Genomic DNA, 48,512 nt, shown 5'->3' with positions numbered 1-48,512 from the left:
CCTATTTTCACCCTTTGAATTAACGTAAATTATAAAACGTTTACAAATATAAGTCAAACAAACGGTACTTTGCCTCTCCAACTTCCATCGCTGTAGCCCTTACCGCAGCTTGAGAAAAATCCACTGCGGATGCCATTGGTGAGCGAGGGGGGGCGTATGGCTACATGCCGCGGGCTTTGTAAATGAGGTCTTTGGCATTGTTGATTTCCTGAAACTTCTTCTGGGCAGCCTTCTTCACGTCGTTACCCAGCGTGGAAACGCGGTCGGGATGATGCTTCAGGGCCATCTGCCGATAAGCCTTTTTCACCTCATCGTTGGTGGCTGAGGGGGCAATTCCCAGTACTCTGTAAGCCGCTTCGAGGTTTGTAGAGCTGTCTTTGAGGTTGAGCATCGAGTCGACATCGGCGGCAGAAAGTCCCAGGTATTGGGCTATCTCTTTCAGAACATTAACCTCTTCACTGACAATCATGCCATCGGCTTGGGCGATGATTACCAGGAAGTTGAACAGCTGTAGCCGTTCAGAATAGCCCATATTGAAGCTAATTTGGATGCATGCTTGCCGGATGGTGTTGCTGAACTGCTGCCACCCCATTTGCTTTTGTTGCTCGAAAAGCCTGAGAAGAATCTCCTCTCCCTGCTTCACTGCCACCTCACCAAAGTTCTGTCTGAGGAAGTTGCGTACCGTTTGCATCTCCGAATGCATCACCTTGCCGTCGGCTCGGATGACATACGAGGCCAATGCGAGGATGGAAAAGAGGAACGTGTTGCGCTGTCCTTCGGCGTATTGACGTTGCTGTTGATTGTATTGCGCATACCTGTTGCCCTGATGTTGTCGATATTCGTCACCCGATCCTCCTTCACTGAAACTGTCTAAGCCGCTGTCGAAGAGCCACCCAATTGCAAATCCAGCGAGTGCGCCCAATGGCCCTCCCTGCATCAATCCTAATATTCCGCCTATCCATTTGCCTGCTGCCATTATTCTCTCATTTAATTTTATTCATGCTTGCATGGCGTGTTGCCATTGTATTTCTTTTTATTCCCCAGGCTTTTCGTGTGTTTCAGAACTTCCCCTTGAGCTGATATTGCCCGTTGGTGATGTCCTCAAGCTTCAAACTTTGATAGTCGATGTTGTAGATGGTGGGACCCGATTCCCATAAAAATCCAATTCTCCCATTTTTCTGAAGCGTCATGGTAGAGTAGGCTCCTAGACCAGTTGCCAACATCATGCCTCGCTGCCAGCCGTCGGCCAACTGCTGGGATGTGAGATGTTTCTTGCCCAAGTCTTTGTAAAAGAAGCCGATGCGTGTTCGCTGAGGACCGAAAGGAATCGACTGAATGGCTACGAACGTTTTCTTGCCATCGGCTTTGCGTATGGCTGGGACGACTAAGATTTCACCATTACACTCATTCTCGATGCCTGTGAAGACAGCCGCTTTGGCGCGTTGCCCCCAGGAGCCTTCGGCCTTTTTGAGGTTGCTGAAGGTGAAGACGTTGAACAGTCTGCCGTTGTGACGCGAACTGAGTATGAGACTGCCGTCGGGCAATTCTTCGCATTTCACCTCGTCACCGTCGCGACAGGGAGATGTGTTGATGTCGCCCAGCACGTTCCACTGTCGGCCAAAATCGTCGCTGTAGAGCACGAAGTTGCCTGACAAGGTGCACAGACCGACGTACAGACGGTAGTATTTGCCTACCTTGACGTGGCGGCTTTGGTGTATCTTGCCCGACGTGAAGAAGAGCGACTGGATGGGGCCGGCCTTTCGTTGGTCGAACAGGGGGTATATCTGCTCGGTGATTTCGTGGCCTTTGTCCCATGTCTTTCCGTTGTCATAACTGCGGAAGATGGCGATGCGGTTAGGGTTGTTGCGCGTTGCTTGGAAATATACGGTTTTGCCGGCCGCGCAAGTAGCCAGCACCTCGCTGCTGTTTTTGTCGGCCACCAAGGCGCAGTCGCCAAAAGCATAATCCCACTTGATGTCAGCTTCGTTGCCCTGTCCGTCGGCCAATATCTTCTCTTCCGACCAGGTCTTGCCATTGTCGCCGCTGATGCGATAGACCAAGTCCACGGCTCCATAGCCAATGTCAGAGCCGCAATAGCGGTAGTCTGACGCAGCGATGATGTCGCCGTTGCTGCAAGTGGTGATGGCGGGGATGCGATAGGGGATGGCATCCTTTTCACCTGTCGTGAAAAGTCGTTGCCGGCTGTGACCCTCATTGGTGGCAAGGGTGCTGATGGAGAGCATGAGCACGGCGATGCTGCTGACCGTGCGAAGATGCGTGCCGACTAACTGATGGATGTGGTTGTGATGTGTGAGCATAGCAAAATTCTTGTTGTTCATTGTGTTCCAAATATTGTTTGATGTTGGCAAATGTACGGAAAATTTTTGAAAGCAGCTGTGATTTCATCGCTAAACTCCCGTTAAATAAAAAATCCGGAAAGATTCGAATTTATCTTTACAATAACCTCTTCAGGATTCGTCCGTAGGTGAGCAACACGCACACTGGTGTCAAATACGCCGAAAATGAGCGATTTTCATAAATTGCTGATTGTTAGGTTAATACGTTATGTGATATCCGTTTTCTCATCGTCTTTACCTGAATTGTTGTTTAAAAGCAATGCTTTTGAATGCCAAGATGCCTGCTATTGCCCGCCAAGATGCATGCTTTTGCTCACCAATGGCATGGGAATAACAGCGAAAGTGATGCCTTTTGTCGCATTCAGGTCGTGTTTTTAGATTAAAAAACAGACTTTGATTCCTCTAAAGATGTATGTAAGGTGAGTCCGTGCCTATCAATTCTTTCTATTTCGTCAGTTTTCATGTACCGTTTTACATGTATGTTTTTCTTACACAATAGCAGGAAATGGTAGTGGACAATGTGGCCGAAGAATCTACGAAACGCATTGCTTTTCCGGCCATACACCGTTGCCTTCATGATGACGTGCGGTGCACTCTCTTTGGCAGATGTTTCTCAATGTTGCCCGAAAGGATGGCTAACTTCTCCGCAATGCCATTCAGATAGGAGAAAGCAAAAAGTGCATTCGTGATGGCTTGGCTGCGTGTGGGCTGTTTTTGAGCGATAATCAAAGAATGGAAAATTGACGTCTGGTGTCTTGAAATTGTAATCGAGTAGGAGGTAAACGCCAATGATTAGTGTTTACCTCCTACACGATTTATAATTTAATAGCAATTTCCTTCCTTTTTAATTTCAGTTTTATGAGCGTAAAAAGGTTCTGTTTTGTTAAATATTTTCGTACTCTGGAATATGGTCTAAATATAAATATTTTTTATTTTCATAATCCATTTTGCAGCAATAAGAATCAATGCCGTTGCTGACAATGAGATAGTCGACATGCAGCAGGAAATTATAGGTGGATATTTGGTCGAATACCTTTTGTGTAATGGGGATGGATGGTGCCTTATATTCTATGATCATCCTGGGACGTAGGTGCGAATCGTACAGAACACTGTCGGCTCGCAGTGTTTTGCCGGCCATGTTGAGTTTTATTTCGTTAGCTAACAAGGTGGCGGGATAGTGTTTGTGCTCTATTAAATAATGTATGAAGTGTTGTCTCACCCATTCTTCTGGTGTAAGTGCTACATATCTCTTGCGGAGAATGTCGAAAATGGTGGGCTTGTCTTTCGTGCCGCCTAATTTTATTTGGTAATGGGGTAGGTTTAATGGATACATTTTAGTAATTTTGCATTCAGATACAAAGTTAATAAAAAAACAAGAAAAGAAAAAGACCTGATAGAGATTACACGGTTCGTGATTGAAATGCCAATTTGTATAGCTTTTTATCATGCCCATTTGTATCAAGTCTTTTTGTAATGATGGCTAAAACAGGACCTACATACGATTCTATCTTGCGTGACCTTCAGGCACGGCATTTTTCACCTATTTATATATTAATGGGGGAGGAGTCGTATTTTATCGATAAAATTTCAGATTATATCGCCGAAAATGTCCTGCAACCCGAAGAGCGTGACTTCAATCAAAACATTGTTTTTGGTTCAGACATCAATGCAGCACAGATTGTAGATTTGGCAAAGGGATATCCAATGATGGCCGAATATCGGGTCGTTATCGTGAAAGAAGCGCAAAACTTGCGTGGAACTGACGTGATTGAAAAATATCTGAAAAATCCTGTAAAATCAACAATCTTGGTGCTTTGCCATAAAAACGGTACCATCGACAGACGAAAAAAGCTGATTGGAAGGTCTGAAGCTTTGGGCGTAGTTTTTGAAAGTAAAAAGATGAGAGAGTCAGAACTGCCTTCTTTCATCGCTTCGTATCTGAAACAGAAAAATGTGACCATCGATTATAAGTCGACAGCAATGATTGCCGATCATATTGGATCCGATTTGAATCGGATGATTTCTGTGCTGGACAAATTGCTGATTTCACTTCCGGAAAACAATCGAGTGGTTGTGCCTGAGGTCATTGAAAAGCAAATTGGCGTGAGCAAAGATTTCAATGCTTTCGAACTGAGAAATGCCTTGGTCAATCGGGATGTTTTCAAAGCTAACCAGATTATCAAATATTTTGACAATAATCCTAAAGCTGGGTCTATCTATGCTTTTCTTCCTTTGCTCTTCAGTTATTTCCAAAATCTGATGATTGCCTATTATGCTCCCTCCAAAAATGAGAATGCCGTTGCACAATTTTTGGATCTAAGAGGAGGGTGGGCTGCGCGTGATTATATCACAGGAATGAAAAATTATTCAGGTAAGAAAACCATGCAGATCATTGCTAAGTTTAGAGAAATTGATGCTAAAAGCAAAGGAATCAACAATCCCTACACATCGACAGGGGATTTGATGAAGGAGCTTATTTTTTATATTCTGCACTGAAAAAATACCCATTTGGATCACAAATAACATCAAACGGGTTCCCCTTAAATAAACTTCAAAAGCCTTCTATAACTTCAAATGGGGCTCTAATAATTTCAAATAGGTCCCTAATAACTTCAAATTGGCCGCTAATAGGGTAGCTATTTCCATCTAAAGAGGACTTTTTGCATGCTTAAAAAGCTCTTTTTGCCAAAAATAGACCTCATTTTAGCTTATTTTCGTCTAGAATACAACTTTTATTTTTCATGTTTTTTACCGTTAAACCCTGATGGAGTCAAGGTTCTTCGCATTTTAGTGTGCTCATAATTCGCTTATTTAAGCGCACCCTGTACCTTGTTTCAGAATATTGAAATTATGGCGATTTTTCATCTTTCTACCACAAACAAATTTACGCTTAACTATTTTTGTGATTTAAAACCGCAAAAGATTACATTCTCGTGAATTTGTGATTGTAAATTTAAAAGTGGACTCTTTTTGTAAATCCACAAACACATAAGAAAATTATAACATGAAAACACAATCTTAAAACGTAAATATTTAGGTTTTATGTTTGATAATTATAAATATACAACAGCAAGAGCTTGTATTAAGTTGCTGATAATCAATCATTATAATGTTTTTCTTCTTCTATTTTCTACATATAACCATTGATTCCTACTTAATTTCATGGTATAGAGCCTGTATACTGTAGAAGAATAAACGATAATTCATTTATTCCCAGCTTTTTATAATTTTTTGCTACATTTATACAAAGCCTTGATTTACGAATGTGATTTATATATCTACATAAAAAGTTGTTGTGTTACATTCCTTTAATGTAGGTTTTATAAATATAAATAACTAAATTCAAACTATTGAATACTAAATATTATATAGATTTGTTTGTTTTGTGATTTTTATTGTTTATCTTTGTAAAGTCAATGAGAATTGCCTTTTTTGGCCTATTTTATGTTGAATGACGGATAAAATGAAAGATCGAATAAAACAATTGATGAATGCTCAGCACATGAATCAGCAAACTTTTGCTGAGGCATTGGATATTTCACCAGCTTCTTTGAGTAGCATTTTTAATGATCGTACAAAACCAACATTAAACCACATCGATGCTATCAAGAAAAAATTTCCAACTATTAATTTAGATTGGTTATTGTATGGCAATGGTCCTATGTTTATGGATGAATATACAGGTGATATCGATAATTATACAGTTTCAACACCTACTCCTGAGTCTGTCTTAAAGTTTGATGACTCTCCTTCTACTCCACAAGAGAGTAATGTAGTTCAACCGCAGTTAAGTTTTGTTGAGCAGCGTAATCAACTTCAACAAGTCGCTAATAACACTACGAAATATATTGACAATAATCCGCGCAAGATAAGCGAAATAAGAGTATTCTATGATGACCAAACATGGGAAACTTTTGTGCCTAAAAAATAAGCGTTTCGTGTAACATTAACTGAGTCATTTCAGTCAATTGGTTTATTGTTATTCCATACTCATAATAAGCTTTTCTATTTTGTTCAATCTTACAAAAGATTGAACGATTATTGATATAGGTGTTTTTATTTATTTCTTTCATTTGTGAGTGTGTCCTATTTGTGCTAACTTTGCACTTAATATAATAATGTGTTTCACGATTATTCAATTTAAATAGGTGTCTATTGAAAGTTGAGCTTATTCTTCGTTCAGACAAACGAGGTTTATATGTAATATCATTATCCTTGCGTGTCACGGTTTAAGATTTGTCCATGACTCCCTATTTCAATACTATTATAACGAAATTGTTCAATGAGAAAGATTTGCGAAGATTTCCTTGTACAAGCAACAGAGCAATTAAGCGATCGTCATTGGCTCATGCGATTGCGTTCATCATCGGCATTGCCTGAGATGCATCCAGGCCAATTCGTACAGGTTCATATTGACGATTCACCTACAACTTACTTGCGTCGGCCCATTTCCATTAACATGGTGGATTACGAACGCAATGAGATATTATTGCTTGTGGCCGCAATAGGTGAAGGAACCCGTCATCTGGTGCGAAAGAAACCCGGTGACAAGGTCAATTGTTTGTTACCTCTCGGAAATAGTTTTACCATGCCCCGCTCTACCGATGAACGTTTCTTGCTCGTTGGAGGTGGAGTGGGAATCGCTCCAATGCTTTTCTTGGGAAAGCGATTAGTGGAGATGGGAGTGCGCCCTTCGTTTTTGTTAGGCGCGCGAACAACTGACGAATTGCTTGAAAAGGACATGTTTAGTGAGTTTGGTGACCTATATCTCACCACGGAAGATGGTTCAGAAGGCGAGAAAGGTTATGTAACCAATCATTCCATTCTCAAGGAAAAGCAATTCGACCGCATCGCCACCTGCGGCCCCAAACCTATGATGATGTCAGTGGCACGCTATGCCACGCAGAACGACATAGCATGCGAAGTTTCGTTAGAGAATGATATGGCGTGCGGCTTAGGTGCCTGTCTTTGTTGTGTGGAAGATACTACTGACGGGCATATCTGCGTCTGTACAGAAGGTCCAGTGTTAAATATTAAGAAGTTATTATGGCAGCTCTAAATGTAAAAATAAATGACATTGAGTTTAAGAATCCAATCTTAACCGCTTCGGGTACTTTCGGGTATGGACTCGAATTTGCCGATTTGGTACCATTAGATCAGCTCGGTGGCATCATTGTCAAGGGTACAACACTCCATCCTCGTCAAGGAAATAAGTATCCACGAATGGCCGAAACGCCGCATGGCATGCTCAACTGTGTGGGCCTGCAGAATAAGGGTGTTGACTATTTCTGCACAGAAATCTATCCAAAGATTAAGGATATCGATACCCACATGATCGTCAATGTCAGTGGAAACACGCCCGATGATTATGCCGAGTGTGCGGCCCGTATCGATGCCCTGGACAAGATTCCGGCCATCGAACTCAATATTTCCTGTCCTAATGTCAAAGAGGGCGGCATGGCTTTCGGCGTATCTTGTGCAGGAGCGGCAGCGGTTGTCAAAGCCGTTCGACGGGCTTATCACAAGACACTCATCGTCAAGTTGTCGCCCAATGTCACCGATGTGGCTGAAATAGCACGAGCTTGTGAGGCCGAAGGAGCCGACAGCGTTTCGCTTATCAACACCCTCATGGGCATGGCCATTGACGTAGAGCGGCGCAAACCCGTGTTGAGCATTGCCACAGGTGGTCTCAGTGGACCGGCTGTAAAGCCCGTAGCGTTGCGCATGGTATGGCAAGTGGCCAAAGCAGTCAGCATCCCTGTCATTGGACTTGGAGGGATTTCTACGGCGAAAGATGCCCTCGAATTCTTCATGGCAGGTGCCACGGCCATCCAGATTGGCACGGCCAATTTTGTCGATCCCATGGCTACCATCCACGTTCGAGATGGTGTGAACCGCTGGCTCGATGACCATGGCTGTGCTTCGGTGACAGAAATCATTGGCGCATTGGATGTTTAAACCGACTTAAACCTGCGCATCCCGTTCATCTGTCGAATCCGCATAGACTCTAAAAAAACATTTCCTATGAAAATACATCATACATTAATTAGCATAGCCTTTGCTTCTTTTTTATGCTCATGCGAGAGTGTACAAAGTTTAGAAGGGCTTGTAGTAGAGCATAATAACTCGTTGACGTAATTAAGTATGCACTAAATTAATTCCGCCAACGGGTATGATATAAGCCCAAGTGCATCAACTGACTTCAGTTCAACCTTTTCCTTTCCCAGCGTTATCTCAAATTTTAATGAACTATTGTCCGCGTGTATCAATTTTTTTGTAAGTTTGCAATATTGAAATTTATAAAATCAAGGATATGAATAAAGCTAAAATTTTATTGTTGACCTTTGCTACAGCATTGCTCGTAGCATGTGGAACAACGCGAACCGTGCCTATCACGGGCCGTAAACAGAATTTGATGGTCTCGGATGAGCAGGTGCTTAGTTTGAGCAAACAGGAATACGACAAGTACATGGCTTCGGCTACCAAGTCGTCCAATGCAGCCAACACGGCCATGGTGAGGCGCGTGGGACAGCGGCTGGCCCGTGCCGTTGAGAACTATTTCAACAGCCATGGACTGAGCGAAGAGCTGCAGCACTATAGCTGGGAGTTCAACCTTGTCGCCGACAAGCAGGCCAACGCATTCTGTATGCCCGGTGGTAAAATCGTGGTGTACGAAGGCCTCCTGCCCTATACACAGAACGAACCGTCCCTGGCAGTGGTTGTAGGTCACGAGATAGCGCATGCCGTTGCCCGTCACAGTGCCGAGCAGATGAGCAAACAAATCAGGGATCATCTGGGCGTGCAGGTGCTTGGCGGTGCCCTCGGTGCGCTGGGTGTGGGAAATACCACCACACAGATTGCACAGGTTGTGGCCCAACAAGGATTGCAATTCCGCAACCTGAAATATTCACGCGACCATGAGTTGGAGGCCGACAACATGGGACTTATCTTTGCCGCCATGGCCGGTTACGATCCTCGGGTGGCCGTCCCATTCTGGCAGCGCATGGCCAGTGGCAAGGGAAACCAGAGCGACATGTTCAGCACTCACCCCGCCGATGCCAAGCGCATTGCCGCCTTGCAGCGTCTTATGCCCACAGCTTTGCAATATTATAATGGTGGCTCGGGTGTCGCAGCAGCCCCTGCTCCAAAGACGAGCAGGAAGCTGACTAACAAGAAACAGTCATCCCGACAAAAGACGGTTTCTGCCTCCAGCCTTTACAGGAACACGGGGAAGTAACCGCATCGACCATCTTTCACAGGGCCTGGTAGGATAGTTAGTTCCTACCAGGCCCTGTCCTGTCTGGGCTGATGGGTCATCCGTCCGCCATCGGTTCAACATTTATAGTCTGCCTCTTCTGACACCTTTTTAAAAGATGTGCATCATATTGATTTCCAGTAGTTTATGTCTTTCGTTGGAAAAGCATTGACTTTGCCCGCCAAAGTCATAGGTATTGGGCATCAATGTCATTGACTTTGGCGGGCAAAGTCAATGCCCTTCCGTCTGCACAATATAGGATGAACGCTTCTTCCCTGGTGGGTCAATCATCTTTTTTTATTTTCCACCTACAGAAAGAGCGATTTTTCTTGCCCCAACAGGCGTATAATTCAAGAATTTTCTATAAATTTGTTGCGGATTGATATACAATTCGGCACCGTTTCTTTGCAGTGCGCCCCATTTCCGAATGGCTCCACCTGCAGCGGTGTCTGTTTACCAAAACCTTATACAAATGATAGAATACATTTCACAACATTTATGGCTCGTTTGGACCATCGTAGCCATGCTCTGCCTAATTATCGAGCTGGGGTCGGGCGATTTCTTTGTCACTTGCTTCGCCATCGGTGCGATGGATGCCATGATCGTCTCACTCTTTGACGTGCCACTCTGGCTTCAGATTATCATTTTCGCCGTGTGCTCCGTGCTGAGCCTCGTGTTCGTGCGACCGCCATTAGTACATGCCCTGCATGCCTCGGGCGACAACCGGGTCAGCAATGCCGAGGCCCTCATCGGGCGAACCGGCACGGTGGAAGAGCCTATCACGGGCGAACACAGCGGCTATGTCAAGATTGACGGCGACGTGTGGAAGGCAGTCAGCACCGACTTGGAAACCATCCAGCGGGGCGAGCGGGTGCGCGTGGTCAGGATGGACAGCATCATCCTCACCGTGGAGCGGTGCCTGTAACGCATGAATTATTCACTAAAAAACTTCATATCATGATTGCAACCTATGTGTTAGTGGCGATTGTTGTATTGGCCTTGATTTTCGTCAAGCAGGCCATCATCATCATCCCACAGTCAGAAACCAAAATCGTAGAGCGTCTGGGCAAGTACTATGCTACCCTCAGTCCTGGCATCAACGTCATTATCCCGTTTATCGACCGTGCCAAGAACATCGTGACACTCAACCGCGGCCGCTACATCTACAGCACCAGTATCGACCTACGCGAGCAGGTGTACGACTTTGACAAGCAGAATGTTATCACCAAAGACAACATTCAGATGCAGATCAATGCCCTGTTGTATTTCCAGATTGTGGACCCATTTAAGGCCGTTTACGAAATCAACAACCTGCCCAACGCCATCGAGAAGCTCACACAGACCACCCTGCGTAACATCATCGGCGAGCTGGAACTGGACCAGACACTCACCTCGCGCGACACCATCAACACCAAGTTGCGCGCCGTTCTCGACGACGCCACCAACAAGTGGGGCATCAAGGTGAACCGTGTGGAACTGCAAGACATCACGCCACCCGAGAGTGTGTTGCAGGCCATGGAGAAACAGATGCAGGCAGAGCGTAACAAACGTGCTACCATTCTGACCAGCGAGGGCGAGAAGCAAGCGGCCATCTTGCAGTCGGAAGGCGAGAAGACCAGCACCATCAACCGCGCAGAGGCCACCAAGCAGCAGGCCATTCTCTTTGCCGAGGGTGAGGCCACGGCACGCATTCGCAAGGCTGAGGCCGAGGCCATCGCCATCCAGAAGATTACCGAGGCCGTGGGACAAAGTACCAATCCGGCCAATTACCTCCTGGCCCAGAAGTACATCGCCATGATGCAGGAGCTGGCTTCGGGCGATAAGTCAAAGACCGTGTACCTGCCTTACGAGGCCACCAACCTGCTTGGCAGCATCGGAGGCATCAAGGATTTGTTCAAGACCGAATAGCAAAACGCTTGCATAGCCAGAAGAGGTTGCCTTTTCTTAGCCGGAAGTACAGTAGACTAATTCATGTTTAGCGTGTCTTTCTGACAAAAGGCGAGAAAAGGCAACAAGCTTTCTTCGTATTTTAAGGCGGTGTCAAGTCTGTTGTTAAATTGATGGGCGAGGGGGTGGAAGCATCCCGAAAACGCATTTTTCCCACAAAGATAATGACGGACTTGATTCATTTTATCATCAGTCATCAAAGGCCGTTTTTTGTGTAAGTCTGTTCTTGAAGACATCCCCTTCGCACAACTGGACGTTCAGCTATGTAGAAACACAGTCACTAAATCGTGAAAAAAAGAAGTCTATTGCTCATCATGCCTCGCCAATTGAGCCATAGGAGATAAGACCATTTAACCGAACATGAAAACATTTCGTTCCATAGAAGAACTGATTAAAGTATTGGGGAGAGAGAAGACATTGCTGCGCGAGATGTTCGCCAAGCGCAAATCGTTCTCTTTCAAGACCGACTATGCACGCGAATTGGTTGACTATAAAGAAGAGCGAATCAGGTTTTTGATAGACTATGGAATCATACACGAATCGGGCAACTACTTGGAAATGGAAGACGTGTATCTGCAATTCTTTGAAGAAGTGTTAGAGGTAAACGAACAAATCAACACGGCTTCGGTGGCAGAATATATCACAACGCTCAATGAGAATATTGAATACTATCTGAAAGAGAATAATGAGCGCCGCCGCATGGACTATCACAAAAAGGTAAGAAAGATTCTGAAAAATATAGCACTTACCACTGTTCGCAACGTGATAGACCTGAAACGAAATGTGGACAATACGTATAAAAACGAGCCTAATTATCTTGTCAAACGAGCAAGGCTCATCCATTTGGACGAGAAACGTGACACCATTGCAACGCTCATCAAGGAGGTTGAGAAGGTAATCGACGTTGACCAACCCGTGTTTTTTGCGCAAGCCATGGACGTACAGTTGCGCAGCGTGGTGACAGATGTGAAACTACAGCTGAACGAGGTTTATCACAATTTGTTGGAAATTGATCGGCAAATTATTGGCTATCTGAATTTCATTGATTACCAAAATAAACTTTTCAAGAAAATTCAGCAAATAAAATACCTGAAAGATCAACTAACGTGGGAAGAGCATACCAATGTGAAAATGGTGATGGGGCAGACAAATCCTGTGTGGATAGAGCCACAAGCGGGATACAGGCTCAAGCTGTCTATCAACTATTTACGCAACGAAGATGGGGCGATAGAACTTCTTCAAAACGTCATGCAACGCATCAAGTTGCCCAACAAGGCGCAACAAACGGCTGCCGAAGCTATTGATGCGGCTTATATTCAGCAGCAGGAAGAACGAATATCGGTAGTGAGTCAGCAAGAAATGATGAATGCCTTTAGGGCGCAAGGCAGCCATTTGTTTGCTTTCGTGATGAACCATGCGTATAAAAGAGAATTGAACATCGAAGAAAAGCTGGTGCTATTTTGCCAAATAGCCACACAATACGAAAGCGAATTGCGTTTTACAAATCAAACTGAAACTACTCAAAACATAGAGTATCCACTTATTTATCCGGCAAAATAATGAAAAAGACCGAAGAAATTTTTAGCATATTAAGCAAGGGAATGTTTATCTCACGCAATAGCACGTCGCAAAACATGAGAGCTTATTACGACTTGTTGGAAGACCATCAGCAAGAATATGCCGACTATTATGCTGGCATTGGCTTTCTGTTAGAAGGAGGTAATGGGTATTTTTATTTTTGCAGAAAAGAGAGTAAGGCCGATATGCAGCGCAAATTAGAGCGCATGGCACAATGGATTGACATACTTGATTTCTTGAAAACATACAACGGTACCTTTTCGTCAGGCTTTGAATTCATGACGTCAGACGTCGAGGTAAGATTGAGTTCGGATATTGAGTTGAAAGAGAAGGCTGAACAATTGTTTCGTGGCAGGCACAGCACACATCAGGAAATCATAGAGCGGTTGATGAAAGAGTTAACCGACAATGGCTTTGCCGAACTTATTAGTGAGGTGACAAAACAGTATGTAGTCACAGATGCGTTTCATTACATGGAAGAACTTGTTGACTGCTTAACCATATCAGAGGAGGTGAAGAATGAGATACCTGAATAAGATAGTTTTCATCAATAGCGCACACATTCCGTATGCAGAAGTAAAGGTAGACGGCAATGTTCACTTTGTTGGAACACAGGGTGTCGGTAAAAGTACGGTGCTACGAGCGTTGTTGTTTTTCTACAATGCCGACAAATTGAAGTTGGGTATTCCGCGTGAAAAGCAGTCTTTCGATGCTTTTTATTTTCCGTACCCTAACTCTTATATCATTTACGAAGTGATAAGAGATGCCAATGCGTATTTCATTTTGGCCTTTAAGCATCGGGGTAGAGTGGCTTTTCGGTTTATCGACTGTGCTTATCGGCGAGAGATACTTATGAGCGAACAAGGTGAAGTGTACTCAGAGTGGATGCACATACAACAAAAAATAGACAAAGGGGTACACACTTCTCGTATCATTGATAGGTATGAGGAGTATCGCGATATTATCTTTGGAAACCGACATGAGGTGCAACCAGAGTTTCGTAAATATGCCATTGCAGAAAGCAATAAGTATCAAAACATTCCACGAACCATTCAAAATGTGTTTCTGAACACGAAACTGGATGCCGAATTCATCAAAAACACCATGATTAGTTCGATGACGGATGACGAGATTTCTATAGATTTGGCTTATTATAGAAGTCAGGTGTCGGCGTTTGAACAAGAATACAATGACGTTCATTTGTGGTATAAAACCGACAAGCATGGGGTGGTTACGGTGCGAAGAGATGCCGATAAAGTGGAGAAGGCTTATCGTAACTTATTGTTGATTACCGCTAAAATCAAAGAGTTGATCAGCGAATTGGTATATACTTATCAACGAGATGAGCAGCGTTTGCCCTCGTTACATCAAGAATTAGGAAAATTAAAAGAAGAGTTTGAGCGTATCAACAGACTGATTTCAGAAGAAAGTGGCAAGTACAACAAGCAGAAGGATGGTAAAAATCGTGAGCTGGGAGCGGTAGATGCTCGTTTGAAAGAAATTGCTGACAAAAGAAAGTTTTACCAGCAAAGCGATATCTCGTCTGTGGTTAGCAGAATTGAGAAAGAGGATTTTGTGAAAAACGAAATAGAGAATAAGAAACGATATAAAGAAGAACTAACACTTCAACATAAGAGTATCACCGATAAATACGCAGCATTGACAGAAAAACTGCAATTAGAACTTCGCACCATTGAAGCCACTTGCAACGAAAAGAAAAACCTTTTGCAAGAGGTGTACAACAGGGAAGTGGCACGAATAGCACAACAAAAAGAGGAGCGAAACAAAGAGATTTATGCGCATTTTGATGTTGAAAGTCAAACTGTTGATGAGAAAATACAAGCAGCTAACACAGATTTGACGGCTGCAAAGAGTAAAAGATTGATATATCAGAATACGCATTTGTACGCTAACGAGTTGGAACAATGTAAAAATAAAATAGATCAACTGCATGAACAGCATAGGAAAACAGAAATTGAAAAGGAGCAAAATCGTAGTAAGATCAATGAACTGAGGCATGAAGCTGAAGCTGAAAGGCAAAAAATAGAGCAGGAATTGCAAGCTCAACTGAAAGACTTGGAACAAAAGAATGAAAAGCTTGCTCAACAAATAGCTAAACTTGATGAGCTTCTTGCACAGTACAAGGGATCGTTTTATGAATGGCTGTCTACGCATAAACAGGGCTGGCAACAAACGATTGGCAAGGTGGTTGACGAACAACATGTATTGTATAACAACCAGCTGCACCCACAATTGAGCAGTCAACACAATGCTTCGCTCTTTGGGGTAGATGTGGATTTATCGCATATAGAGCGTGAACTCCGTACGCCAGACGATTTGAAAGCTGAAAAACAAGATGCTGAACAAGAGATTGAAGACAACAAAAAGCGTATTTATGAATGTACCACTGCCAACCAAGAGAACATCCAGCAAATAGAAAATCGGTATGCTAAACAGATTAGAGAACTGCGTATGGCACACCAAACGTTAGAAGCCAACTTGCTACAAACGGCACAACAGATAAAAGTTGAACAGGTTAAAATGCAAGATTGGGATAAACGAAACGAGGAGGAAAAACAAAAAAGATTAGAAAATATCGACCTGCAAATCAGTAAACAGCAAGAACAACTATCTACCTTCCAACAAGAAAAAGAGAAATTGCGCAATAAACGAAATCGGGAGTTGAAAGCTTGTGAGCAAGAATCCGCATCAGCCAACAATGCAAAACGTAGAGAAACAGATAGCAAAATAGAAATGTTGCTACAAGAAACGCAAGAAAAAACCACCGCTATCAACAATCAGATTAATCAGTTAAAAATACAAGAAAGCAACGAGTTGGCTGGACAAGGGGTGAATACAACTGCTTTGCAACAAATAAAGGATAAGCTGATAGCGTTACAAAAGGAGCTTGATTTTATAAACAACAACCGCAAACGATATTTCGAGTATTTATTGTTTAAAGAAGAATGGTTGCCCGAAGAGGATAAAAAGAAAGAGGAAAAGAGGAAGTTGGAAAATGAATTGGCACTGTTGGATGAAAAATTTAGGTTGAGAAGTAGTCGATTAGGACAACAGAAATTGCAGTTTGAAACAGACATAAGACAAAAAGAAGCGGAACAAAATCAATTGGAAAAAGGGTTGACTGCGGTTGACAATTTCAAACTGTCTATAGAGAACAAAACTTCAATTGAATGGACAACTGTCAAACCAAAGGCATCAACAGACCCTACAGAGCAGGTTTTGCAATTGCTAAAAGACAGCCTATTTGATAAACTTGGGAAGGCTGATGCGTTAAAACAAAACGTAGATCGGTTTAAAAGCTACTTCTCTACGAAGAACACTTTCGCCTTTAAAACCCAATTAAACACAGATGATGACTATATGGCATTTGCGCAAAATTTGTGCGACTTTATTGATCATGACAAAATAGAGGAATATAGTAGGAGGCTAAGCGATAGATATGGCGACATCCTGCAACGCATATCAAAAGAGGTGGGAAGCATTAACAGCTACGCCAGTGAGATAGGAAAGATCATTAACGACATCAATGCCGACTTCCACGAGCGTAACTTTGCGGGCGTAATTAAAGAAATTGTCTTGCGCAGTCAGCCCAGTAGCGACCGCTTAATGATATTGCTCAACGATATGAAAACCTTTAATGACGAGCATAGCTACGACATAGGCGAACTGAATCTGTTTTCATCTGTACAACAAAGAGATGATACCAACAGAGAGGTTACCAAACGATTGTTTGATTTCATGGTGTGCTTAAACGAGAATCCGAACAGAAGTAGGTTGGTTTTGAGCGATACCTTCAAACTGCAATTCCGCATCAAAGAAAACGATAACGACACGGGTTGGATAGAAAAAATATCGAATGTGGGATCGGATGGTACGGACATTTTAGTGAAAGCAATGGTTAACATCATGCTTATCAACGTGTTTAAGGAAAAGGTATCGAGAAAGTTTGGCGACTTTACCTTACATTGTATGATGGACGAGATTGGTAAATTGCATCCCAACAACGTACGGGGAATACTGAAATTTGCAAATGTTCGCAACATCTATTTAGTGAACAGTTCGCCCATATCGTATGCGGTATCCGATTACAAATATACTTATCTGCTCACAAAAGATCACAAATCGAACACGCTTGTCAAAGCACTTATTACGATGAAAGTATGAATATCACACGTTCGCTATTGGAAAATCTATGCGCATTGGCTGCCGGCGAAACGATTGCTGCCAGTAAATTAAAGGGTAAATGGATAAACGAAATGCTGCAAGACGGGGCGCTTGTCGCGATTAGTCATGGCAGCAGAGTGACGTATAAGGTAGCTGCTGTTGACTATTTTCAAAAATATTTGGCAGAAAAATACAATTTGCGAGATGTGCAGGCCATACTGGATATGAAGCTGAACCATGATACCGAACGCAGTAGGCAGGTGGCATTGTCGGGAAACTCGAAACTGTTGAGGCAACGAACAATGAGGGGCTTTTTGGTAAACGGATACGAACCGTTGGAGGTAGAGCTGTCGGGCGTGCGTCAAACACTTCGTTTTCAACCTGGCATGTTACCTTTTATCCATGATTATCTTTCGTTTGTCATTCCAAAAGACGTAACGGTTATAGGTATGGAGAATGTAGAAAACTTCGTGCAGATAGCCCATCAGCGCTATTTGTTTCCTAACAACAGACTGTTGTTTGTATCACGTTATCCTCAATCGGGCGATTTGATAAAATGGTTGAAAACCATTCCTAACCCTTATATCCACTTTGGTGATTTTGATTTGGCGGGTATACATATCTATTTGTCCGAATATTACAAGCATTTAGGTTCGCGTGCTTCGTTTCTCATTCCCACCGACATAGCCACACGCTTGCAACACGGTAGCGGACAAAGATACGATGCACAATACGACAAATTCAAAGATATGGTTGTTACAGATCAGCGGGTACAGCCTCTGGTTGACCTTATTCATCGTACACATAAAGGTTACGATCAAGAGGGATATATACAAAAAGAATAACCGTATGCATGTCCCTCATGAAAGGGGAGCGCATCTATACAGCAAACAATCTTCTTGTCTTCTGATTCTGTAGTAGTATGACAGAAGTCGCAAAAGATGCTTCTGTCTGGGCAAAAAGACAAGTTCTTCCGTCTAAATGTATGGCCGTTCTATTAATAATGTATAACTTTGCAGAAAAATAGTACAATGAATATATGTATCGTAGCGGGCGCACGGCCCAACTTTGTCAAGGTGGCACCCATCATCAGGGCCATCCATAAGGCGGCGGGTGAGGGAAGAAACATTTCTTACCAATTGGTTTATGCTGGTAAAGAGGACGATCCCACGCTGGAGAAGTCGCTTTTTGACGATCTTCAAATGCCATGCCCAGACACCTATCTGGGTGTGGATTGTGAGAATCTCAACCAACTTACCGGACTCGTCATGGCTGGTTTTGAACATTATTTGCAGACCCATCCTACCGATGTGGTGATTGTCGTGGACGACTTGGCCTCTACGTTGGCGACGGCCATCGTGACGAAGAAGCAAGGCATCACCTTGGCGCACCTGGTCGCAGGCACGCGAAGTTTTGACATCAACATGCCCAAAGAAATCAACAGACTGGTCATCGATGGGTTGAGCGACTTGTTGTTCACGGCCGGCATGGGCAGCAACAGCACTGCCACCCGTGAGGGTGCCGAGTTGTCGAAGATATACATGGTGGGCAATATCTTGATGGATACGTTGCGCTTCAATCACAGTAGGCTGCAACGTCCTACCGTGCTCGACGAACTGGCAGTGAGAGAAGGCGAATACATTGTTTTCACTTTGAACCGCAAGGCTTTGCTGGCAGACAAGGCAAACCTTAAAGACATGCTCCATGCCATGCTCGACAATGCAGCCGGCAAGATGGTGTTGGCACCGCTTCGCAGTCGTTCGGCAGCTGTCGTGGCTGAACTTTTAGGTTCTGATCATCCCACATTCAGGTTGATAAAGCCACTTTCTTACTTGCAGTTTGGCTATCTCACCGCCCATGCTTGCGGTGTAATCACCGACAGCGGCAATGTGGCCGAAGAGGCAACGTTCAACAACATTCCCTGCATCACGCTCAACAGTTACACCGAACATATTGAAACGGTCAAGATAGGTTCCAACGTTTTGGTGGGCCAAGATGCGCGGTTGTTGGGCAAGGCCGTTAAGGATATGGTGAATGGGACGTGGAAGAAATGTGCCATTCCCGACCGTTGGGACGGAAGGAGCGCCGAGCGTATCGTACAAATATTATTAGAGCAGCCATAAACGTATTACCAACAAGGGCCTTGCCAGCATTCCTGCGCATGCGTGGGACGGAGCAAGGCCGTGTTTTTTCAGCTATGAAGAAAATTGCTTTGATTACAGGTGCCACAAGCGGAATAGGTGAAGCTTGTGCCCGTGCGTTTGCAAAAACCGGCTACGACCTTATCTTGACAGGCCGCAACCAAGTGCGTTTGTCATCTATGTCATGAGGCCGGGGTAGCAACGTCGGGGCGGTACGCATACCGTGAAGGCACCCGGCATGCACCACAATTCGTGAGATTCGTATGCAACAACACAGAGACAACTATACATTCTTAACACAAGGGCCCGTTTATCGGGTCATCGGAACCATGGCTGTGCCCACGATTGTCAGTATGCTGGTTACTAGTCTGTACAATGTGGCCGACACTTATTTCGTGGGAAAAATCAACACCCAGGCGGTTGCGGCTGTGGGCATCGTGTTCTCTGTGATGTTCGTTATTCAGGCATTCAGTTTCTTTTTCGGCAATGGGTCAGGCAACTACATCGCTCGCGAGCTCGGGGCGCAGCGGCATCACAATGCTGAAGCCATGGCGTCGACGGGCTTTTTCTATGCCCTTGTGGCGGGATTGCTCATCATGGTGGTTGGCCTTCTCTTGCTGAGGCCTCTCTCCGTGTGGCTTGGCAGCACGCCTACCATCCTGCCTTACACGGAGAAATACCTCGGCGTCATACTCCTTGGTGCGCCTTTGATGACCGGTTCGTTGTGTCTGAACAACCAGATGCGCTTCCAGGGCAATGCGTCATTTGCCATGTGGGGCATCGTTGCGGGTGCCATTGTCAACGTTGGACTTAATCCTATCCTTATATTCTGGCTCGACTGGGGCATCACCGGGGCGGCTTTGGCCACGGTTTTCGGTCAACTGGCCAGCTTTGTGGTACTGCTGCGCATGACCCGTCACGGCGGAAGCATCCGCATCAGCTTTCGTCATTTTTCCACCTCGCACATCTATATCAAGGAAATTCTGGCTGGTGGTACACCTTCTTTGTCACGCCAAGGGCTCACCAGCGTGGCCAGCATCATGCTTAACGTGGCCGCTGCGCGCTATGGTGACGCAGCCGTAGCAGCCATGTCCATCGCCAACCGGTTTACCATGATTGTCATGGCATCGGTCATTGGATTAGGACATGGATTCCAACCGTTCTGCGGGTTCAGCTATGGCGCGCGTCTTTATGGTCGTGTGCGGAAGGGTTTCTGGTTTACGGTGAGGATAGGAACCTGCTTCTTGCTGACTTGCACCGTGCTGGGATGGATTTTTTCGGATGCCATTGTCGAGTTGTTCCGCAACGATTCAGAGGTAATCCGCATCGGCACGCAGGCCTTGCGCTGGCAGTTGGTGTCATTGCCAGCCATGGCGTTTTTCCTTATGTCTAATATGTTGATGCAGACCATCCGTAAGACGTTCCGCGCCAACCTGCTGGCTGCCTCGCGCAGTGGCCTGTTCTTCATCCCGCTGATTGTTGTGCTGCCCCATTTTCTGGGCTTGCAAGGCGTGATGATGAGTCAGGCTTGCAGCGATGCCTGCTCAATACTCCTTACGCTGCCGCTATTATATAAAACGTTCAGTGAGTTGAGGCAGGCGCAATGTGCTGGCGCACCAAACGATAAGAACGGTTGAGTTGAAAGATTGAAAATGTTCCGTATTTTGACTGAAATATGCCTTCAAAATGGCCTTTCAAAGTCTTTCATCTGGAGAAAAACAATAGGTCGCGAGGATGCAAAACAGGAGATTATTTGGGAATCGTCAGCCGTATTTTCAGCAATAATCATGCTTTTGTCCGCTTAGAAACTTCATTTTGGCGGTCAATTCGCATGTGGTTGCATGCCAAAAGCATGTCAATTGGTGATTAAAAGTAATGCTTTTGTCTTGAAAAAGCGTGGAAAATCCATATATAACAGTCTGTCGCCATCTTAATATATTGAAATTCAAATGTTTGCGAAACTTACTCATATTTGGCGTATTTGTGACGTGAGGCACAATAGTCTGTAAATACGGCCAGGATTTAACGGCATGTTGTCAAGAAAATTCATTATCATCCAAAAGCAAGATTCTTATTTTTTCCATGGGTTTTGTTTCATGAGTAGGCATACTTCTTGTACTGAAAGTTGGTTAGAACGGGCCAAAAATCCAACCGACACACATGGCGTTTACAAACTTATTCGCTAAATTTGCAGATGATACTTCATGCTGTTTGAAGGAAAAGGAGTAACGAGATGAAGAATCAGCAAAAGCCATCCATTGCCGATAAGAAACGAGCATCTGCCGACGGAAGTGTGTTGTACATCAAGAACATGGTGTGCGACCGTTGCATTATGGCTGTGCGGCAGTTGCTACAACGGCAGGGTATCGCACCCCAATCTGTAGAGTTGGGGGTGGTAAAACTGGCTGATGAGCTCAGCAAAGAGCAGTTGGCAACGCTTGAAAAAGGGTTACGGCAGCTGGGCTTTGAACTGCTTGACGACAAAAAGCAGCAAACCATCGACCGCATCAAAACCCTCATTGTCGACCTGGTTCATTATCATGAAAACCGCTCCCAGCTCAACCTCTCCGACTATCTGGCACAACAGCTACACAGCGAATATAGCAGTTTGAGCAAACTTTTCAGTGAGTTTACGGGCATCACCATAGAGCGTTATTTCATTCTACAACGCATAGAGCGCGTCAAGGAGTTGATTTTCTACGACCAGTTGTCGCTCACCGAGATAGCCTATAAACTCAATTATTCGAGTGTGGCTTATCTATCGAGCCAATTTAAGCAAATTACGGGCATGACACCCTCGCAATTCAAGTCATTGAAGAAAAACATGCGTAAGGGATTGGACACCATCTGATATCCTTTTTTTATAATTTTCTCCCAAAATTCCATAACACGTTTTGTGGACCAAGGCTGTATCTTTGCAGTGTTCAATTAAAACATATAACAATGGAAAAGAAAACATTTACAGTAAACGGAATGGCATGCGACCACTGCAAAGCCAAGGTAGAACGCACGTTGTCGTGCCTCAAGGGCGTAGATTCGGCTGAGGTTGACCTGGCCAATCACACGGTTGCGGTGAACTATGATGAAGAGTTGATAAAACCAACGAACATGAAGAAGGCTGTTGACGAGGCAGGTTACGAGTTTCAGGTGTAATCACCCAACAACTAAAAAACTTACCAACCCATGAACTCAAAAACTCAGAAACTCAAGAACTATCCTACATAAAATGATTAAGAAAACAATACCGGTGGTGGGGATGGCATGTTCTGCCTGCTCTGCCCATGTGGAGCGTAAGCTCAATTCCCTGCCGGGCATACGGTCAGCGACGGTCAGTCTGCCGGGCAGAAGCGCGCTGGTGGAATTTGACGAAAAAGAGATTTCACCCGAACAGATGAAGCGTGAAATCAATGCCATTGGCTATGACCTCGTGATAGAGAGTGACCGGTCGGTGGAAGAGATTGAGCGCAATGCGTACAGACAACTGAAGCGAAAGACGCTGCTGTCGTGGCTTTTTGCCGTGTTGTGCATGGCCGTTTCGATGAAGTGGATTTCTTTGGGGCCAACCCAAGAGTCCAATCAAGTGGCCATGCTGCTGGCATTGGCCAATTTTGTCTACTGCGGTCGCCAGTTCTTCGCATCTGCCTGGAAGCAGATGCTGCAAAAGTCGGCCAACATGGATACGCTCGTGGCACTCTCCACGGGCATCGCCTTCGTCTTCAGCGCGTTCAACACCTTTTACGGTGAGCGTGTTTGGGGCAGCAGGGGTATTGAGTGGCACACCTATTTTGATGCCTCGGTGATGATCATCACCTTCGTTCTCACCGGCAGGTTGTTGGAAGAGAGGGCCAAGGACAGCACGGCCGGCAGCATTCGCCAGCTCATGGGTCTGTCTCCCAAGACGGCTCATCTGGTCAGTGGTGAGCAGACGGATGATGTTCCCCTGTCTACCGTCAACATAGGTGACGTGCTGGAGGTGCGTGCGGGTGAGAAGGTTCCGGTAGATGGTGAGGTGACCTGGGCGACCAGCTTCATGCTCGAAGACGGTGCTTATGTTGATGAGAGCATGATAACCGGCGAACCCACGCCGGCCTTGAAGCAGGTTGGGGCATCGGTGTTGGCTGGTACCGTCATCTCGCAGGGCAAACTTCGATTTAAAGCCCAACAGATTGGCGAGCATACGGCGTTGGCTCAGATTATCCAGATGGTGCAACAGGCACAGGGAAGCAAGGCTCCCGTTCAGCGCGTTGTCGACAAGTTGGCACTGGTCTTTGTGCCGGTAGTCATGGGTGTAGCCGTGTTGACGTTCGCGCTCTGGTGGCTTCTTGGTGGCAACGAGGCTCTTCCGCAAGCCATTCTGTCGGCCGTCTCGGTGCTGGTCATCGCCTGTCCGTGTGCCATGGGCTTGGCAACACCTACGGCATTGATGGTGGGCATTGGGAAAGCAGCTGAGAAGAATGTGCTCATCAAGGACGCAACTGCTCTGGAAAGTCTGCGTAAGGTCAATGCCATGGTCATCGACAAGACCGGCACACTGACCATTCCGAATCAGCAAATCGATTTTACCAAGGCCGATGATTTACCCCTTGAAGCGCGCGAAACGCTGAAGCCGAATGCCCGTGAGGCCATGCTTACCTTGCAAAACGAAGCTGGGGTGGAGGTCTATATGATGAGTGGCGACAAGGAAGAGGCCGCCAAATATTGGGCTCAGCAGGCTGGTATCCGACATTATCAAAGTAAGGTGTTGCCGCAGGATAAAGAAAACTTGGTGCGCAAGCTGCAGCGTGAGGGCAAGCAGGTGGCCATGGTGGGCGACGGCATCAATGACACGCAGGCCCTGGCCCTGGCAGATGTGAGCATTGCCATGGGACGGGGAACCGACGTGGCCATGGATGTGGCGCAGGTGACGATGATGGGCGATGACCTTCGGCGCTTGCCACAGGCCATCCATCTGAGCAAGAAGACGGTGTCGATGATTAGACAAAATCTCTTTTGGGCCTTCATCTACAACATTGTCTGCATTCCGTTGGCGGCCGGTGTGCTGCATCTTTTCGGCCTTCACTTTCAGATTACGCCCATGTGGGCCAGTGCTTTGATGGCCTTTTCGAGCGTGAGTGTGGTGCTCAACAGCTTGAGATTAAAGTATGTGAAGTAGTTAAAGGTGCAAACAAGTGGAAAAAGAGAAGGGGTTGTCGGTGGTTAACACTGCCCCCTTGTTTGCGTTTGTACCGGTTGGCAAGATGGATAAACGTTGGTTATCGTTTACCTTTCCGGCACGGGATAGTTGTATTGATCGAAGTAGCGGCTGTCTTCTTTGGGCATCCAGCCTCGTTCTACCGATAATTGTACACTGAAAGAAGGATTGAAATTGTATTTCACCGCAGCACCAATGCGGTCGCCCAAATTGCCCATATCGTACAACGGTAGCGGAGTGAAGCGAGTTTGGACGATGGATTTCTGCCCATAGAGATAAGCCTCCCAGTGTTCATCAAAGCGATAGCCCAAGGCTGCCGTCAGTCCGGCATCGCGGTATGAGGTGCGGCTCCATATAATGTTGTTGAGATAACCGCCCACGGCGAGCGACAAATTCTTGGTCAGGGGCATGGCATACATGGCCGACAGGTTCTGTGTGAACCCAGCTCCACGTGGTGCGTTTTTGCCCAAAAAAGCGAAAACAGATGCACCAAGGTTGACATTCAGGCCGGGGTGAAGACCCCAATTGTACCAACCCAGCCATCCGTATGGGTACAAACGGAAGGGCAACACCTGCCCGTATGCGTTGATGGTGGGCAGATGCAGTGTGTCGGTAGCCGTAGTTTGTGTGGCCGGCAAATGCCTGTCAATCATGGGTTGGGCATAGGTTCCGGCCGTGTGAGGTTGAAGATTGGGGCCAGCATCAGTAGGTTTGGCTTGCACAGAGTCAGTTCTTTCGACCGTTGACCGAAATACAGGGCGACGCTCCTGCGCACTGATGTTGGTGCAAAACAGCCCAACCAACAATAAAATGTGCATCTTTTTCATCTGGCACAAAGATAGGTTATCGCGCTAATATCGCAAAACTTTTAAGGGTAATTTTATTTTAATTATCAATTGTTATTTTGGTTCTCTGCTTATTTATGCTATTTTTGCGACATTCTTTTAAATGATACGACAATGAAGAAAATAGGGTATGTCGTGTTTGTCCTTTTATTGGGATCAGTCACGAACGTGTCGGCGCAGAGCCAAGATAAGAAAAAAGAGCCTTTTGATAAAAAGGTGTCGAAGTTTTTGAAGAAGACCAAGAAGGAGTTGGAGCAGGCCGGACACGAGCTTGGCGATGCCATTGGCTTTAACGACAGGATAGATGGAAAGTCTGACTTGCTGAAAGTAAACGGGTCTTATTACATGCCCTTGTATAGCACGGATCTGTACAAAGGCGAGGATGCGTTGACATACCGCAAGACCTGCACACAGCTGTTTAGAAAGAAATACCCCAAGGTAAGCATCCAGTCGGTGGCCATCCCGCAGAAAGAATGGGTACTGGAGACGGTTGAGAAGGATGGCGAACTGGTGGGATATCAACGAACGCTGCATTGTTTTATCATCGCCCGTGACGGTGATGAGGGGTATGTCAATGCCAAATTTACCTATCAGCAGTATAAAAATGTGGGACAGGAGTTTCAGAATGTGAAGGGCTGGTGGCCGAAATGGGAGCGTACTGACTTCATGACCAACTCGGTTTACGAACAACTTTTAAATCTATAAAAACTATGAATTTCTTGAAATCGCTGTTTGGAAGCAAGGCTGAAAACGAGGAAGAAAAGCGTCGGGAAGAAGAAAGGAAGAACTTTGAGACACTGAAATACGATGGTGTCAGAGCGCTACAGATTAACCAAATAGAGCAAGCCCTGCGCTGTTTCAGTCACGCCTTACAACTGCACGACGATCTGGAAACACGTGATTACTATTCACAGGCATTGATACGAAACAATGATCTGTCTGGTGCCTACGCACAATTGCAGAAACTGGTGGAGGCAGAACCCGACAATTTGCAGATTTATCTTCGCATGGCCGATGTAGCATATATGATGGAAGACTATGTTGCCATGGGCAATGCATGCGAGAAAGCCATGCTCGTGGACAGTGAGAATCCGCAAGTGTTGTATCGCTATGCTAAAGCCTGTATAGGTCGTGACGACCTTACCAACGCCATTGCCATGCTCACCAAGGCCATCATGTTGAACCCCAAAGCATACGAAGCCTATCTCTTGCGAGGCGAAACGCTGTTGGATTCGGGTGATTTGGACGCTGCGGATGAAGATGCCACCCATCTGTTAGAACAGTTGGCAGACAATGAAGACGTGCTGGTTTTGAAGGCTCGCATCGAACAGAAGAAGGGCAACAAGGCTGAGGCGCTAACCTATTATAATAAGGTGATAGATGTGAACCCATTCTCGATGGTTGCCTTTCAGGAACGAGGACCGCTCAGGATGGAGCTGGGTGATGAGCAAGGCGGTAGGGAAGACATTGAGATGGCCGAGAAGATGGCTGCTCAATTGGCTGCCGATCAGGCCCAAGGTGTTGCTGATGAGGATGTGGAGCAGAAGGTGAAACAGGCCTACAAGAACGTGGATGCATACGGCATTTTCAGCAATCCTTGATGCATTGTCTTCAAAAATATTAAAAATGTAAGTTATTTTAATGATTTCTTATCTAAATGTTTGTTGGTTACAAATAAATCATCTACTTTTGTAATCGAATTAAGAAATATGAGAAAAATGTTGAATCAGTCACACACATCTTATTATTACTTCTATTTTTACTTTGCAAACACTTGTGAAGCGGGGAGTTGCGTGTGAATTTCAACTCAAGGATTAATCAAAAATACAGCCCCGCTTCATATTATATGAAAGCGGGGTTTTTCATGATGATTCCTTTCAAGAAGAAACAATAAATAGACAGAGGACGACGAATTTGGCAAAATGAAACGGATAGCAATACAAGGAGAATTGGGGTCATTTCACGACATAGCGGCTCACCGATACTTCAAGGACGAGCAAGTGCAGCTGCTTTGTTGCGCCACTTTTGAGGAAGTTTTCGCGCATATCAAGCGCGACCCCACCATCATGGGCATGTTGGCCATTGAGAATACCATCGCTGGCTCGTTGCTTCACAACTACGAATTGTTGCGAGATTCGGGTACAACCATTGTGGGCGAATACAAACTCCATATCCAACATGCCATTTGTTGTTTGCCTGACGACGATTGGGATACCATCCGTGAGGTTCATTCTCATCCCGTAGCCTTGATGCAATGCCGCCATTTCTTAGCTAACCATGCAGGCTTAAAGGTGGTAGAAGCTGAAGATACGGCCGGTGCCGCAGCTTTCATCCAGCAACATCAGATGAAATCGTGGGCCGCCATCTGTCACAGTGACGCAGCCAAATTATACCATCTCCGGGTGCTTGAGGATCATATTGAAGACAACAAGCACAACTTTACCCGTTTTTTGTTGGTGTCGAATCCGCACAAGGCCGATGTTCTTCGTCCTTTGAATCATGCTGACAAGGCCAGTCTTGTATTCTCTCTGCCTCATGAAGAGGGCAGTTTGTCCAAGATACTCACCATCCTTTCATTCTATGGCATCAATCTAACCAAAATACAGTCGCTGCCAGTTATCGGGCATGAGTGGGAATATTTGTTCTACGTTGATGTCACTTATGATGATTTGACGCGATACAAACAGTCGATAGATGCCATCACACCTTTGACCACAGAACTGAAAATACTGGGCGAATACAAGGCAATCTGAGAAGCAATCAAACACAGAACCACCCTAAAATATAACGATATGACCATACAACCCGCAAGACGTATAGACGAGATACAAGAATATTATTTCAGTAGAAAGCTGAAAGAAGTTGCGCGGCTCAATGCCGCTGGCGAAGACATCATATCGCTTGCCATCGGAAGTCCTGACATGCCACCCTCCCAGCAGACGGTGAAGAAGCTCTGTGAGGTGGCCAACGATCCGGCATCGCATGGCTACCAGCCCACGATAGGCACACCTGAACTGCGGCAAGCCATGGCTCATTTCTACAAAAAGTGGTATGGCGTGGAGCTTGATCCCGCATCAGAGATTCAGCCATTGATTGGCAGCAAAGAAGGTATCTTGCACGTCACGCTGGCTTTTGTCAATCCGGGTGACGAGGTTTTGGTACCCAATCCGGGTTATCCTACCTACACATCGTTGAGCAAGATTCTCGGTGCGAAGGTGGTGAACTATAACCTGAAAGAGGATCATGCTTGGCAACCCGATTTTGAAGAGCTGGAACAGATGGACTTGAGTCGCGTCAAACTGATGTGGACCAACTATCCCAACATGCCAACTGGTGGCAATGCGCAGCTTGATACTTATGATAGGCTCGTGACATTTGCCAAGAAACATGGCATCGTGGTGGTGAATGATAATCCTTATTCGTTTATCCTCAACGAACGTCCCCTGTCGATTTTGCAGGTTAAAGGTGCCAAGGATTGCTGCATTGAGTTCAATTCTATGTCTAAAAGTTTCAACATGCCGGGCTGGCGAGTGGGACTATGTGCTACCAATGCCACGTTCATTTCATGGATATTGAAGATTAAGAGCAATGTCGACAGTGGTACTTTTCGGGGCATCCAGTTGGCTGCGGCCGAGGCATATCATACCAATGACGAGGCGTGGCATCACGAATACAATGTCGAGGTGTATCGCCGTCGCCGTGTCATCGCCGAAGAAATCATGGCAACACTCGGTTGTAAGTTCGATTCCAAGCAAGTAGGCATGTTCCTTTGGGGGCGCATTCCTGACTGTTATGAGGATGTAGAACAACTCACCGAGCGTGTGTTGCACGAGGCAAAGGTGTTCATCACGCCCGGATTCATCTTTGGTAGCAATGGTCGGCGATACATCCGAATCTCGTTGTGTGCCAAAGATGAGAAGATGAAGCAGGCGTTAAATCGCATCAAAACCTTGGAATGGCCCCTCAAGAACAGGGTGGGACAAGGGTGAAAGAGCAAACTTGAGTGATGGGTATGAATGGATTTTGTAGCGTAAAATAAATTGCTTTACAGGAAAAACAGATAGCGACAGTACATATAATTAAAGATATTTCCTTCTGAATGGCTCATGGAGAACCAGGTGGAAGAGAAAGGAGAAAAAGATGGAATTAGATTTATTATCCCTGAATATGCTAAGTGACATGGAACGACCCTTCGTCATCGCAGGGCCATGTAGTGCCGAAACAGAAGAGCAGGTCATGACTACGGCGCACCAATTGAAAGCCAAAGGTTGTCATAACTTTCGTGCTGGCGTGTGGAAACCCCGCACCAAACCCGGAGGTTTTGAGGGGAAAGGCGAGGAGGCTTTGCCGTGGTTGAAACGTGTGAAGGATGAAACGGGTATGCTTGTTTCTACAGAAGTGGCCATTCCAGAGCATGTAGAGCTGTGTTTGAAGCATGGTTTAGACATTCTTTGGATAGGGGCTCGCACCGCTGCCAACCCCTTTGCCATGCAGGCTTTGGCCGACTCTTTGCAAGGAGTGGATATCCCAGTGCTTGTTAAAAACCCCGTCAATCCCGACTTGGAATTGTGGATTGGAGCCTTGGAGCGTCTCAATAGGGCCGGCTTGAAGCGTTTAGGAGCTATTCATCGCGGTTTTTCAAGCTACGAAAAAACAGTGTATCGAAATCTTCCGATGTGGCAAATCCCCATTGAACTGCGTCGCCGCATCCCCGAATTGCCCATCATTTGCGACCCCAGTCATATCGGTGGGTGTAGAGAGTTGATAGGTCCACTTTGCCAACAAGCGATGGATTTAGGGTTCGATGGGCTTATCGTAGAGTCGCATTGTAATCCTGACAGCGCCTGGAGCGATGCCAAACAGCAGGTAACCCCTGAGGCCTTGGACATCATTCTGAGCATGCTGGTGATTCGCGATGAACATGCTACGACAGAAGGTCTGCGTAGTTTGCGCGCGCAGATTGACGAGTTGGATGACGAACTCATGGCTCTTTTGTCCAAGCGTCTTCGTGTTTGCCGCGAAATAGGGCAGTACAAGAAAGAACACAACATGACCGTGTTGCAGTCTAATCGTTACAAAGAGATATTGGAAAAGCGAGGAAAGCAGGGCGAGCAGTGTGGCATCTCGGCAGAGAGTGTGGCCAACATCTTTGAAGAGATACACCAGGAGAGTGTGAGACAACAACTGAAAATCATTAATTCATAATATAGTTGACAAGTTTACGAGTTTACGAGTTTACAAGTTGACGAGGAGACAAGTAAATAGACTTATTGCTTATAAGACTATCAACTGGTGAACTTGTAAACTCGTCAACTTGTCAACTATATTATGAATTATGAATGATGAATTAAAACCAAGCTATGCGAATACTGATAATGGGTGCAGGCAAGATGGGAAGTTTCTTCCTTGACCTGCTGAGTTTCGACCATGAAACGGCCGTGTACGAGAAAGATCCGAAGCGAATGCGCTTCACATACAACTGTCAACGCTTCACCTCGATGGACGAGGTGCGAGCTTTTCAACCCGAACTGGTCATCAACGCCGTGACGGTGAAATACACCATTCCGGCCTTTGAGGAGGTGATGCCCTATTTGCCGCCCAACTGTATATTGAGTGACATCAGCTCGGTGAAGACGGGTTTGAAGGCTTTTTATGAGCAGGCGGGCCACCCTTACGTTTCAACGCACCCCATGTTCGGACCCACTTTTGCCAACTTAAACCAGTTGAATGAGGAGAATGCCATTATCATCAGCGAGGGTGACTACATGGGGCGCATCTTCTTCAAGGACCTGTACCAGCGCCTGGGGCTGCACATCTATGAGTACACGTTCGAGGAACACGACAAAACTGTGGCCTACTCGTTGAGCATTCCCTTCGTCAGTACGTTCGTCTTTGCGGCCGTGATGAAGCATCAAGATGCGCCTGGAACGACGTTTAAGCGGCACATGCGCATTGCCAAGGGCGTGTTGAATGAGGATGATTATCTCTTGCAGGAAATACTTTTCAATCCCTACACGCACGACCAAGTGTCGCAAATACGGGTAGAACTGAAAGAACTCCTGAACATCATTGACAACAAGGATGCGGAAGGGATGAAAAAATATCTTACTAAAATAAGGCAAAATATGGGAGAAGATTTGTAGCTTTGCATCGCAAATTAACTTAAAAGCTTAAATATATTTATATCATGTGGTTCTATCACGTTGTAGCTTTCCTCACGGTTGCCATCTGGGGCTCTACTTTCATCTCCACCAAGGTACTGATACAAAGCGGCATTTCGCCGGCCCAAGTGTACACGTTGCGGTTCCTTATAGCCTATGTGCTGATGTTATTGTTTTTTCATAAGCATATTTTTGCTCGTACATGGAAAGATGAATTACTGATGGCAGGACTGGGATTGACAGGCGGAACGGTGTTCTTCCTGGCGCAAAACGTGGCGTTGGGTTACTCAACGGCCATGAACGTGTCGCTCATCGTGTGCTCGTGTCCGTTGTTCACCATGCTGCTTCACCGGATATGGTTCAGGAGCGAACCGCTTGGCAAGTGGCAAATCATCGGCACGGCCTTCTCGTTCGTGGGCATGGCGGCCGTGGTGCTCAACGGTCAGCTGGTGCTCAATCTTTCTCCACTCGGTGATTCGTTGGCTTTATTAGCTTGTATCAGCTGGGCGGTGTATTCGCTGTTGCTCAAGAAAGCCAACGAGAAATATTCCACGACCTTCATCACCCGCAAGGTATTTTTCTACGGACTGCTCACCGTGTTGCCTTATTATGCCTTTGAACCAGGGTTTCCCAGCCTCGACACCTTGATGCAACCCAAGATACTGTACAACCTGCTGTTCCTGGGAGCAGTGGCTTCCATGCTCTGTTTCTGGCTATGGACGTGGGTAATGTTGCGGCTGGGTGCATTGCAGGCAACCAATTATGTGTATGTGAATCCAGTGACGACCATCATTTTTGCCGCATGGATTCTGCACGAGGAGATAACGGTTTACTTCGTCGTGGGTACCGCACTGATATTGACGGGCTTGTACCTGAGTAGCCGAAAAGGGCGGGTGCCCGTAGGAAAGACCGCCTAATGTAGCGAAGATGACGTATCTACTGAGCCTGTTGCTGGGCGTGTTCACCGTGGTAGAGCTGAACTGCGAGAACCTTTTCGACTGCCGCCATGACAGTCTGAAACATGATGAGCAGTTCCTGCCGGCGTCTGATTATCATTGGACGCCTCACCGCTATTGGCAGAAAGTGAACCGCATCGGGCAGACCATCCTATCTTGTGGCGAATCAAACGATGGCTGGTCGCTGCCCGACCTTGTGGGCCTGTGCGAGGTAGAGAACGACAGTTGTTTGGTTGATTTAACCAAACGGTCGCTGTTGCGCAAGGCCCGCTATGAGTATGTGATGACCCACTCGCCCGATGAGCGGGGCATCGACGTGGCCTTGCTGTATTCTCCGTTCTCGTTTCAGTTACTTCAATCTTATTCCATCCGCATCCATCCCATGAAAGAGATGCGCCCCACGCGTGACATCCTGTATGCCAAAGGGCTGATAGGCAGGGCTGATACGCTGCATGTCTTTGTGGTACACGCCCCCAGCAGGATGGGTGGCGAGCGTGCCACTCGCGCCCACCGGCGGCTGGTAGGTGAGCGGCTGTTGCAGGCGGTTGATTCCCTTCGCGCCTTGTCGGCCAGTCCCCGCCTCTTGGTCATGGGTGATTTCAACGACTATTCCACGGATGAAAACATTCGACAGTTAACCGAGCACGGCCTTGTAGATATTTCTCAACATGCTGTTGGCACGCACGGAGCCAAAGGAACGTATCGCTTTCGGGGCGATTGGGGCAGCTTGGATCATGTCATGGTGGACGAACTCGCGGCGAAAAGGCTGGTGGAATGTCATGTGCATGATGCCCCGTTCTTGCTGAAAGAAGATGAAAAATACGGCGGAGTGCAACCCCGGAGGAATTATTTGGGACCTCGTTATCAGGATGGTTTCAGTGACCATTTACCCTTGGTAGTCAGACTTCGATGGAACGACTGACAGCATCATTACCCCTCTTTCCATGAAGGGTAGATGCCTGATGAACAGGCTGTTTGTTTTATCTGGTTGTAAAAAAAACACATGGATGATGTGTAATGACCCTAAAAAATAGTATATTTGCAGACAAATCATGTACTCGGTGCCGATTGGCACTGCGATGAAAATCATTAAATACCGATATTTATCATGAAGACAAACCGTAGAGCGTTTTTGAAAACAATGGGAACAATTGGGCTTTTTTCGATTGTTCCGCGTAAAGTCTTGGGTGGAAATGGATTTATTTCACCCAGTGACCAGTTGACAAAAGGAATCATTGGTGTGGGAGGAATAGGCAAGTCGTCTTACCACTTCACGAGTTCCGATGCCTGTAGATTAGTGTCAGTCTGTGATGTTGACCAAAAACATTTGCAGCAAGCCGTTGATTTAGGCAAGAAGAAATTTGGAACTACACTCACCACCTACCATGATTTCCGTGACTTAATTGGTGATCCCAACGTGGATATTGTGCACATTGCCACTCCACCTCATTGGCATGCACTGATGGCAGTTGAGGCAGCAAGGGCTGGAAAGGATGTTTGGTGCGAAAAACCCATGACCCGTACCATCGGAGAAGGTAGAAAGATTGTAGAGGCCATGCAACGTTATAATCGTATATTTAGGTTAAATACATGGTTCAGGTTTAAGGATACTTTCTACGGATTGGGCACAACCGTACAACCCTTGAAGAAGCTTGTGGACAGTGGAATGTTGGGTTGGCCGTTGAAAGTTGTTGTGTCTGGTGCGACAGGCTTTACCTGGAAATTCTATTGGGTTGGCAAAGACAATCTGCAACCACAACCAGTTCCACAAGAGTTGGATTATGACATGTGGTTAGGTCCGGCTCCCTTCAAGCCTTACAACGCCCATCGTGTACATCAAACGTTTAGAGGATATTGGGATTATGATGGCGGTGGACTCACTGACATGGGGCAGCATTACCTCGATCCCATCCAATATTTCTTAGGCAAGGACAACACCTCACCCGTGAAAGTGGAAGTGGATGCACCTCAGCAGCATTACGATGCAGTAGGAATCTGGCGTAAGATTACCTACACATACGCTGATGGTTGCCAAATTGTGCTTGAGGGTGAAGGTTACGAAAGCAAGGGAAAGGTGCCGTATATCGAAGGTCCGAAGGGTAAGGTGTACAAAGGTTTTGAATGCACCATACCAGACGTGATGAACAAGTTGGCCGAATATCCTGATCCAGAACCGCAGAACACCGACTTCCTGGATTGCATTCGCACTCGAAAGAAGTTTGCGCTCAACGAACTGAATGGGCATCATAGCTGCACATTGGTCAACATGGCAACCGTGGCTTTGCGCTTGAATCGCAAGGAATTGGCATTCGATCCTAAGACACAGTTGTTCATAGGGGATGATGCCGCCAATGCTTTGGTCAATCAACCCATGCGTAAAGGATGGAATTTCTAAGGTTCCAAGTTGATAAATGAATTGACAATTTAATCAATCAAATAAACATGAAAAAGCTTCAATATCATATACTTATATTATTGCTCTTGTGTATATGCACCGTTGGTCATTCGCAAGGAACAGATCAAAGAAATAGAGTAGCCTCGACCATCATAGCCGATGGATTGGCACAGCTGCCCGCTAACAATGTAGAGACCTTCAACCAGGTGATGGAAGAGATGGCCCAGACAGGTGCGGATGGCATTAAATCGTTGGTAGGGCTGTTCGGTCCAACCAGCAAAGGCGCTAATGCTTCCTATGAATATGCTGTCAATGGCGTGGTAGACTATGTAACCCGACCCGACAAAGCCAATCTCCGGGCTGGTGTGAAAGAGGGTTTGGTTCAGGCATTGCGTTCTTCTAAAGATCAGGTTTTGCAGGCTTTCTTGATCACGCAGATACAAAAACTCGCCACAGCAGCCGATGTTGCCGTGTTCGAGGCGTATCTTAATGACGGCTACCTGCAGCCGTTTGCCATGAGTGCGCTGGCCACAACACCAGGTATTGATCAATACTTAATAGGTTGGCTACCCAAGTCGGACTTGCCAAAGCAGACATTGGCTCATCTCATCACCACGCGTCAGTTGGTTTCACCCACATTGGAACCGATGCTCTTGTCATGGATTCCTGGGGCTGATTCACAGACGTTGAATGAAATTTACAAGGCTTTGGTGATTAATGGCTCTACGAAAGCCGCCAAAGTGTTGGGCAAACAGGCTAAATCAGTTGGTTATCAATACGAACCAACACATGTAGCCGATGCCTACATGCAGCTGCTAACCCGCCTGGCAAGCAATGACTCTAAATGGGTAGGCAAGGCTGCCAAGCAGCTGGTTAAGCAACAAAGGCCAGCCATTCGTTGTGCCGCGTTGGAACTGTTGCTGAAAACTTCTGGCTCGAAAGCAACGTCAGAAGTGCTCAAGGCCTTGAAGGATAAGGATGTGCAATATAGGAATACAGCTTTGGCCATGGCGGAAGAAAGCGCTGGAAATGGCATTTTCAAAGCCGTTTACAATCAGATTGACCGGCTTTCGGTGCCTGCTCAGATAGACGTGGTTCGTTGGTTGGGCAACAATAGACAACAGAATTTTGTTGAGATTGTTCTCAAGAAAATGATGAGCAGCAACGATGAACTCTCCAATGCTTCCATCCATGCCGCCAGTCAGATAGGAGGCCCACAAGCATTGCAAGGACTGATGGCATTGTTGGGTGGTCAGAAAGCCGGTCAAGCACTACTGGCACTCAAGTCATTCAAAGGCTCCATCCAAGCTGAGGCCCTCAAGTCACTGGGCAATAGCAATGCGTCTGTACAGGCTCAAGCACTGAAATTAATTGCTGAACGCCGCATGTATCAGGCTTACGATGAGGTGTTGCGACTGACCGCTTCACAAAATGCTGTTGTAAAGACTGCCGCTTATGAGGCACTGGGTAGCATTTCTGACTATCAACATTTCGAACCTTTGTGCGAAATGCTGGAACGTGCCGATGCTGCCACGGCTCCACATTTGCAGAAAGCCGCTTTGTATGCACTTCATCTGCAGTCGTCTGCAGATCAGTTCGCTGCCATTCAAAAACGATTGGCCAAAACTACTCGTCCTCAACTATATTATCCCATGCTGGCACAGGCAGGCAACCAACAGGCCATCCGTCGGCTGGTGGTAGAGTTCCATTTCCAGAAGCCTTCTATGGCCGATGAAGCCTTCAATTCTTTGTTGAAAATTGACAACGAATCGGTGATAGACGTGCTTGAGCAGATTGCATCAACAACCGCTACTCGGAAAGACCAGGCGTTGAAGCGTGCCTTGACACTGACCAAACGTTCATCACTGAATGGTATGGAAAGGTATTTGTTGTATCGTCGGGCCCTCGAAATGAACCCCTCTGTTTCGGTTGTCAACAGCTATCTGTCGGCATTGGGTAGCATCCATGAGCTGCCTGCATTAACGCTTGCCGCACAATATCTTGATAAGAAAGAGAATGCCTATCAGGCTGCAACCGTCGTGAAGACCATTATTGCTAAAAACAAAGCCCTGCAAGGTGGCGAAACCATCAAGACATGGCTCAACAAAGCTAAGGACATTTTCAGTGCCAAGACCGAAGATGCCGATGCTGGATATGCCATTGATGAAATCAAAGGTCTGTTGGGCAAGTGGCAGTCGGATGGCTTTATGCATGAAGTGGTTGACGGCAAGTGCAAGGGCAAGGCCTCTGTAGGCAGTGGCGACACATTTGAAAACGTCGACTTGTACGTGGACTGGCGAACCAAGGGCAAAGGAATGCTGTATCTGCGCTCTATGCCAGAGGTGGTACTGGATGGCACCACGGGTGCACGGTTTGTGCATGCTGCCGACAACAAGCTCGTGGCTGTTGAGCAGAACGCAAAGCCCGGTGAGTGGAATACGCTACATGTACGCTTGGTCAACGACAGACTTTTGATTGAATCGAATGGCCGTGTGGTTGCCGAGAATGTCATCATCAAGAACACCCCGAGCCGTTTGCCAATCAAAACCGTAGGACAAATTTTCTTCATGGGCGGAGAAGAGGAGATGCAGATTCGTGATTTGATGATTCACAAACTGCCTTCTACCCCTGTGTTTACCTTGTCAAAAGAAGAGAAAGAAGAAGGTTACGAAGTGCTGTTCGATGGCCGTTCGCTCGACAAGTGGGAAGGAAATCTCATCAATTACGTTCCCGTGGATGGCAATATTTATGTAAGTGCCAAGTACGGAGCCGGTGGAAACCTCTATTCAAAGAAGAAGTATAGTGACTTTATCTACCGCTTTGAATTTAGTTTTGTGAAGCCAGGAGTCAACAATGGCATAGGCATTCGTACCAAGCACGGTGTTGATGCTGCCTACGATGGCATGGAGATTCAGGTGCTCGACCATGATGACCCCATCTATAAAGGACTACATGACTATCAGCAGCATGGTGCCGTTTATGGTATCATTGTGCCGAAACATGTCAAGTTCGGTCCTTTGGGAACCTGGAACGTTGAAGAAATTCGCGCCATTGGCGACCGCATCACCGTTACAGTGAATGGTGAGGTGATTCTCGACGGCAATATTCGTGAAGCCTGTCAAGGCCACAATGTAGCCCCCGATGGCGGAAAAGTGAATCCATATACGGTAGACAAGAAAAATCACCCCGGCCTGTTCAACAAGGATGGTTATATCAGCTTCTGTGGTCATGGTGAGGGTGTGAAGTTCCGTAATGTCCGCATTCTGGATTTAAGCAAGAACAAGAAAACGTCAAAATCAAGAACAAGAAGAAGATAGTATTCGCTGTCAACGAAGACAAACATCAGCCGGTTCCGTGCATGGGTCATGGAACCGGCTTTCTTTTTCTCATATCTGTGACCGTGGGTGTACAACCTGGCCACTGATAGGTAGGTGAGAAAATTTAAGAATCCGTATTGTATTGATAATCAACTATTTGATTCATTCGTCTAAACTCTATGCTATTGGGTGCCAAACTCTATGCTATTGGGCGTCAAACTCTATGACTTTAGAGGTCAAACTCTATGTTATTAAAAACCAAGCCTTATGAGTGCTGTTTGAAGCAGGAAAAGCATACCGACTTGCACACGATATATAATTTGTGCAAAAGGACAATTTTTCCTTGATAATTTAAGCTAAATCACTTGGAGAATCGAAAAAATATATTACTTTTGCAAGAGGGGTGTAGTGTGATTGCAGGCAGCGTTTACGCCACGGCTGACATCAGTTAGGTTATTGGCTGTACCAGCAAGTTATCATCTCCCCAACATACTTATGAATACGCCTCACATATCATTCGCTGCGTTATTGTATGGTTCTTTTCCACATCGCAGCGGGGATTGGTTTCAACGATAGAGGCAAACAAGAAAATAATGATATAGAAACAACATAAAACAATGTTCGAGAATTTAAGTGATAGATTAGAAAAATCCTTTAAAATACTAAAAGGTGAAGGAAAGATTACCGAGATTAACGTTGCCGAAACGCTGAAAGACGTACGACGTGCATTGTTGGATGCTGACGTTAACTACAAGGTGGCCAAGAGCTTCACCGACCAGGTTAAGGAGAAGGCCATGGGCATGAACGTGCTCACAGCCGTGAAACCGGGTCAGTTGATGGTGAAGATTGTACACGATGAGCTGGCAGAACTCATGGGTGGTGAGGCAGTGGGACTACAGTTGGAATCCAAACCGGCCATCATTCTGATGTCGGGTTTGCAGGGTTCGGGTAAGACTACGTTCTCAGGAAAGCTGGCCAATCTGCTCAAGAGCAAGCAACGGAAAAATCCTTTGCTGGTTGCTTGCGACGTGTACCGTCCCGCTGCCATCGAACAGCTGAAGGTTGTTGGTGGCCAAGTGGGTGTTGAGGTATATAGTGAACCCGACAACAAGGACGTGGTTGCCATTGCCAAACAAGCCATTCAGCAAGCCAAAGCCAAAGGCAATGATGTGGTAATCATCGATACGGCGGGTCGTTTGGCGGTTGATGAGGAAATGATGGATGAGATAGCACGCCTCAAAGACGCCGTTCATCCTGACGAAACCCTGTTCGTTGTTGATGCGATGACGGGACAGGATGCCGTGAATACCGCAAAAGAATTTAATGACCGACTTGACTTCAACGGCGTTGTACTCACTAAATTGGATGGCGATACCCGTGGCGGTGCCGCGCTTTCCATTCGCACGGTGGTGACCAAACCTATTAAATTTGTGGGTACAGGCGAGAAGATGGAAGCCATCGACGTGTTCCATCCTTCGCGTATGGCCGACCGAATATTAGGCATGGGCGACATCGTTTCTTTGGTAGAGCGTGCCCAGGAACAGTTTGATGAGGAAGAAGCCAAGCGTCTGCAAAAGAAAATTCAAAAGAACAAGTTCGATTTCAACGACTTTCTCAACCAGATAGAGCAAATCAAGAAGATGGGTAACATCAAGGACTTGGCTGCCATGATACCGGGTGTTGGCAAGGCTATCAAGGACGTTGACATCGACAACGACTCGTTCAAAGGCATCGAGGCCATCATCAAGAGCATGACACCGAAAGAGCGCACGAATCCTGAAATATTGAATTCTTCACGCCGTCAGCGCATTGCCAAAGGTAGTGGAACGGACATTCAGGAGGTGAATCGATTGATCAAACAGTTTGACCAGACGCGAAAGATGATGAAGATGGTCACTGGCAACCGCATGGCAGGCATGATGAGCCGCATGAAAGGAATGCCAAAGATGCGCTAACGAGTTTTTAGATAAGGAGGAAGAAAACGAAATGCAACTCATAGACGGTAAGGCTACGGCCGCAGCCATCAAGGCAGAAATAGCCGAAGAAGTGAAAACAATGGTCGCCCGGGGCGGCAAGCAACCTCATTTGGCGGCTGTATTGGTGGGTCACGATGGTGGCAGTGAAACGTATGTTAAGAACAAGGTGAAGGCTTGTGAACAATGCGGATTCAAATCAACTTTAATTCGATTCGAGGACGATGTCACCGAAGAAGAACTCTTACAGTGCGTAGACAAGCTGAACAAAGACGAGGATGTAGATGGTTTTATCGTGCAGTTGCCACTGCCTGAGCACATCGATGAACAGAAAATCATTATGGCTATCGACTACAAAAAAGACGTAGATGGATTTCATCCCATCAACGTGGGTCGCATGGCAATAGGGCTTCCTTGCTTCATCTCGGCTACACCATTGGGAATCCTCACCCTGTTGCAATATTACGACATTGAGATGACTGGGAAAAAATGCGTTATTCTGGGGCGAAGCAACATCGTTGGCAAGCCCATGGCACAGCTTATGATGCAAAAGCAGTATGGCGATGCCACGGTGACGATTTGCCACACCAGTTCTAAGACCTTGAAAGATGAGTGTCGGCAGGCCGACATCATCATCGCAGCCGTTGGCAAACCTGACTTTGTTCGGGCTGACATGGTGAAAGAGGGGGCCGTAGTGATTGACGTGGGAACCACGCGCGTGCCAGACGCTTCGCGTAAGAGTGGATTCCGACTTAATGGAGATGTGAAGTTTGATGAGGTGTCGCCAAAGTGCAGTTACATCACACCAGTACCTGGTGGGGTAGGGCCCATGACGATATGTTCGCTGATGAAGAATACGTTGGCGGCGGCAAAAAAGGAATATTACAAATGACAGCAGAAGAATTCTATCAACAAGGCAACCGCTATCGGCAGCAGGAAAACTGGCAGATGGCACTGAATTGCTATCTGGAGGCCATCGAGTTGGACCCTCAGTCGCCCGCCGTGGCAGCCAAACAAATGGTAGAAGACATTCTGGGCTTTTACAATAAGGATGCATACAATCCTTAAACAACTAAAACATTATACAATGAGCAAGATGAAAGGAGCCATAGTCGTGAATACCGATCGCTGTAAAGGATGTTCACTCTGCGTGGTGGCATGTCCGCAAAAGGTGATCGAATTGGCTCAGAAACAAGTGAACACGCACGGATACAGATATGCGCAGGCCGTGAATCCAGACGATTGTGTGGGTTGTGCGGCATGTGGCATCGTTTGTCCGGATGGATGTATAACCGTTTATAGAAAACGAGTGGAGGCGTAACAAGATGGCAGCAGAACAAGAAATAATGTTGATGAAAGGGAACGAAGCTATTGCCAACGCAGCGATTCGCTGTGGCACTGATGGCTATTTCGGCTATCCCATTACTCCCCAGAGTGAGATTATTGAGACGCTGGCATTGCTCAAACCGTGGGAAACCACAGGGATGGTAGTGCTGCAAGCCGAGAGTGAGGTGGCGTCTATCAATATGGTTTATGGTGGCGCAGGTGCCGGAAAACGCGTGTTGACGAGCTCTTCGTCACCAGGAATTGCATTGATGCAGGAGGGTATCTCTTACATGGCGGGCGCCGAACTGCCGGGTGTGTTTGTCAATGTGCAACGCGGTGGTCCTGGATTGGGAACCATTCAGCCTTCGCAGAGTGATTATTTTCAAGCAACAAGAGGTGGTGGAAACGGTGATTATCAGGTCATCGTGTTGGCTCCTAACTCTGTTCAGGAGATGGCAGACTTTGTTGATTTGGCTTTCGAGTTGGCGTTCAAGTATCGCAACCCAGCCATGATTCTGAGTGATGGCGTGATAGGACAGATGATGGAAAAGGTAGTTCTACCTCCATTCAAGCCCCGTCGTACCGAGGAGGAGATTAAAAAAGAATGCCCATGGGCTACGGTTGGGCGGACAAAGAATCGCAAACCGAACATCATTACTTCGTTGGAACTCAAATCAGAAGTGATGGAAGAGCGTAATTTACATCTCCAAGAGAAGTACAACACCATTCAGGAGAACGAGGTAAGGTATGAAACACAGCAGATGGAAGATGCCGATTATATCATCGTAGCCTTTGGTAGTGCGGCTCGAATAGCCGAAAAAGCACTTGAATTGGCACGTGAAGAAGGATTGAAGGTTGGCCTGTTCCGCCCGATAACCTTGTGGCCATTCCCTCAAAAGGAACTCGCAGAGGCTGCTCAAGGCAAAAAAGGTGTGCTGGTAGCAGAGATTAATGCAGGACAGATGGTGCAGGATGTGCGGTTAGCCATTAACAACATTGTCAAAGTAGAACATTTCGGACGTCTTGGAGGTATCGTCCCTGAACCTGAAGAGATCGTCAAAGCATTGAAGGAGGAACTGTAGAATGAATAGTGATATCATATCTCCCGAGAACCTGGTTTATGCCAAACCGGAACTGATGAACGATGCAACCATGCACTATTGTCCTGGTTGTTCACACGGTGTCGTGCATAAATTGGTGGCCGAAGTCATTGCAGAAATGCAGATGGAGGAAAAGACTGTCGGCGTATGTCCTGTGGGTTGTGCGGTTTTCGCTTATCGTTATCTGGACATAGACTGGCAAGAAGCACCACATGGACGTGCTCCTGCGTTGGCAACGGCTGTTAAACGGCTGTGGCCCGACCGCTTGGTTTTCACCTATCAGGGTGATGGTGACCTGGCATGTATAGGAACAGCCGAGACGATTCATGCATTAAATAGAGGTGAAAACATCGTCATGATATTTATCAACAACGCCATTTATGGCATGACTGGTGGGCAAATGGCACCGACAACGCTTTTGGGTCAGAAGACCAGCACGTGTCCTTATGGCCGCGATCCCAAGCTACATGGCTATCCACTCAACATAACTGAGTTGGCTTCCAAGTTGGAAGGAACCTGCTATGTCACACGACAAAGTGTGGATACCGTGGCTTCCATCCGCCAAGCGAAGAAGGCTATCAAGAAAGCTTTCACTGCTTCGATGGAGGGAAAAGGGTCATCGCTTGTTGAAATGGTTAGCACATGCAACAGCGGATGGAAGGTTTCACCCGTCAAAGCCAATGAGTGGATGCGCGAAAACATGTTTGATAAATATCCAAAGGGCGACCTGAAAGACAATACAGGCCTATAACCAAACAGGAGGAAACAACGTATGAAGAAAGAAATTATCATATCGGGCTTTGGTGGACAGGGCGTACTTTCTATGGGTAAGATCCTGGCTTATTCGGGCTTGATGGAAGGAAAAGAGGTGACATGGATGCCTGCTTACGGCCCAGAGCAACGTGGTGGAACGGCCAATGTGACGGTCATTGTGAGCGACGAGCGCATTTCGTCGCCCATCTTAAGTAAATATGACGTAGCAATTGTGCTCAACCAGCCTTCGTTAGACAAGTTTCAACCGAAGATAAAGCCAGGTGGCATCTTGATATACGATGGTAATGGCATCGTCAGTCCACCATCAAGGACGGATATACAGGTTTATCGTATCGATGCTGTGGAGCAGGCTGCCGAGATGAAGAACGCCAAAGTGTTCAACATGATTGTACTGGGTGGACTTCTTAAGGTATGTCCCGTGGTTAGTACAGATGGGTTGCAGAAGGCTCTCTACAAGTCCTTGCCCGAGCGGCATCATCACATGATTCCACTCAACATGCAGGCTGTTGACATTGGAATGAAACTCATTACTAAACAAAGATAACTTGATTTTTATAACTCTCTAATTTTTTTTCAGAGCTGGTCGTAGTGATTACGGTCAGCTCTTTTTACTTCTTCAACTTCGATACATTTGCCATTTTAGCACCATATTATTAGATTGGAAATGTAAAAAAATGAATACTATTTCTAAATATAAGTCAAGTATATGCTATAAAATGTCAAAATTATTCGCATTTCTTTGGAGGTTATCGTTTTTTTTTCTTACTTTGTCTGTACAAATAGGAAACAAAAACATTATAATTGATTAAATTTAAGGTAAATGAAAAAATTAGGATTACTTATTACTGCAGCTGCCATGGCAGCATCTGTTTCAGCACAAACTGTAACAGAAAGCAAGACATTTGACAACTTTTATATTGGTATTAATGGTGGAGTTGCAACCAAAACAACGGGAAATAGTTGGATGAAGAACTTGAATCCCAATGCAGGTCTTCGCATTGGTCGCAATTTTACTCCAGTTTTTGGTATGGCTGCAGAGAGCAATGCTTACTTCTCTAACAAGCCTCTCGCATCAACTGGCACGGCTGTACGCGCGCTCAACACCAGCTTGTTGGGTACTATAAACCTCAGTAATTGGTTCGGTGGATATACTGGTGAGCCTCGTTCGTTCGAGTTGGTTGGTTTGTATGGATTCGGTTGGGGCCACTTGTTTGGTAACACTGACGCTTACAAGAAGATGAATCACGACAACCTGATTTCCAAGGCTGCCGTTGATTTCGTTTTCAACTTGGGCATAGAGAAGGCATGGCAGTTCTATGTAGAACCAGCTATTGTATGGGCTTTGAACGGCGATGGTACACAACCCATTGAGTACAACATCAACAAGTCAGCGGTACAGTTGAACGCTGGTTTCGTTTACAAGTTCAAAAACTCTAACGGTACCAACAACTTCACCATCGCACAGCTTCGCGATCAGGCAGAGATTGATGGCTTGAACGCACAAATCAACAGCCTTCGCAGCGACTTGAATGGTAAAGATGCTCAACTTTCTAACAAGGATCGTCAGATTTCTGATCTTCAGAAAGCCCTGAATGAGTGCAAAAACAAGAAGCCGGTATATGTGAAGCCAGCCACGGCAACCAACCTGCAACCTACGGTTCTCTTCCGTGTTGGTCAGAGCGTTGTAGACCGTTCTCAGATGCCAAACGTTGAGATGATTGCCAACTACATGAAGAATCATAAGAATGCGAAGATTACCATCAAGGGTTATGCTTCACCGGAAGGTCCTGCAGAGTTGAACCAACGTCTGTCAGAGAATCGTGCTAAGAACGTTAAGAACTTGCTCGTAAACAAGTATAAGATTGCTCCTAACCGCTTGACAGTTGTTGGTATGGGTGTGACAGACAAGCTGTTCAAAGAATACGACTTCAATCGTGTGGCCACTTTCAACGACGACACCAGCGCAGAGTAAATATCAGCATATATTCTATACAGAGATTCCCGGTGCCTCCGCAAGCATCGGGATTTTTGTTCGCCGTGCCGTACAGTCAGGCCAGTGTCGTTGCCGTTTTGGTGCCGCCTGCCTGTGCTGGTCTGCGCGGTTCGCCCTCAGACAATCTCCATGCTTCCCTTTCCGAAAGGCAAACTTATTTGAAGATTCTTGACATCCGGCTTCCTGTGCTTGCTTTGTTCCAAACCAAGTCTGGTATTTCCCTGAAATATCGCCGTTTTGAGAGGAATCCGTCATTTTTTGATAATCAATACGTTGGCATCAATACGGTATTGTCCGCCCTTTCCAAGGCACTCATTTTGCAGTCTGTTTGCGTTCGTTTTCCATCGTTACAGCTTGTCTTTTGGCTCCTCACCTCTATGCTTTTGGTCTGTAAATCCATCCTTGTTGCTTGCCAAGGTCATGGCATTTGGCAACTGAAGCATTGTTTTCGGGTCTTCTTGAGCTGTGGCTTATGCTGGAACACCGCATCCAGATGTGTTAAATTCCGGTTGCTTTTCTTGACATTTTATCGTGCACATGAAGGGTTTCCCCACCTTTTCCAAATATAGGATGATTACGTTACCTCAGTTCGGGATAAGAAAACGCAAAAAAGTAAAAAAGAACAAGGTAGTCTCATAAATATTTTGTACCTTTATAGTTAATAATCAAATAGTTACAAATATACTTATGCAGACTACCGATTACAAAATTACTGAATTATTCTGTGTTATAGATGATTTTTGCAAACATTTTGAAGCTGAAAATGGCGGGAAACTGCTTTTAGGTGACGATACCACGAAGCGTAGAAGGCGGAAGGCTTCCTTGTCCGACAGCGAAAGCATGACTATTTTATTGTATTTCCATTTCGGAACATTTCGTAATTTCAAGCACTATTACCTGTTCTTCATCAAGGGGACTTTTAAGTCGTACTTCCCTGACGCTGTCTCTTACAACCGTTTTGTTGAACTTGAAAGTAGGGTGTTTTTCCCTCTTATGTTCTTTCTTAATCTGCGTGCATTTGGAAGATGTACAGGTATTACATTTGTTGACTCAACAATGATTCCTGTATGCCACAATCTTAGACGCTATGCCAACAAGGCGTTCAAAGGCATTGCAACATGGCGGTAATATCCTTGTCTGCTTATGCCAAGATAACCGCAGGGTAAGCTGACAGGATGGCTTACCGGAGCCTGTTTTTCTTCTCCCTGCGACAAGGTCTTGATTACTTGGCATCGGAGTTTTTTCGTATGCGGATGTTGTATTTCTTCTCGGCAAGGTCGATCATCGTCTTGTTGGCCAAACCATAAAGTTTTTCAACGGCCAGTTCTTTCTCAAGACGTTTGATCTCTTTTGCATGAGCCTTGCGCTCACGTAATAGCTGCGCTTGAAGTGCTTCGAGCGTATCGGGGATATCTTCTTTTTTCATAAGATCTGCGAGTGATGAGACGTCGGGTGAGCCATATTCTGTATAAATACGATGGAAAGTGCTTAAAGGGATACCATGACGAGAAGAGAAGTCGCGCAAGGTTAAGCCACTTCTTACATACTGATGTAATAACAGAATTTTTTCTGATTCATTGTAATGAGACATAAATTTTTACTCCTTTTGATTTTAAAGGTGTCAACTTATTCAGTACACTACACGAGGCAAGAAACTCCAAATGATTTACACTTGTTTTTCATCAAAATGATGACTATGCAGATTAAAAATCGAAGTGCAATAAAAGAGTAGTCCTCGCCGAGAGATGCAGACGTTCTCGAAGCGTAGCGAGAGGTTGTCTGCATCTCTCGGCGAGGAAAAAAAACAACCAGCAATACAAATAAAAAAAGGGAGACCGCAGTCTCCCAAAGATTAATTAACTTTGTATTGTATATGTATCATCAATTAACCTCGGAGCAAAGGTCGCAAATTTTCGCCTTACTCCAAAAGAAAACAGCGAGAAAAGAAATTGCCCGCATTGTGGGCACGAGTGAGGCTACGATCAGTCGTGAGCTTGAGAGAAACAGCACGCCATCGGGAAAGTATATCTGGACAAAGGCGCACGACATGGCTATGCAGCGCAGAGAGAGAACAGTAAAGAACTCCAAACTCTCCGACGAATTGGTCTGGAGAATCAAGGAATATATTATCAACGACCAATGGTCTCCAAGACAAATATCAGGATATCTGCGCAAGAATGAGGGGATAAAGGTGTCCCACCAGTCCATCTACAACATCATCCACAATGACACAACAGGGGAACTTGCCAAGCACACAAGGCATAAGATGAAATACAGACATCGTCCCAAGAGCAGACATCTTCCAATTAAAGACAGGTTGAGTATCCATGAAAGAAGTAAGGAAGTTGACGGGAAGAGATTCGGAGATTTTGAGATGGACTTGATCGTAGACCCTGATCAGCATGCCATACTCACACTGGTGGAGAAATCCACCAATATGCTGCTTATGCAGAAACTGCCATTTGGAAAGCAGTCAAAGCCTCTGGCAAAGGTGGTCAGGAAACTGCTGCTGCTATACAAGGACTGCCTGAAGACCATTACAACAGACAATGGACCTGAATTTGCGGCACATAAGGACATTACCAAGTTTTTAGGCGTGCCAGTGTACTTCGCTGATCCATATTGCTCATGGCAAAAGGGAGCGATTGAGAATACAAATAAGCTGATCAGACAATATATACCGAAAAAGGATTCGTTTGAACATTATACAGACAAGAGAATTATGTCGAGACAAAAGAAACTGAACGAAAGACCGAGAGAAAAATTAAACTTTTCTACACCAAAACGAGAATTCTTCAAACACGTTTTGTAATTTTGCACTTGCTGGTTGACTCTACGACTAAAAAGCAAAATATCTTGCGTTTCTTTTCTTAATCCGAAATCTTTTCTTAAATTTGCAGCCAAACCATTCTAAATTCAGAGAGAATTGCTGCCTTTACATCATAGTTCACAACTACATTCCTTATATTATAAAGGTGTATGCACTGCACAGGAAAAAATGAATTTCCCTGTAAGAAA

At 45.8% G+C, this 48,512-nt stretch carries 40 protein-coding genes and 2 pseudogenes; 37 read left to right on the top strand and 5 right to left on the bottom strand.

The window, feature by feature from the left end; genetic code table 11:
• Nucleotides 1-160: 160 nt before the first annotated feature.
• The 3 genes from HMPREF1254_RS01135 to HMPREF1254_RS01125 form a co-directional block, all read right to left on the bottom strand.
• Entirely contained in the window at nt 161-976 is an 816-nt protein-coding gene (locus HMPREF1254_RS01135; protein ID WP_023056801.1) for a TerB family tellurite resistance protein, read from the bottom strand.
• Between the two features lie 82 nt (nt 977-1,058).
• Complete coding sequence (locus HMPREF1254_RS01130) at nt 1,059-2,339, bottom strand: sialidase family protein (RefSeq protein WP_023056762.1); 1,281 nt, start codon at nt 2,337-2,339, stop codon at nt 1,059-1,061.
• Between the two features lie 901 nt (nt 2,340-3,240).
• Nucleotides 3,241-3,690, bottom strand: a complete 450-nt coding sequence (locus HMPREF1254_RS01125; protein WP_023056786.1) for a type I restriction enzyme HsdR N-terminal domain-containing protein — start codon at nt 3,688-3,690, stop codon at nt 3,241-3,243.
• A gap of 140 nt (nt 3,691-3,830) precedes the next feature.
• Here HMPREF1254_RS01125 and holA point away from each other — a divergent pair, with 140 nt between their 5' ends.
• The 17 genes and pseudogenes from holA (at nt 3,831) to HMPREF1254_RS01045 (ending at nt 24,615) form a co-directional block, all read left to right on the top strand.
• Nucleotides 3,831-4,853, top strand: coding sequence for a DNA polymerase III subunit delta (gene holA, locus HMPREF1254_RS01120; protein ID WP_023056775.1), 1,023 nt, complete (start codon nt 3,831-3,833; stop codon nt 4,851-4,853).
• A gap of 967 nt (nt 4,854-5,820) precedes the next feature.
• Complete coding sequence (locus HMPREF1254_RS01115; RefSeq protein WP_036880125.1) at nt 5,821-6,288, top strand: helix-turn-helix domain-containing protein; 468 nt, start codon at nt 5,821-5,823, stop codon at nt 6,286-6,288.
• Nucleotides 6,289-6,639: 351 nt separating this feature from the next.
• Entirely contained in the window at nt 6,640-7,416 is a 777-nt protein-coding gene (locus tag HMPREF1254_RS01110; RefSeq protein ID WP_023056807.1) for a dihydroorotate dehydrogenase electron transfer subunit, read from the top strand.
• Nucleotides 7,404-8,315 carry a dihydroorotate dehydrogenase gene (locus tag HMPREF1254_RS01105; RefSeq protein WP_023056778.1) on the top strand — a complete coding sequence of 304 codons (912 nt, stop codon included), beginning with the start codon at nt 7,404-7,406 and terminating at the stop codon, nt 8,313-8,315. Before HMPREF1254_RS01110 ends, HMPREF1254_RS01105 begins: the two co-directional genes overlap by 13 nt.
• Nucleotides 8,316-8,670: 355 nt before the next feature.
• A complete protein-coding gene (locus HMPREF1254_RS01100; protein WP_023056780.1) occupies nt 8,671-9,594 on the top strand; it encodes a M48 family metallopeptidase in 924 nt (307 codons plus the stop codon).
• Nucleotides 9,595-10,039: 445 nt separating this feature from the next.
• Complete coding sequence (locus HMPREF1254_RS01095; RefSeq protein ID WP_023056776.1) at nt 10,040-10,537, top strand: NfeD family protein; 498 nt, start codon at nt 10,040-10,042, stop codon at nt 10,535-10,537.
• 32 nt (nt 10,538-10,569) lie between these two features.
• Nucleotides 10,570-11,520 carry an SPFH domain-containing protein gene (locus HMPREF1254_RS01090; RefSeq protein WP_023056772.1) on the top strand — a complete coding sequence of 317 codons (951 nt, stop codon included), beginning with the start codon at nt 10,570-10,572 and terminating at the stop codon, nt 11,518-11,520.
• Nucleotides 11,521-11,919: 399 nt separating this feature from the next.
• Nucleotides 11,920-13,119, top strand: coding sequence for a hypothetical protein (locus HMPREF1254_RS01085; RefSeq protein WP_023056765.1), 1,200 nt, complete (start codon nt 11,920-11,922; stop codon nt 13,117-13,119).
• The gene (locus HMPREF1254_RS01080; RefSeq protein ID WP_023056770.1) at nt 13,119-13,673 is read left to right on the top strand and encodes a condensin complex protein MksE; all 555 of its coding nucleotides are present in this window, start codon (nt 13,119-13,121) and stop codon (nt 13,671-13,673) included. The genes HMPREF1254_RS01085 and HMPREF1254_RS01080 overlap by 1 nt, the downstream gene beginning before the upstream one ends.
• Nucleotides 13,657-17,322, top strand: coding sequence for an ATP-binding protein (locus HMPREF1254_RS01075; RefSeq protein WP_023056773.1), 3,666 nt, complete (start codon nt 13,657-13,659; stop codon nt 17,320-17,322). Before HMPREF1254_RS01080 ends, HMPREF1254_RS01075 begins: the two co-directional genes overlap by 17 nt.
• Complete coding sequence (locus HMPREF1254_RS01070; protein WP_023056788.1) at nt 17,319-18,167, top strand: hypothetical protein; 849 nt, start codon at nt 17,319-17,321, stop codon at nt 18,165-18,167. The genes HMPREF1254_RS01075 and HMPREF1254_RS01070 overlap by 4 nt, the downstream gene beginning before the upstream one ends.
• Nucleotides 18,168-18,353: 186 nt before the next feature.
• Nucleotides 18,354-19,445, top strand: coding sequence for a UDP-N-acetyl glucosamine 2-epimerase (locus HMPREF1254_RS01065; protein WP_023056777.1), 1,092 nt, complete (start codon nt 18,354-18,356; stop codon nt 19,443-19,445).
• A 74-nt stretch (nt 19,446-19,519) separates the two neighbouring features.
• Nucleotides 19,520-19,645: pseudogene (locus tag HMPREF1254_RS11555) on the top strand (SDR family NAD(P)-dependent oxidoreductase); the annotation flags it as partial.
• Nucleotides 19,646-19,726: 81 nt separating this feature from the next.
• Nucleotides 19,727-21,100 carry an MATE family efflux transporter gene (locus HMPREF1254_RS01060; RefSeq protein ID WP_023056782.1) on the top strand — a complete coding sequence of 458 codons (1,374 nt, stop codon included), beginning with the start codon at nt 19,727-19,729 and terminating at the stop codon, nt 21,098-21,100.
• A gap of 596 nt (nt 21,101-21,696) precedes the next feature.
• Nucleotides 21,697-22,314: a helix-turn-helix domain-containing protein gene (locus tag HMPREF1254_RS01055; protein ID WP_023056766.1), complete on the top strand. Its 618-nt coding sequence runs from the start codon at nt 21,697-21,699 to the stop codon at nt 22,312-22,314.
• Between the two features lie 92 nt (nt 22,315-22,406).
• Nucleotides 22,407-22,616, top strand: a complete 210-nt coding sequence (locus HMPREF1254_RS01050) for a heavy-metal-associated domain-containing protein (protein ID WP_023056771.1) — start codon at nt 22,407-22,409, stop codon at nt 22,614-22,616.
• Between the two features lie 73 nt (nt 22,617-22,689).
• Complete coding sequence (locus HMPREF1254_RS01045; protein ID WP_023056789.1) at nt 22,690-24,615, top strand: heavy metal translocating P-type ATPase; 1,926 nt, start codon at nt 22,690-22,692, stop codon at nt 24,613-24,615.
• A gap of 107 nt (nt 24,616-24,722) precedes the next feature.
• Here HMPREF1254_RS01045 and HMPREF1254_RS01040 read toward each other — a convergent pair whose 3' ends face one another.
• A complete protein-coding gene (locus HMPREF1254_RS01040; RefSeq protein ID WP_231385781.1) occupies nt 24,723-25,472 on the bottom strand; it encodes a hypothetical protein in 750 nt (249 codons plus the stop codon).
• A gap of 141 nt (nt 25,473-25,613) precedes the next feature.
• Between HMPREF1254_RS01040 and HMPREF1254_RS01035 the strand changes: the two genes are divergently transcribed.
• The 19 genes and pseudogenes from HMPREF1254_RS01035 to HMPREF1254_RS00940 form a co-directional block, all read left to right on the top strand.
• Complete coding sequence (locus HMPREF1254_RS01035; RefSeq protein ID WP_023056800.1) at nt 25,614-26,204, top strand: hypothetical protein; 591 nt, start codon at nt 25,614-25,616, stop codon at nt 26,202-26,204.
• A 5-nt stretch (nt 26,205-26,209) separates the two neighbouring features.
• The gene (locus tag HMPREF1254_RS01030) at nt 26,210-27,100 is read left to right on the top strand and encodes a tetratricopeptide repeat protein (RefSeq protein WP_023056767.1); all 891 of its coding nucleotides are present in this window, start codon (nt 26,210-26,212) and stop codon (nt 27,098-27,100) included.
• 321 nt (nt 27,101-27,421) lie between these two features.
• Nucleotides 27,422-28,252 (top strand): prephenate dehydratase, encoded by an 831-nt coding sequence (locus HMPREF1254_RS01025; protein WP_023056799.1) that lies wholly within the window; start codon nt 27,422-27,424, stop codon nt 28,250-28,252.
• A gap of 39 nt (nt 28,253-28,291) precedes the next feature.
• Nucleotides 28,292-29,488 (top strand): pyridoxal phosphate-dependent aminotransferase, encoded by a 1,197-nt coding sequence (locus HMPREF1254_RS01020; RefSeq protein WP_023056763.1) that lies wholly within the window; start codon nt 28,292-28,294, stop codon nt 29,486-29,488.
• A gap of 151 nt (nt 29,489-29,639) precedes the next feature.
• The gene (locus HMPREF1254_RS01015; RefSeq protein ID WP_023056798.1) at nt 29,640-30,704 is read left to right on the top strand and encodes a bifunctional 3-deoxy-7-phosphoheptulonate synthase/chorismate mutase type II; all 1,065 of its coding nucleotides are present in this window, start codon (nt 29,640-29,642) and stop codon (nt 30,702-30,704) included.
• Between the two features lie 155 nt (nt 30,705-30,859).
• Nucleotides 30,860-31,642 carry a prephenate dehydrogenase gene (locus HMPREF1254_RS01010; protein ID WP_036880116.1) on the top strand — a complete coding sequence of 261 codons (783 nt, stop codon included), beginning with the start codon at nt 30,860-30,862 and terminating at the stop codon, nt 31,640-31,642.
• Nucleotides 31,643-31,686: 44 nt separating this feature from the next.
• Nucleotides 31,687-32,577, top strand: a complete 891-nt coding sequence (locus HMPREF1254_RS01005) for a DMT family transporter (RefSeq protein ID WP_023056764.1) — start codon at nt 31,687-31,689, stop codon at nt 32,575-32,577.
• Nucleotides 32,578-32,587: 10 nt separating this feature from the next.
• Entirely contained in the window at nt 32,588-33,538 is a 951-nt protein-coding gene (locus tag HMPREF1254_RS01000) for an endonuclease/exonuclease/phosphatase family protein (protein ID WP_023056783.1), read from the top strand.
• 186 nt (nt 33,539-33,724) lie between these two features.
• Entirely contained in the window at nt 33,725-35,011 is a 1,287-nt protein-coding gene (locus HMPREF1254_RS00995; RefSeq protein WP_023056781.1) for a Gfo/Idh/MocA family oxidoreductase, read from the top strand.
• Nucleotides 35,012-35,058: 47 nt separating this feature from the next.
• Nucleotides 35,059-38,328, top strand: a complete 3,270-nt coding sequence (locus tag HMPREF1254_RS00990; RefSeq protein ID WP_023056796.1) for a family 16 glycoside hydrolase — start codon at nt 35,059-35,061, stop codon at nt 38,326-38,328.
• A 617-nt stretch (nt 38,329-38,945) separates the two neighbouring features.
• Nucleotides 38,946-40,283, top strand: a complete 1,338-nt coding sequence (ffh, locus tag HMPREF1254_RS00985; RefSeq protein ID WP_023056805.1) for a signal recognition particle protein — start codon at nt 38,946-38,948, stop codon at nt 40,281-40,283.
• Nucleotides 40,284-40,314: 31 nt separating this feature from the next.
• On the top strand, nt 40,315-41,193 hold the full coding sequence (gene folD / locus HMPREF1254_RS00980) for a bifunctional methylenetetrahydrofolate dehydrogenase/methenyltetrahydrofolate cyclohydrolase FolD (RefSeq protein WP_023056793.1): 879 nt from the start codon (nt 40,315-40,317) through the stop codon (nt 41,191-41,193).
• Nucleotides 41,190-41,369, top strand: a complete 180-nt coding sequence (locus HMPREF1254_RS00975) for a tetratricopeptide repeat protein (RefSeq protein WP_004348375.1) — start codon at nt 41,190-41,192, stop codon at nt 41,367-41,369. Before folD ends, HMPREF1254_RS00975 begins: the two co-directional genes overlap by 4 nt.
• A gap of 19 nt (nt 41,370-41,388) precedes the next feature.
• On the top strand, nt 41,389-41,622 hold the full coding sequence (locus HMPREF1254_RS00970; protein WP_023056787.1) for a 4Fe-4S dicluster domain-containing protein: 234 nt from the start codon (nt 41,389-41,391) through the stop codon (nt 41,620-41,622).
• Between the two features lie 4 nt (nt 41,623-41,626).
• Entirely contained in the window at nt 41,627-42,709 is a 1,083-nt protein-coding gene (locus tag HMPREF1254_RS00965; protein ID WP_023056790.1) for a 3-methyl-2-oxobutanoate dehydrogenase subunit VorB, read from the top strand.
• Between the two features lies 1 nt (nt 42,710).
• Nucleotides 42,711-43,478 (top strand): thiamine pyrophosphate-dependent enzyme, encoded by a 768-nt coding sequence (locus HMPREF1254_RS00960; protein ID WP_023056802.1) that lies wholly within the window; start codon nt 42,711-42,713, stop codon nt 43,476-43,478.
• Nucleotides 43,479-43,499: 21 nt separating this feature from the next.
• A complete protein-coding gene (locus HMPREF1254_RS00955; RefSeq protein ID WP_023056794.1) occupies nt 43,500-44,045 on the top strand; it encodes a 2-oxoacid:acceptor oxidoreductase family protein in 546 nt (181 codons plus the stop codon).
• 276 nt (nt 44,046-44,321) lie between these two features.
• On the top strand, nt 44,322-45,473 hold the full coding sequence (locus tag HMPREF1254_RS00950) for an OmpA family protein (protein WP_023056792.1): 1,152 nt from the start codon (nt 44,322-44,324) through the stop codon (nt 45,471-45,473).
• Nucleotides 45,474-46,181: 708 nt separating this feature from the next.
• Nucleotides 46,182-46,613: pseudogene (locus HMPREF1254_RS00940) on the top strand (transposase); the annotation flags it as partial.
• A 103-nt stretch (nt 46,614-46,716) separates the two neighbouring features.
• Here the strand turns inward: HMPREF1254_RS00940 and HMPREF1254_RS11550 are convergent.
• Entirely contained in the window at nt 46,717-47,085 is a 369-nt protein-coding gene (locus tag HMPREF1254_RS11550; protein WP_081699020.1) for a transposase, read from the bottom strand.
• A 282-nt stretch (nt 47,086-47,367) separates the two neighbouring features.
• On the opposite strand from HMPREF1254_RS11550, the gene HMPREF1254_RS00930 reads away from it, so the two are divergent.
• Nucleotides 47,368-48,306 (top strand): IS30 family transposase, encoded by a 939-nt coding sequence (locus tag HMPREF1254_RS00930; protein WP_023056797.1) that lies wholly within the window; start codon nt 47,368-47,370, stop codon nt 48,304-48,306.
• Nucleotides 48,307-48,512 lie beyond the last annotated feature (206 nt).

It is taken from the genome of Prevotella sp. BV3P1 (assembly GCF_000479005.1).
Lineage (GTDB): Bacteria > Bacteroidota > Bacteroidia > Bacteroidales > Bacteroidaceae > Prevotella.
This window is presented reverse-complemented; position numbering and strand designations above follow the sequence as displayed.

Excerpts from the sequence above, each read along its gene's own strand:
- HMPREF1254_RS01135 (WP_023056801.1), bottom strand. The coding sequence starts at position 976 with ATGGCAGCAGGCAAATGGATAGGCGGAATATTAGGATTGATGCAGGGA.
- HMPREF1254_RS01130 (WP_023056762.1), bottom strand. The coding sequence starts at position 2,339 with ATGAACAACAAGAATTTTGCTATGCTCACACATCACAACCACATCCAT.
- HMPREF1254_RS01125 (WP_023056786.1), bottom strand. The coding sequence starts at position 3,690 with ATGTATCCATTAAACCTACCCCATTACCAAATAAAATTAGGCGGCACG.
- holA (WP_023056775.1), top strand. The coding sequence starts at position 3,831 with ATGATGGCTAAAACAGGACCTACATACGATTCTATCTTGCGTGACCTT.
- HMPREF1254_RS01115 (WP_036880125.1), top strand. The coding sequence starts at position 5,821 with ATGAAAGATCGAATAAAACAATTGATGAATGCTCAGCACATGAATCAG.
- HMPREF1254_RS01110 (WP_023056807.1), top strand. The coding sequence starts at position 6,640 with ATGAGAAAGATTTGCGAAGATTTCCTTGTACAAGCAACAGAGCAATTA.
- HMPREF1254_RS01105 (WP_023056778.1), top strand. The coding sequence starts at position 7,404 with ATGGCAGCTCTAAATGTAAAAATAAATGACATTGAGTTTAAGAATCCA.
- HMPREF1254_RS01100 (WP_023056780.1), top strand. The coding sequence starts at position 8,671 with ATGAATAAAGCTAAAATTTTATTGTTGACCTTTGCTACAGCATTGCTC.
- HMPREF1254_RS01095 (WP_023056776.1), top strand. The coding sequence starts at position 10,040 with ATGGCTCCACCTGCAGCGGTGTCTGTTTACCAAAACCTTATACAAATG.
- HMPREF1254_RS01090 (WP_023056772.1), top strand. The coding sequence starts at position 10,570 with ATGATTGCAACCTATGTGTTAGTGGCGATTGTTGTATTGGCCTTGATT.
- HMPREF1254_RS01085 (WP_023056765.1), top strand. The coding sequence starts at position 11,920 with ATGAAAACATTTCGTTCCATAGAAGAACTGATTAAAGTATTGGGGAGA.
- HMPREF1254_RS01080 (WP_023056770.1), top strand. The coding sequence starts at position 13,119 with ATGAAAAAGACCGAAGAAATTTTTAGCATATTAAGCAAGGGAATGTTT.
- HMPREF1254_RS01075 (WP_023056773.1), top strand. The coding sequence starts at position 13,657 with ATGAGATACCTGAATAAGATAGTTTTCATCAATAGCGCACACATTCCG.
- HMPREF1254_RS01070 (WP_023056788.1), top strand. The coding sequence starts at position 17,319 with ATGAATATCACACGTTCGCTATTGGAAAATCTATGCGCATTGGCTGCC.
- HMPREF1254_RS01065 (WP_023056777.1), top strand. The coding sequence starts at position 18,354 with ATGAATATATGTATCGTAGCGGGCGCACGGCCCAACTTTGTCAAGGTG.
- HMPREF1254_RS01060 (WP_023056782.1), top strand. The coding sequence starts at position 19,727 with ATGCAACAACACAGAGACAACTATACATTCTTAACACAAGGGCCCGTT.
- HMPREF1254_RS01055 (WP_023056766.1), top strand. The coding sequence starts at position 21,697 with ATGAAGAATCAGCAAAAGCCATCCATTGCCGATAAGAAACGAGCATCT.
- HMPREF1254_RS01050 (WP_023056771.1), top strand. The coding sequence starts at position 22,407 with ATGGAAAAGAAAACATTTACAGTAAACGGAATGGCATGCGACCACTGC.
- HMPREF1254_RS01045 (WP_023056789.1), top strand. The coding sequence starts at position 22,690 with ATGATTAAGAAAACAATACCGGTGGTGGGGATGGCATGTTCTGCCTGC.
- HMPREF1254_RS01040 (WP_231385781.1), bottom strand. The coding sequence starts at position 25,472 with ATGCACATTTTATTGTTGGTTGGGCTGTTTTGCACCAACATCAGTGCG.
- HMPREF1254_RS01035 (WP_023056800.1), top strand. The coding sequence starts at position 25,614 with ATGAAGAAAATAGGGTATGTCGTGTTTGTCCTTTTATTGGGATCAGTC.
- HMPREF1254_RS01030 (WP_023056767.1), top strand. The coding sequence starts at position 26,210 with ATGAATTTCTTGAAATCGCTGTTTGGAAGCAAGGCTGAAAACGAGGAA.
- HMPREF1254_RS01025 (WP_023056799.1), top strand. The coding sequence starts at position 27,422 with ATGAAACGGATAGCAATACAAGGAGAATTGGGGTCATTTCACGACATA.
- HMPREF1254_RS01020 (WP_023056763.1), top strand. The coding sequence starts at position 28,292 with ATGACCATACAACCCGCAAGACGTATAGACGAGATACAAGAATATTAT.
- HMPREF1254_RS01015 (WP_023056798.1), top strand. The coding sequence starts at position 29,640 with ATGGAATTAGATTTATTATCCCTGAATATGCTAAGTGACATGGAACGA.
- HMPREF1254_RS01010 (WP_036880116.1), top strand. The coding sequence starts at position 30,860 with ATGCGAATACTGATAATGGGTGCAGGCAAGATGGGAAGTTTCTTCCTT.
- HMPREF1254_RS01005 (WP_023056764.1), top strand. The coding sequence starts at position 31,687 with ATGTGGTTCTATCACGTTGTAGCTTTCCTCACGGTTGCCATCTGGGGC.
- HMPREF1254_RS01000 (WP_023056783.1), top strand. The coding sequence starts at position 32,588 with ATGACGTATCTACTGAGCCTGTTGCTGGGCGTGTTCACCGTGGTAGAG.
- HMPREF1254_RS00995 (WP_023056781.1), top strand. The coding sequence starts at position 33,725 with ATGAAGACAAACCGTAGAGCGTTTTTGAAAACAATGGGAACAATTGGG.
- HMPREF1254_RS00990 (WP_023056796.1), top strand. The coding sequence starts at position 35,059 with ATGAAAAAGCTTCAATATCATATACTTATATTATTGCTCTTGTGTATA.
- ffh (WP_023056805.1), top strand. The coding sequence starts at position 38,946 with ATGTTCGAGAATTTAAGTGATAGATTAGAAAAATCCTTTAAAATACTA.
- folD (WP_023056793.1), top strand. The coding sequence starts at position 40,315 with ATGCAACTCATAGACGGTAAGGCTACGGCCGCAGCCATCAAGGCAGAA.
- HMPREF1254_RS00975 (WP_004348375.1), top strand. The coding sequence starts at position 41,190 with ATGACAGCAGAAGAATTCTATCAACAAGGCAACCGCTATCGGCAGCAG.
- HMPREF1254_RS00970 (WP_023056787.1), top strand. The coding sequence starts at position 41,389 with ATGAGCAAGATGAAAGGAGCCATAGTCGTGAATACCGATCGCTGTAAA.
- HMPREF1254_RS00965 (WP_023056790.1), top strand. The coding sequence starts at position 41,627 with ATGGCAGCAGAACAAGAAATAATGTTGATGAAAGGGAACGAAGCTATT.
- HMPREF1254_RS00960 (WP_023056802.1), top strand. The coding sequence starts at position 42,711 with ATGAATAGTGATATCATATCTCCCGAGAACCTGGTTTATGCCAAACCG.
- HMPREF1254_RS00955 (WP_023056794.1), top strand. The coding sequence starts at position 43,500 with ATGAAGAAAGAAATTATCATATCGGGCTTTGGTGGACAGGGCGTACTT.
- HMPREF1254_RS00950 (WP_023056792.1), top strand. The coding sequence starts at position 44,322 with ATGAAAAAATTAGGATTACTTATTACTGCAGCTGCCATGGCAGCATCT.
- HMPREF1254_RS11550 (WP_081699020.1), bottom strand. The coding sequence starts at position 47,085 with ATGTCTCATTACAATGAATCAGAAAAAATTCTGTTATTACATCAGTAT.
- HMPREF1254_RS00930 (WP_023056797.1), top strand. The coding sequence starts at position 47,368 with ATGTATCATCAATTAACCTCGGAGCAAAGGTCGCAAATTTTCGCCTTA.